The 57,671-nt window shown below is 47.2% G+C and carries 50 protein-coding genes and 2 pseudogenes (1 of these 52 running past the window's edge); 18 read left to right on the top strand and 34 right to left on the bottom strand.

The window, feature by feature from the left end; all coding sequences use genetic code 11:
* From CIK98_RS10645 to CIK98_RS10630, 4 genes are all read right to left on the bottom strand, one after another.
* Positions 1–955, bottom strand: partial view of an MFS transporter gene (locus CIK98_RS10645; protein ID WP_094384218.1) — the 5' portion only. It extends 518 nt beyond the left edge of the window; the window shows 955 of its 1,473 coding nt (coding positions 1–955); it begins with the start codon at positions 953–955; its stop codon lies off the left edge, out of view.
* A 137-nt stretch (positions 956–1,092) separates the two neighbouring features.
* Positions 1,093–3,564: a bifunctional UDP-N-acetylmuramoyl-tripeptide:D-alanyl-D-alanine ligase/alanine racemase gene (locus CIK98_RS10640; protein WP_094384217.1), complete on the bottom strand. Its 2,472-nt coding sequence runs from the start codon at positions 3,562–3,564 to the stop codon at positions 1,093–1,095.
* Between the two features lie 122 nt (positions 3,565–3,686).
* Entirely contained in the window at positions 3,687–4,544 is an 858-nt protein-coding gene (locus tag CIK98_RS10635) for a GSCFA domain-containing protein (protein ID WP_094384216.1), read from the bottom strand.
* Positions 4,545–4,558: 14 nt separating this feature from the next.
* Positions 4,559–7,330, bottom strand: a complete 2,772-nt coding sequence (locus CIK98_RS10630) for a bifunctional fucokinase/fucose-1-phosphate guanylyltransferase (RefSeq protein WP_094384215.1) — start codon at positions 7,328–7,330, stop codon at positions 4,559–4,561.
* 175 nt (positions 7,331–7,505) lie between these two features.
* Here CIK98_RS10630 and fucP point away from each other — a divergent pair, with 175 nt between their 5' ends.
* The 4 genes from fucP to CIK98_RS10610 all read left to right on the top strand — a co-directional run bounded on the left by fucP (position 7,506) and on the right by CIK98_RS10610 (position 11,537).
* On the top strand, positions 7,506–8,879 hold the full coding sequence (gene fucP, locus CIK98_RS10625) for an L-fucose:H+ symporter permease (RefSeq protein WP_094384214.1): 1,374 nt from the start codon (positions 7,506–7,508) through the stop codon (positions 8,877–8,879).
* An 87-nt stretch (positions 8,880–8,966) separates the two neighbouring features.
* Positions 8,967–9,581, top strand: coding sequence for a DUF4840 domain-containing protein (locus tag CIK98_RS10620; RefSeq protein WP_172409905.1), 615 nt, complete (start codon positions 8,967–8,969; stop codon positions 9,579–9,581).
* A 151-nt stretch (positions 9,582–9,732) separates the two neighbouring features.
* Complete coding sequence (locus CIK98_RS10615) at positions 9,733–10,470, top strand: nitroreductase family protein (protein ID WP_094384212.1); 738 nt, start codon at positions 9,733–9,735, stop codon at positions 10,468–10,470.
* 29 nt (positions 10,471–10,499) lie between these two features.
* Entirely contained in the window at positions 10,500–11,537 is a 1,038-nt protein-coding gene (locus tag CIK98_RS10610; RefSeq protein ID WP_094384211.1) for a YeiH family protein, read from the top strand.
* A 6-nt stretch (positions 11,538–11,543) separates the two neighbouring features.
* Here CIK98_RS10610 and CIK98_RS10605 read toward each other — a convergent pair whose 3' ends face one another.
* The 9 genes from CIK98_RS10605 to CIK98_RS10565 form a co-directional block, all read right to left on the bottom strand.
* Positions 11,544–12,404 (bottom strand): DNA/RNA non-specific endonuclease, encoded by an 861-nt coding sequence (locus CIK98_RS10605; RefSeq protein ID WP_094384210.1) that lies wholly within the window; start codon positions 12,402–12,404, stop codon positions 11,544–11,546.
* A gap of 16 nt (positions 12,405–12,420) precedes the next feature.
* Positions 12,421–13,830 carry a pyruvate kinase gene (pyk, locus tag CIK98_RS10600; RefSeq protein ID WP_094384209.1) on the bottom strand — a complete coding sequence of 470 codons (1,410 nt, stop codon included), beginning with the start codon at positions 13,828–13,830 and terminating at the stop codon, positions 12,421–12,423.
* 342 nt (positions 13,831–14,172) lie between these two features.
* On the bottom strand, positions 14,173–16,380 hold the full coding sequence (locus CIK98_RS10595; RefSeq protein ID WP_094384208.1) for an alpha-galactosidase: 2,208 nt from the start codon (positions 16,378–16,380) through the stop codon (positions 14,173–14,175).
* 153 nt (positions 16,381–16,533) lie between these two features.
* Complete coding sequence (locus CIK98_RS10590) at positions 16,534–16,821, bottom strand: hypothetical protein (protein WP_094384207.1); 288 nt, start codon at positions 16,819–16,821, stop codon at positions 16,534–16,536.
* Positions 16,822–16,962: 141 nt separating this feature from the next.
* Entirely contained in the window at positions 16,963–17,916 is a 954-nt protein-coding gene (locus CIK98_RS10585; protein WP_094384206.1) for a transporter, read from the bottom strand.
* Positions 17,917–17,934: 18 nt separating this feature from the next.
* Positions 17,935–18,579 carry a response regulator transcription factor gene (locus CIK98_RS10580; protein WP_094384205.1) on the bottom strand — a complete coding sequence of 215 codons (645 nt, stop codon included), beginning with the start codon at positions 18,577–18,579 and terminating at the stop codon, positions 17,935–17,937.
* Between the two features lie 24 nt (positions 18,580–18,603).
* On the bottom strand, positions 18,604–19,545 hold the full coding sequence (locus tag CIK98_RS10575) for a CDP-alcohol phosphatidyltransferase family protein (protein ID WP_094384204.1): 942 nt from the start codon (positions 19,543–19,545) through the stop codon (positions 18,604–18,606).
* 49 nt (positions 19,546–19,594) lie between these two features.
* The gene (locus CIK98_RS10570) at positions 19,595–20,338 is read right to left on the bottom strand and encodes a sugar phosphate nucleotidyltransferase (protein WP_094384203.1); all 744 of its coding nucleotides are present in this window, start codon (positions 20,336–20,338) and stop codon (positions 19,595–19,597) included.
* A gap of 105 nt (positions 20,339–20,443) precedes the next feature.
* Entirely contained in the window at positions 20,444–21,190 is a 747-nt protein-coding gene (locus CIK98_RS10565; protein ID WP_094384202.1) for a GIN domain-containing protein, read from the bottom strand.
* A gap of 167 nt (positions 21,191–21,357) precedes the next feature.
* Between CIK98_RS10565 and CIK98_RS10560 the strand changes: the two genes are divergently transcribed.
* From CIK98_RS10560 to tsaA, 6 genes are read left to right on the top strand one after another with little or no spacing between them, the layout of a single operon-like run.
* Positions 21,358–22,797, top strand: coding sequence for a sodium:alanine symporter family protein (locus tag CIK98_RS10560; RefSeq protein WP_094384201.1), 1,440 nt, complete (start codon positions 21,358–21,360; stop codon positions 22,795–22,797).
* A 52-nt stretch (positions 22,798–22,849) separates the two neighbouring features.
* Positions 22,850–23,848 (top strand): YqiA/YcfP family alpha/beta fold hydrolase, encoded by a 999-nt coding sequence (locus CIK98_RS10555; RefSeq protein ID WP_094384200.1) that lies wholly within the window; start codon positions 22,850–22,852, stop codon positions 23,846–23,848.
* Positions 23,845–24,507: a DUF4230 domain-containing protein gene (locus CIK98_RS10550; protein ID WP_172409904.1), complete on the top strand. Its 663-nt coding sequence runs from the start codon at positions 23,845–23,847 to the stop codon at positions 24,505–24,507. The genes CIK98_RS10555 and CIK98_RS10550 overlap by 4 nt, the downstream gene beginning before the upstream one ends.
* Positions 24,508–24,519: 12 nt before the next feature.
* Positions 24,520–25,167: a DUF4230 domain-containing protein gene (locus CIK98_RS10545; RefSeq protein WP_094384198.1), complete on the top strand. Its 648-nt coding sequence runs from the start codon at positions 24,520–24,522 to the stop codon at positions 25,165–25,167.
* 9 nt (positions 25,168–25,176) lie between these two features.
* Complete coding sequence (locus tag CIK98_RS10540; RefSeq protein WP_094384197.1) at positions 25,177–26,532, top strand: sodium:alanine symporter family protein; 1,356 nt, start codon at positions 25,177–25,179, stop codon at positions 26,530–26,532.
* A 21-nt stretch (positions 26,533–26,553) separates the two neighbouring features.
* The gene (gene tsaA / locus CIK98_RS10535; protein ID WP_094384196.1) at positions 26,554–27,249 is read left to right on the top strand and encodes a tRNA (N6-threonylcarbamoyladenosine(37)-N6)-methyltransferase TrmO; all 696 of its coding nucleotides are present in this window, start codon (positions 26,554–26,556) and stop codon (positions 27,247–27,249) included.
* On the opposite strand, the gene CIK98_RS10530 is transcribed toward tsaA, so the two are convergent.
* Positions 27,221–27,937, bottom strand: a complete 717-nt coding sequence (locus CIK98_RS10530) for an HAD family phosphatase (protein ID WP_094384195.1) — start codon at positions 27,935–27,937, stop codon at positions 27,221–27,223. The genes tsaA and CIK98_RS10530 overlap by 29 nt on opposite strands.
* 172 nt (positions 27,938–28,109) lie before the next feature.
* Here CIK98_RS10530 and CIK98_RS10525 point away from each other — a divergent pair, with 172 nt between their 5' ends.
* The 3 genes from CIK98_RS10525 to CIK98_RS10515 all read left to right on the top strand — a co-directional run bounded on the left by CIK98_RS10525 (position 28,110) and on the right by CIK98_RS10515 (position 31,975).
* Positions 28,110–28,733 (top strand): ATP-binding cassette domain-containing protein, encoded by a 624-nt coding sequence (locus tag CIK98_RS10525; RefSeq protein ID WP_094384194.1) that lies wholly within the window; start codon positions 28,110–28,112, stop codon positions 28,731–28,733.
* Positions 28,718–29,497 carry an ABC transporter permease gene (locus CIK98_RS10520; RefSeq protein WP_253249700.1) on the top strand — a complete coding sequence of 260 codons (780 nt, stop codon included), beginning with the start codon at positions 28,718–28,720 and terminating at the stop codon, positions 29,495–29,497. Before CIK98_RS10525 ends, CIK98_RS10520 begins: the two co-directional genes overlap by 16 nt.
* Before the next feature lie 882 nt (positions 29,498–30,379).
* Positions 30,380–31,975, top strand: coding sequence for an ATP-binding protein (locus tag CIK98_RS10515; protein WP_094384193.1), 1,596 nt, complete (start codon positions 30,380–30,382; stop codon positions 31,973–31,975).
* Positions 31,976–32,094: 119 nt separating this feature from the next.
* On the opposite strand, the gene CIK98_RS10510 is transcribed toward CIK98_RS10515, so the two are convergent.
* The 9 genes from CIK98_RS10510 to CIK98_RS10470 all read right to left on the bottom strand — a co-directional run bounded on the left by CIK98_RS10510 (position 32,095) and on the right by CIK98_RS10470 (position 45,133).
* Positions 32,095–32,943, bottom strand: a complete 849-nt coding sequence (locus tag CIK98_RS10510) for a phosphatidate cytidylyltransferase (protein WP_094384192.1) — start codon at positions 32,941–32,943, stop codon at positions 32,095–32,097.
* A gap of 23 nt (positions 32,944–32,966) precedes the next feature.
* Positions 32,967–35,018 carry an ATP-dependent zinc metalloprotease FtsH gene (gene ftsH / locus CIK98_RS10505; RefSeq protein ID WP_094384191.1) on the bottom strand — a complete coding sequence of 684 codons (2,052 nt, stop codon included), beginning with the start codon at positions 35,016–35,018 and terminating at the stop codon, positions 32,967–32,969.
* Positions 35,019–35,047: 29 nt separating this feature from the next.
* Positions 35,048–35,407: a ribosome silencing factor gene (gene rsfS / locus CIK98_RS10500; RefSeq protein ID WP_094384190.1), complete on the bottom strand. Its 360-nt coding sequence runs from the start codon at positions 35,405–35,407 to the stop codon at positions 35,048–35,050.
* Between the two features lie 146 nt (positions 35,408–35,553).
* A complete protein-coding gene (dnaA, locus tag CIK98_RS10495; protein ID WP_094384189.1) occupies positions 35,554–36,963 on the bottom strand; it encodes a chromosomal replication initiator protein DnaA in 1,410 nt (469 codons plus the stop codon).
* A gap of 381 nt (positions 36,964–37,344) precedes the next feature.
* Positions 37,345–38,250: an MlaD family protein gene (locus CIK98_RS10490; RefSeq protein ID WP_094384188.1), complete on the bottom strand. Its 906-nt coding sequence runs from the start codon at positions 38,248–38,250 to the stop codon at positions 37,345–37,347.
* 25 nt (positions 38,251–38,275) lie between these two features.
* Positions 38,276–39,490: an N-acetylmuramoyl-L-alanine amidase gene (locus CIK98_RS10485; RefSeq protein ID WP_094384187.1), complete on the bottom strand. Its 1,215-nt coding sequence runs from the start codon at positions 39,488–39,490 to the stop codon at positions 38,276–38,278.
* A 37-nt stretch (positions 39,491–39,527) separates the two neighbouring features.
* Positions 39,528–39,935 (bottom strand): dihydroneopterin aldolase, encoded by a 408-nt coding sequence (folB, locus tag CIK98_RS10480; protein ID WP_094384186.1) that lies wholly within the window; start codon positions 39,933–39,935, stop codon positions 39,528–39,530.
* Positions 39,928–42,492 carry an adenosylcobalamin-dependent ribonucleoside-diphosphate reductase gene (locus CIK98_RS10475; RefSeq protein WP_094384185.1) on the bottom strand — a complete coding sequence of 855 codons (2,565 nt, stop codon included), beginning with the start codon at positions 42,490–42,492 and terminating at the stop codon, positions 39,928–39,930. The genes folB and CIK98_RS10475 overlap by 8 nt, the downstream gene beginning before the upstream one ends.
* A 157-nt stretch (positions 42,493–42,649) precedes the next feature.
* Positions 42,650–45,133, bottom strand: a complete 2,484-nt coding sequence (locus tag CIK98_RS10470) for a YfhO family protein (RefSeq protein WP_094384184.1) — start codon at positions 45,131–45,133, stop codon at positions 42,650–42,652.
* A gap of 151 nt (positions 45,134–45,284) precedes the next feature.
* Between CIK98_RS10470 and CIK98_RS10465 the strand changes: the two genes are divergently transcribed.
* A complete protein-coding gene (locus tag CIK98_RS10465; RefSeq protein WP_094384183.1) occupies positions 45,285–45,983 on the top strand; it encodes a 5'-methylthioadenosine/adenosylhomocysteine nucleosidase in 699 nt (232 codons plus the stop codon).
* A gap of 17 nt (positions 45,984–46,000) precedes the next feature.
* Here CIK98_RS10465 and CIK98_RS10460 read toward each other — a convergent pair whose 3' ends face one another.
* From CIK98_RS10460 to CIK98_RS10420, 9 genes are all read right to left on the bottom strand, one after another.
* Positions 46,001–46,777, bottom strand: coding sequence for a porin family protein (locus CIK98_RS10460; RefSeq protein ID WP_094384182.1), 777 nt, complete (start codon positions 46,775–46,777; stop codon positions 46,001–46,003).
* A gap of 23 nt (positions 46,778–46,800) precedes the next feature.
* On the bottom strand, positions 46,801–48,603 hold the full coding sequence (gene typA / locus CIK98_RS10455; RefSeq protein ID WP_094384181.1) for a translational GTPase TypA: 1,803 nt from the start codon (positions 48,601–48,603) through the stop codon (positions 46,801–46,803).
* Between the two features lie 77 nt (positions 48,604–48,680).
* Complete coding sequence (rpsO, locus tag CIK98_RS10450) at positions 48,681–48,950, bottom strand: 30S ribosomal protein S15 (RefSeq protein ID WP_094384180.1); 270 nt, start codon at positions 48,948–48,950, stop codon at positions 48,681–48,683.
* 123 nt (positions 48,951–49,073) lie between these two features.
* Positions 49,074–49,487 carry a 2-amino-4-hydroxy-6-hydroxymethyldihydropteridine diphosphokinase gene (folK, locus tag CIK98_RS10445; RefSeq protein WP_253249699.1) on the bottom strand — a complete coding sequence of 138 codons (414 nt, stop codon included), beginning with the start codon at positions 49,485–49,487 and terminating at the stop codon, positions 49,074–49,076.
* On the bottom strand, positions 49,487–50,677 hold the full coding sequence (queA, locus tag CIK98_RS10440; protein WP_094384178.1) for a tRNA preQ1(34) S-adenosylmethionine ribosyltransferase-isomerase QueA: 1,191 nt from the start codon (positions 50,675–50,677) through the stop codon (positions 49,487–49,489). Before queA ends, folK begins: the two co-directional genes overlap by 1 nt.
* The gene (truB, locus tag CIK98_RS10435; RefSeq protein ID WP_094384177.1) at positions 50,674–51,411 is read right to left on the bottom strand and encodes a tRNA pseudouridine(55) synthase TruB; all 738 of its coding nucleotides are present in this window, start codon (positions 51,409–51,411) and stop codon (positions 50,674–50,676) included. The genes queA and truB overlap by 4 nt, the downstream gene beginning before the upstream one ends.
* 27 nt (positions 51,412–51,438) lie before the next feature.
* Positions 51,439–52,230 carry an undecaprenyl-diphosphate phosphatase gene (locus CIK98_RS10430; protein ID WP_094384176.1) on the bottom strand — a complete coding sequence of 264 codons (792 nt, stop codon included), beginning with the start codon at positions 52,228–52,230 and terminating at the stop codon, positions 51,439–51,441.
* Position 52,231: 1 nt separating this feature from the next.
* Positions 52,232–52,453 carry a DUF3098 domain-containing protein gene (locus tag CIK98_RS10425; RefSeq protein ID WP_094384175.1) on the bottom strand — a complete coding sequence of 74 codons (222 nt, stop codon included), beginning with the start codon at positions 52,451–52,453 and terminating at the stop codon, positions 52,232–52,234.
* 16 nt (positions 52,454–52,469) lie between these two features.
* Positions 52,470–53,348: an ABC transporter permease gene (locus CIK98_RS10420; RefSeq protein WP_094384230.1), complete on the bottom strand. Its 879-nt coding sequence runs from the start codon at positions 53,346–53,348 to the stop codon at positions 52,470–52,472.
* A gap of 174 nt (positions 53,349–53,522) precedes the next feature.
* Here CIK98_RS10420 and CIK98_RS10415 point away from each other — a divergent pair, with 174 nt between their 5' ends.
* Complete coding sequence (locus CIK98_RS10415) at positions 53,523–54,299, top strand: radical SAM protein (protein ID WP_094384174.1); 777 nt, start codon at positions 53,523–53,525, stop codon at positions 54,297–54,299.
* 260 nt (positions 54,300–54,559) lie between these two features.
* Here the strand turns inward: CIK98_RS10415 and CIK98_RS18730 are convergent.
* Positions 54,560–54,736, bottom strand: a pseudogene (locus CIK98_RS18730) (ThiF family adenylyltransferase); the annotation flags it as partial.
* 105 nt (positions 54,737–54,841) lie between these two features.
* Between CIK98_RS18730 and CIK98_RS10405 the strand changes: the two are divergent.
* From CIK98_RS10405 to CIK98_RS10395, 3 genes are read left to right on the top strand one after another with little or no spacing between them, the layout of a single operon-like run.
* A complete protein-coding gene (locus tag CIK98_RS10405; RefSeq protein ID WP_094384173.1) occupies positions 54,842–56,017 on the top strand; it encodes a PLP-dependent aspartate aminotransferase family protein in 1,176 nt (391 codons plus the stop codon).
* A 60-nt stretch (positions 56,018–56,077) separates the two neighbouring features.
* Positions 56,078–57,250 carry a MalY/PatB family protein gene (locus tag CIK98_RS10400; protein ID WP_094384172.1) on the top strand — a complete coding sequence of 391 codons (1,173 nt, stop codon included), beginning with the start codon at positions 56,078–56,080 and terminating at the stop codon, positions 57,248–57,250.
* Positions 57,251–57,254: 4 nt separating this feature from the next.
* Positions 57,255–57,434 (top strand): tyrosine-type recombinase/integrase, encoded by a 180-nt coding sequence (locus CIK98_RS10395; RefSeq protein WP_253249698.1) that lies wholly within the window; start codon positions 57,255–57,257, stop codon positions 57,432–57,434.
* On the opposite strand, the pseudogene CIK98_RS18190 reads toward CIK98_RS10395, so the two are convergent.
* Positions 57,400–57,671, bottom strand: a pseudogene (locus CIK98_RS18190) (hypothetical protein); the annotation flags it as partial. The gene CIK98_RS10395 and the pseudogene CIK98_RS18190 sit on opposite strands and share 35 nt — an antisense overlap.

Below are 57,671 nucleotides of genomic sequence, written 5' to 3'. Positions count from 1 at the left end.
GCATGATGGCCTCTGAAGAACTTGACTTGTAGCCATACTGGTCGGAGAAATAGGCTGGAGCCCAGAAAAGGTAGAACCACCATACACCATCGGTGAAGAACTTACCTGTGATGAACGACCATGTCTGACGATACTTGAAGCAGCTCCAGAATGGTATCTGTGTCTCTTTTTTCTCCTCAGCGTCAGTCTTTGCCACTGGCTCGTCGTCGTCCTGATGGATATAGGTGAGCTCGGCACTATTGACATGTTTAGACTTCTCCGGCTGGTCGTATAAGAACACCCAAAAGCCCATCCAGATGAAGCCCAGTCCACCGATGATGACAAATGCCATTTCCCATCCGCCACCGATGCCAGCGTCCTTGAAATACTGTGCGAGGAGAGGAATGGTAGCTGGAGCGGCCAATGCACCTACAGAAGCTCCGGCGTTGAAGATTGAAGTAGCGAAGGCACGGTCTTTCTTCGGGAAGTACTCTGCCGTTACCTTGATGGCAGCGGGGAAGTTTCCTGCCTCACCAAGTGCGAGCACACAGCGTGCTGCCACGAAGAGCCAAACACTTGTTGTGGCGATAAGAAGAGCTGCCGCCGAACCAGTCTGAACAGCTGCCATGTCAGCCACTGAGGCATAACCCTCAAAATGCATTGTGAGCCATCCGCAGAGAGCATGGGCAACAGCACCCGCCGACCATACACCAATGGCCCAAAGATAACCTTTCTTAGTGCCCATAAAGTCGACAAACTTGCCGGCAAAGAGCATACAAGCAGCATACACAATTGAGAAGACAGCCGTAATAGTACCGTAATTGTCATCGGTCCAATGGAACTCTGGAGCAATGAAGTCTTTCCACGTGAGAGAAAGCACCTGACGGTCTAAGTAGTTGACTGTTGTTGCCACAAAGAGCAACGCACACATGACCCATCTGAAATTGGTCATTTCCTTTGTTTTGATAGAATTCATTTTAAATAGGTTATTATAATTATTAAATTGTATTCTTACTCGTCAGAATTTGTAATGTTATTCTTTTTGCTGCAAATTTACATAAAAAATATGAAATACGGCAACTTTCACTAAGAAAATTGCCGTAAACGTTTGTGTTAGTCTTGGAAATATACTTTTTTAACACGATTGCTTATTCCTGTGAGCACTTCGTATGGTATTGTGTCGAGAGTGTCGCTGAGAACTGTAACCGGTAGATGTTCGCCGAATATCTCTACCGTGTCGCCCTCTGCACAAGGTATGCCGGTAACGTCTATCATTGCCACATCCATACAGATATTTCCCACATAGGGTGCTTTTTGGCCATTGACAAGACAATATCCGCGGCCGCGTCCGAGATGACGGTTCAGGCCGTCGGCATAACCTATAGGTATGGCTGCTATGAGACTGTCGCGCTTTAGAACACCCTTGCGGCTATAGCCCACGGTCTCGTCTTTCGGCACATGGCGCAACTGGAGGATTGTAGTCTTCAGTGTGCTCACTGTGTTGAGTATGTGGTTGTCGCGGCTGTCTATGCCATACAGGCCGAGACCGAGCCGGCAGGCGTCAAGCTGGCGTTCCGGGAAGTGCTCTATTCCGGCACTGTTGCATATATGGCGCAGAATCTTGTGGTCAAAAGCCTCTTGAAGTTTGGTGCTTGCCTTGTCAAAGAGTTCAAACTGTCGCGCTGAGAAGCGATCGAAATCGTCGCTGTCGCTGCCAACGAAATGTGAGAACACAGAGCGGGCGATGATGGCGTTCTGATGGCGCAACCGGTCAATCACGCCGTCGATGTCGCGCTCAGGGTCGAAGCCCAGCCTGTGCATTCCGGTATCGAGTTTAATGTGGGCAGGGAAGCTGGTTATACCTTCTTTCTCTGCGGCCTTGATAAGGGCATCCATCAGGCGGAAGCTGTATACCTCGGGTTCAAGGTCGTAGTCAAACATAGTCTTGAAGGCGGTCATCTCGGGGTTCATGACTATGATGTTGCTCGTGATGCCGTTTTTTCGCAGGGTAACACCTTCGTCTGCCACAGCCACGGCAAGATAGTCCACGCGGTGGTCTTGCAGTGTCTTCGCCACCTCCACGGCACCGGCCCCATAGGCATCGGCCTTTACCATACAGATAATTTTTGTGGTAGGTTTCATAAACGAGCGGTAGTGGTTGAGATTGGCCACCACGGCGTTGAGGTTCACCTCGAGAATGGTCTCGTGAACCTTTTGCTCAAGCAGTTCGGTTATGTGGTCGAAGCCAAACTGTCTGGCTCCTTTTATGAGTATCACCTCGTCGTAAAGCGATTTAAATGCTTCAGACTCCACAAACTGGCTTACGTTTTCAAAGAAATATTTTTCTGCGATATTTACGACGGAAGAGTGTTCAGTGAGCTGCGGTCCTATACCGATGAATTTCTCCACCCCACGTTTCTCAGCCATGCTGCTTACGATGCCATAGAGCTGGTTTGGCAGCTGTCCGCTTTGTTGTATGTCACTGAGTATCAGTGTGCGCTTGCGTCCGTTGTGGTCTGGTCGGCGACTCATGAAGTCGAGTGCTATGTCGAGTGAGCTCACGTCGCTGTTGTAAGAGTCGTTGATGATTGTACATCCTTTCTGTCCCTCTTTCACTTCAAGACGCATTGCCACAGGTTCGAGCTGCGACATTCTGATGTCGAGTTGTTCGGGTGTTATACCGAGATGAAGTGCTGTGGCAGCGCATGCGAATGAACATTCCACCGAGGCCTCATCTATGAATGGCAGATGATATGTTGCGTTTACCGTAGAGTTGAAGGTATATTCAACCACAGTGGTTGCTTCTTTCGTCGTCACCTTATTTATATATAGGGCGGCCTTAGGGTCTTCTTTGCTCCATGCAATCTTTTGCCCGTTGTAGCCCGACTTTCTCATTGACCGGCTCACGATGTTGTCGTCGGAGTTGTATACCACCGTTTTTGCATCGTGGAACAGAAGCAGTTTCTCTTGACATTTCTCATCTATGGACCTGAAGTTTTCCTGATGAGCCTGTCCGATTGAAGTTATTATGCCTATTGTGGGCTGTATGATGTCTCTCAAGGCCTGCATTTCTCCCGTCTGGCTTATTCCAGCTTCAAACAAAGCCACGTCGGTGTGTTGGTCGAGAAGCCAAACTGACAGGGGCACACCTATTTGTGAGTTGTAGCTCTTAGGCGAGCGCGTGACCACCATCTGCGGTGAAAGCAGTTGGTAGAGCCACTCTTTCACCATTGTCTTTCCGTTGCTACCTGTAATTCCCACCACAGGGATGTCGAACTCGTCACGGTGTCGTTCGGCAAGGCGTTGCAAAGCCTCCAATGTGCCTACCACCTTTAGGAAGTTGGCGTCGGCATACGCATTGGTGTCAGGCAGAGTTTCAACCACAAAGTTTCTTACGCCTCGTCTATAGAGTTCGGGGATATAGTTGTGACCGTCATTACGTTGTGTGCGAATGGCGAAAAACAGTGTTTCTTCAGGGAAACACAGAGATCGGCTGTCTGTGAGTATCCAGCCGATAGTAGCATCGGTATTTCCAATGCGTCTTGCTCCTATGAGCGTTGTGATTTTCTCGATTGAATATTTCATAAATACTACAACGATGGTTTCTGACGTGCAAAATTACACAATCCTATTGAAACAACAAAGAAAAATTCTCTTTTTTTTGAAAGGCGGGTGTTTTGTATGAATATCTGAGGATTGGGGTTTTCTTATACATGGAGTTCTGGATAGAGAGTTTTCAACTCTGCAATCCTGTTATGTGTTTTCTTCATAAAAGCCTTGTATTCTTCGGAATCGGGGTTGAAAGGACGATGATTGAGGGCATCGTTCACTGGTTTCCACTCGCTGAGCCAACGGCGGGCTGATTCTGAGAAGCAGGTCTCCACCAGTCGCTCCCATATATATCCCACAGCTTGGTCAGACGGATGAATCATGTCTTGACGATAGAAACGGTAGTCGCGCAGCTCATCGTTGACGATTTCGTATGCGGGGAAGTAATATAAAGAGGAGTGAGAAATGTTATGAGCCGAAGGGGTATGGCTTGTGAGGGTAATACATTTATGAGCGGCAAGCAAGAGGGTGGCTTTTGAGAGTTGGCTGATGTGGTAACCGTATTTCGCATAGCGTATAGGACTGACGGTAAGTACTATACGTACATCGGGATTGGACGTTTGGAGGAGTGAGGCTGCCTTCATGATGTAGTCGGCACACTGGTCTACCGAGAGTTCTTCTTCCTGAAAGAGGCGGGCGGGACGTTTTTGGCAGTTGTCAACAATCTCTCCTGTTTCCTTAAGTCGATAAATATGGTTGGTACCGAGGGTGAAGAACACCACCCTCGGCGAGAACTGTCCCTGTTCACGATCATCCTTTACAAGTCTTTCCACAGTATGTAGTATGCTGGCAGGGTTGTACATCACGCCGTATGGATTTACTATGGCATTGAATTTGTTGTCGACGAAACGTCGACCTATATTATCAGCAAAACAAGAGCCGACGAAGAGCATCTTCTCCATCGGCATAATCTCAAAATCAGGTTTCTCAATATTTACTATTGTTCTAAATTCCATAAACTATAAAATTTTCAGCTTCTGCTCACTTGTAATCCTCTCTTGCTCAGCGTCATGTCAACGAAGCGTGCATTAGAATTCTGACGATTGGTGTTCAGCACTTGTTTTATGCGGGCTGCTGCCTCCGGGTCCTTTGCCACCATGTACAGATATCCGCCACCACCTGCGCCAGGGAGTTTATATCCCAGGCAGAGGTCGTCGACAAGACTTGTAAGATGTTGTACCTGGGCAGGATTGGTGCCAGAGTCAAGCATTTGATTTTGCACCCATGTCTTTCTTATAAGACGACCTGTGAGTTCGAAATTCTGTCGTTGTATTGCTTCATACATGTCGAGCGTATGAGCCTTCATCTGCCTGAGGAGTTCCAGTTGGGCGTGGTTGTTGAGGAACATGCGGCGCACGATTTCTGCCAGAATGGTCTTGGCAGTGCGTGTTATGCCTGTATAATAAAGAAGGTGGCATGAAGCATATTCAGGCTGCATGAAGATATCGTCGGGCAGCCAGCGCACGGAAGGCGTCTGTGCAAAGCCACGCTGAGTCTGCAACAGTTTCACACCTCCGAGCACACCGCCAAACTGGTCTTGCCATCCACCTCCAGTGGTTAGCATCTGCTCGAGTACGAGAGTGCGCAGGCATACCTCGTTTTTGTCCCATGCCAGCGAGCAGAAGTCGTTGATGGCTCCAAGCACTGTGGCAGCCAGTATACTGCTGGTGCCGAGTCCGCTGCCAGCTGGTATGGCCGAAAGCAGTGTAATTTCTATTCCGCATCCGAAACTCTCGAGTTGCTGTCGAAGCGAGTCAAAACGCTCGCAGCAGAAGTCGGGCAGGAAGCCAGCCAGGGCAAGTGCGGCCTTTGGTATGGAGAACGGACTTCCCACATGGCAGAAGTCGGCCAACTGTTCGTAGGTTTCAATGCGTTCCATGGCTCCGAGATCGATGCTGCGTAGCACTATATGCCGCTCGCTACATGGTCTGATATAGGTCTGCAGTGGAGGTTGGCCGTTTAGTTCTATAGCGAGGTTCACTACGTTTCCGCCTTCGGCTAAACAATAAGGCGGTGTGTCGGTCCAACCACCGGCAATGTCTATTCGGACAGGACTTCGCGCCCACACTATCTGGTCGGAAAAGACAGCCATGCGTGGTTGCTGACGCTCAGTGCTCACCATGCCTGTCAATCCTTCTCTCAGCAGCGAGAAAGCTTTTGTTTCCCATTGGGAGCTTTTGCAGGAATCGGTGGAGAGTGACGAGGCATTGAGCGTTTCGAGTTTTCCACGAAACATTGCGTCGTGCATCCTTGTCATGAGTGACGCGTCATCATCCAATGCAGCAGGCATACCGATATTCATGTCGTGGAACTCCTGTGCCGCGTGGTCGAGATCAAGTTGGTAGAACACGCTGTGTCTACTGTTGGCAGCCAGCGTCGGCCAGTTCAGTCGGCGCAATTCCGTTCGTTGTCTGAACAGTCGTCTGAGGTTTGCCTTGTCTGATATTTCCTCGGCAGATAGCAGGATATACTCCGAAAGTCTGTCGGCAGTTGCCTTTCCTTCAAGCATGTCCTTGAGCAGTTCACCCATAGCCTCACGGTTTTCAGGACTGCCATTTACGACGGGAAATATTTTTGTCTGTTGTTGCTGTCCTGCAAAGCGGTCGTCGATGCGGTATGGACGCAACACATAATTGTTGTCGTCTATTGGAACGACATCAACACACTGTCCTTCAGAGAGTGTGATGTGCCAGTCGTTTTCCGGTACACCAGTTATTACGTTGTCGTGGCTTATCTTCCAGTGTTTTCCCACAAAACTGTTTTCCACCCAAAGGTTAGTGTTCTCCGCCTTGACCGGAATGTCCACCTTTGCATTTTGAATGAAAATGGACGGATGAGGTTTATGTCCATAATGTTTTATCTCCCGCTGGTCGTTCACAATGTTTTGAATGGCCAGTGTTGAAGAAATCATCTCACGTGATGTTCCGAAATGATAAAACTCTCCACCTGGCAGAGGCATTACCACAACCGTAAGTTCCCTAAGGTCAGGCTCGTCGACGATAGGATCAGTACCTACGGCACATCCGAACTGCGAATACAGGTCATATTCCGTCCATTGGCCGTTGCAGTCTTTAGAGTGCTTTGCCAACAGTTCAACAGCCCTGTCGCTGAGCAGCCACACACCGATATCCGTAAGATAGTAATGCGCCCTTAGCAGCTCGTTGAGTTTCTCAGGCGAAGGTTTTTGGAGCATGTGTTTCAGAACGTTTGGCGTCTTTCTCTCAGACACGAACACACCATGGTTTTTGGCAATGTCGGAGTCGAGCCAAAGTCCGTAGCAAACGATGTCTGCCTCCGGCACTGGCGGCAGTTGTCGGTCAGCCCTTATATAAACGTCTCCGCTGACCACCATGGTATGAATATTGTCTGGAGCCTCGTTCATTATTCTTTCATATAGCGGGAGCTGAAGTTGAAGCAGGTCTTGTGAGAGTATCTGTCCTATCTCCCATCTGAACACAGGAACAGGCGTAAGAATTTTTCCCGAAGGAGCGTATGCAGGCAGTCGTCTGCTCTGACCTCCGGCATGAAGCAGTATTCTCCTTTCGCTTTTCAGCCATTGTGTGAAAGAACGTCCTTGCGCCTCGGAAGAGTAGCATTGTTGGAGCAGCCATGTCGTACCTCCACCGCTTCCAAGCCTATGTCCGACTGGGTCGCTTGTACAGAAAAACTCGTCGCGACTGGCTCCGGTCACGTCGTGAAAACTGTCCACCAGATTTGGTGGCAATGATAGTAGTTTCTTCATGTTTTAAGTGATTAATGCCTTTAAAGCTATTAAAAATCAGTGCAAAGATAAATAAAAAGCGGAAAATTCTTGTTCTTTTCCCCAAAAAGTTGTACTTTTGCCATCACTTTAGCAAAAAGTACATACAAGAGACGCCAAACCAGTCTCTGTCATACACCTATACCTAATAATAATTATGAGCGACAACAAAACATTACTTGAAAACAAGACAAACGGATTATTTGTAAAGAACGGTGTGAGTTTTCTCTTGCCATTCATCATGATCACCTCATGCTTTGCGCTATGGGGTTTTGCCAACGACGTGACAGGTCCGATGGTGAAAGCCTTCTCAAAGATATTCCGTATGAGCGTCACAGAGGGAGCTATGGTACAGGTAGCGTTCTACTTAGGCTATTTTGTTATGGCATTCCCCGCGGCACTTTTCATACAGCGATATTCTTTCAAGTCGGGCGTGCTCATTGGTTTGGGGCTTTATGCGCTCGGTGCGTTGATGTTCATTCCAGCCAAGGCCATAGGCGTATATTTTCCATTCCTCATAGCATATTTCGTGATGACCTGCGGTCTGTCGTTTCTCGAGACGAGTTGCAATCCATTTATCTATAAGATGGGAAGCGAAGAGACAGCCACTCAGCGTCTTAACCTCGCCCAAGCCTTCAATCCCTTAGGTTGTCTTGCCGGATTGTATGTAGCCATGGAGTTCATTCAGGCAAAGATGAGTCCAATGGACACAGCCACCCGCAACACCTTGACCGACGCTCAGTTCAACCTTCTTAAAGACCACGACCTTAATGTGCTCATTCAGCCATACGTGTTTATAGGAGCCGTTATTGTCATATTACTTGTGCTTATCAGGGTGACAAAGATGCCCAACAGCGGCGACACCCACAGCGGCAAGCCTTTTAAGCAGTCGCTGGCGGAATTGCTAAAGGAAAAGAACTATTGCGAGGGTGTGATAGCCCAGTTTTTCTACATCGGCGCACAAGTGATGTGCTGGACATTCATCATACAGTACGGCACACGAGTGTTCATGAACGAAGGTATGCCGGAAAAGGCAGCCGAGATACTGTCGCAGAAATATAACATTGCTGCCATGGTATTCTTTACCATCAGCCGTTTTATTTGCACATGGTTCCTTAAATACGTTCAGCCCGGACGCCTTCTGTCAATACTCGCCATTATAGGTATGGCAGCCGTGGCTGGTGTGATATTCTTTACCAACCGCAACGGCATATATTGCTTAGTGATAGTCAGCGGCTGCATGTCGCTTATGTTCCCGACCATCTACGGCATAGCCCTTCGCGGCCTTGGCGACAATGTGAAAATGGGCGGTGCCGGACTGATTATGTCTATCCTTGGAGGTTCGGTGTTCCCGCCGCTCCAGGCAATGATTATAGACTCAAATATAAATATCTGTGGATTGCCGTCGACAAACCTGTCTTTCATTCTCGCCTTCGGATGTTTCCTCGTGGTGGCAGTGTATGGCCACAGGGCTTATGTGAGACACAATATTAAACTGGATTATTACGAGGATGGTGTGAATAAAAGTTAAATAATGCAAGTTTCTTGTATTTGCCATGCAAGCTTTTTGCACTTTTATTGTTTATCGTTCAGAATTATAAATAACTCAATAAAAAAAATGAAGAAAATAACATTTATCGCAATCGTCGGCTGCATAATGTCAGCTATTTCGTTAACATCGTGTAACTCTGATTCAGAGAGTTCTTACAAAGACCTTACAGCAGCTGAGATTCAGCAATGTTTCAATGCCACTCGTGGAAACCACAACGGAAAGATGATTTACGCTGCGTTAAACAAGGCCAACGTGGCAGACAAGTTTGACACTATCAGCATCGCATGGAGCATCATAAACGACAGCACCATGACCATCTACGACTTCCCCGCAAAGGCATTGGCAGAGAAGATTACAGGCGCCGACGATCTTAAGGAGGCATTGGCAAGCCAGCCAGACCGTACTCTGAAATGTGCCATCTCTTATGTGAATGCAAATCCTATTCAGTTTCTCGTTGGACCAAACAATCTCACATACGAGCTGAACTACGGCGGCAAAAACCATAAGGTGGAGATACGGTTCTACTGGAACACCTACTCTTTCGGACAGTACTCTTCTTCATCAAAGCACCCTATGCAGATGCAGATTTGGGCAGCACTGCTAAAGCTTGATGGCAATGAGACATCGTATGGTATCACTATCGACAAACCCGCCCAATTCTTCTTCTATACAGAGAAATAACAACCTCTAATAACAAAAATCAATAGTCATGAGCACCGCCATTTACCTTTTCATGGGTAAATGGCGGTTTTTATTAAAAAAACATGGCCTACACTTGGCATTTTTATTAATAATGTGTAATTTTGCAGTCTGAATAAAAAAAAGACTCATTATGAAGACAATTAAAACAAGAAGGACTATAAGGAAATACAAAGTTGACGATGTAAGCCAAGAACTGCTCAACCGTCTGCTCTCAGAAGCATCGAGAACTCAGACTATGGGCAATCTCCAGCTCTACAGTGTAGTTGTGACAAGAAGCAAAGAGGGCAAAGAAGCCCTTGCTCCTGCACATTTCAACCAACCCATGGTGAAAGAGGCACCTGTGGTATTGACCATCTGCGCCGACTTCAGACGAACCACACGCTGGTGTGAAGAAAGGAAGGCACAGCCTGGATATGACAACTTCCTCTCGTTTATAAATGCAGCATCTGACGCCCTACTCTACACTCAGACCTTCTGCAACCTTGCAGAGGAAGAAGGCTTGGGACTATGCTACTTAGGCACAACGGTTTATATGCCCGAGGCAATAATCGAGGCACTGAAACTACCAGAGTTGGTGATGCCAGTGGCAACGCTCACCTTAGGATGGCCCGACGAGAATCCCCCACTTACCGATCGTCTTTCTGTTGAGGCTTTCGTACACGAAGAGCAATATTGCGACTATTCCTCCAGCGACATCGACCGCCACTATTCCGCAAAGGAAGCCCTTGAAGACAACATCCGGTTCTGCGAGATTAACCATAAGGAAACTCTTGCACAGGTATTTACCGACTGTCGTTATACAAGGAAGGATAATGAGGCGATGTCGGAAGGTATGATGAGAGCACTTAAAAAACAAAAATTCCTATGAGGGGGAAGGTTAAATAAAGGAATAAAAATATGAATATCTCGGAAAAAAGAAGTAGCATGCTGCACGGAGTGCTGCTCATTGCATTGTTCTCGTGCTCTGCCTTCTACATCGGGCAGATGGATTTCGTGACTTCATTGTCACTGTCGCCAATGATTGTCGGCATCGTGCTCGGTATGCTCTATGCCAACTCACTGCGTAACAACCTGCCTGAGACATGGGTTCCCGGCATACAATTTTGTTCGAAACGTATACTGCGCATTGGTATTATATTGTATGGCTTCCGACTCACGTTTCAGGACGTGACCGCTGTAGGAGTGCCAGCCATAGTTGTCGACGCAATAATAGTGGCAGCTACAATAAGCATCGGACTGTTTGTCGGCCGCCTGCTGAAGATGGACCGCGAGATTTCATTGCTCACCTCCGTGGGCAGCGCCATCTGTGGAGCAGCGGCGGTGCTTGGTGCCGAGTCGGCCATTAGAGCCAAGGCATATAAGACAGCAGTGGCGGTGTCTACTGTTGTTATATTCGGAACACTGTCGATGTTTCTTTATCCAGTTCTCTACCGCAACGGTGTGTTCGCCCTGAGTCCTGACCAGATGGGAATCTTTGCGGGCAGCACCATCCATGAGGTGGCCCACGTGGTAGGAGCAGGCAACGCCATGGGCGACAGTGTCTCTTCAACAGCCATCATTGTCAAGATGATTCGAGTGATGATGCTTGTGCCAGTGCTTCTACTGATTACATGGAGCGTGGCACGAGCCTTGGCGAAAAGTAATCAGGAAGGCGAAAAAGGAAAGATAAACATTCCATGGTTTGCCATTCTCTTCCTTGTAGTCATAGCCTTCAACTCGCTTGACTTGCTTCCTGTTTCTGTTGTTGATTTCATCAATACATTCGACACCTTCCTCCTTACCATGGCCATGACAGCCCTTGGTGCCGAGACGAGCATAGAAAAGTTTAAGAAGGCAGGAGCCAAGCCTTTTGTCCTGGCCCTTGTCCTTCAGATATGGCTCATTGCCGGCGGCTATGCGCTTGCAAAATGGTTTGTGCCAATGATGATGGCATAACGTTTTTTATTCCCAGTCTCCCCACTCTGCCGTGGCCTCTATACTCTGTTCAAGCTGGTCGGGCAGTGTGGGGAAAAAATCTATACCAGTGATGCGTTCCACTTGGTCTATGCTGTTCACATAGTCTCCTTTCGGGCGATTGCCGTCTTCGTTCTTATATATAAATCCTATTGCCTTGGGGTCGTCGCCAAGCCTCAACACCACCTTGAAAAACGCCTCTGGCACCACAACCTTATTGCGACCGATGGTTTTGTGCTTCTTCTTATACAATATCGGTCCGCTTACGATATAAATCTTTCCATATCGTTCAGCCCAACGACGACACTGCTGTTCCATCTCGTTCCAGTCTCCGGCGTTCAGGTTATGCCCTTGCGGACAGACATTTGTTAGTAAAAACGACTCGCGTTGTGCATCCTCGTTCCACTTGTTGTCGCCCGATGGACAGATATGTCCACGATCGTAGCCAGAGCCTCTATAGTCTGCATCGGTAGCCCTTGGCGCAGGCACGTCTTCGTCTTCCTGAAACTTTATTCCGCCACGGCTATACTTTCCGTTCACATGGTCGCTGGTAAGAGTCCACGCCACCCAGTGAGGCAGCATTGCCTTTGCGTTATAGCACACGGTGTATGCTGTCCTGTTCAGCATTATGCCATTGTTCACTTTCGATGCAAGAGACTCGTTGCTGATGTCCTGCGTTTTTGCAGGCTCATCCTTGAGTTTCTTAGTTTGACGAGTGTCAGCCTTGTTTTCTTTTGCGGCATATTGCCTTAAGGCCTCCCTCGATTGTTCAATCTTTGAGGGATTGTTGCACGAAGCGGTGGCAATAAACAATGCGGCACCGAGAATAAAAAAACAGTTTCTTTTCATTGGTTGATATTTATTACTACTCACACACCTGTCTTACGGTGTTGATTTCAAGGAATGTGGTACCTTCAGAAGTTCCTAATGGGCCGCTAAGGTATGCAAGTCTGTCGTCGAGTTCGATATAGCCTTTCTGACGCAGCATACGCACAGCAGCAAGGAATAGTTCCTTCGGTGATATTTGTTCTTTCTGATATACAGGTATGACTCCATACGAGAGATTGAGCCAGCGCTGCAGTTTCTCTTTATAACAAATGGCGAGCACGGGGTTAGGGCCACGGAAAGCAGCAAGGTGCAGAGCTGTCTGCCCTGTTCCACTGTCTGTAATGATACCCTTGACGTTCATGGTCTGTGTAGCCTCAATAGCACTTCTTGAAAGGAATTCCCTTACAGAACAGTTTTCCGACATTGGTATTACGATATCGTTTTCCCTAACCTTGTCTTTTTCCGCCTGCTCTGCAATCTGCGCCATTGTTCGTACCGCTTCTACAGGATAGTCGCCAGTTGCAGTTTCGCCGCTTAGCATCAGTGCGTCAGTGCGGTAGTATATAGCGTTGGCGATGTCTGTCACCTCAGCCCTTGTCGGGCGCGGGTTATGTATCATAGTATGCAGCATCTGTGTAGCCACGATAACAGGTTTCTTTGCTCTTACGCACTTTCTTATGATGCTTCGTTGTATTCCAGGAATGCGTTCTATTGGCACCTCTATACCAAGGTCTCCACGAGCGATCATGATACCGTATGAAGCATCGATGATTTCGTCGATATTGTCTACACCTTCCTGGTTTTCTATCTTTGATATAATCTTTATATCGCTGTTTCGCTCGTCAAGAATGTCTTGTACGGCTTTCACGTCAGCAGCATTTCTGACGAAAGAATGAGCAATGAAATCTATGTCTTCGTCTATTGCGAGATTGATGTTCTCTATATCTTTTTGAGTGAGTGCAGGAAGGTCGATATGCACACCAGGAACGTTTACACTCTTGCGTGCCCCCAGTTCACCTTCGTTCTGTACCTGAGCAATGACTGCAGGTCCGTTTATTTCCAACACTTTCATAGCCAGTGCGCCATCGTCAAACAGGATGTCGTCACCCACGTGAATATCTTGTGCGAAATCGCGGTATGTGAGGTTAATGATATCGTGTTCAGTATCCATTTCCGGCCGTCCGAATATCTTTACCACATCTCCGATTTTATATTTCAAAGGACTTTGACAAGTAGTAGTTCTTATCTCCGGCCCCTTTGTGTCGATAAGTATGCCAATATGATGCGACACGCTTCTCACGTTTCTTATTATCTCCCTTATTCCTTCAGGCGTGGCATGGGCAGTGTTAATTCTCACCACGTTCATACCTGCCTCAAAAAGGTCTTTAATAAACTCTTCACTACATCTACGGTCGCTGATGGAAGCCACAATCTTAGTCTGTTTCATTGCTCAAAATCTTGTTTGTGTTAAAATAAAAACCTAAATACGTGTGCAAAGGTATAAAAAAAAATGAAGAATGAAGAATGAAGAATGAAGAATTTTTCTTCAGGCAATGATTTTATTGACAAAAAGGAGTTAAGGAGTAAAGAAAAAAGAAGTTAAGGAGTTAAGGAGTTAAGCCAAATGTCTAAGCTGAGAAACTTCCTTTCGGGAGTTTTCTGGGCTTTGACATACGTCTTTAACTTCTTTAACTTCCTTAACTTCTTAGAGTTGAGCACATGCGAAACTTAAATTTTTAATTTTTAATTTTTAATTTTTAATTTTTAATTTTCCTTACTCCTTAACTTCTCACTTCACAGCTTCCAGGTAAAGCACTCGGCTCGACCATGCGTTTTTCTTGTTGTAATCCACGTCATGGGTGTATGGAATATCAAGGCCGTTGGCCATCAGGTATTCCCCAGAGAAGGTTTTGCCCTCAAAAGCCAATGGATTGTTGTCGATGCGGTTGAACTCGTGGATGCGATAGTATTTCGAGGCATCCAAGCCTGCCATCTTCACACGTGGCAGATGCTGGTTGACGAAGGTCTCAGTCTTCCACCAGTAGAAGGCGGCCTTGTCTTTGGTATCGTCAACATACATCAGAGACGCCACTCCCTTCTTATCGTATGGAGACTGCAGACGATAGATGTTTCCCAGTTGTACTATGGGTCGAATGGTCTTATAGTCAGCAATGGCCTTTCTACACAAGGTTTTCTCTTCGTCAGTCATGTTCTTCGGCTGTATTTCCATGCCAAGGCGTCCGCTCATTGCCACGTCGATGCGATACTTCAGCGGTATGGTGCGGAAGGTCTGATGGTTGGGAGCGGCACTGATATGCGATGCCATGGTGATGGCTGGGAAGAAATAGCTTGTGCCCCACTGCATATATACTCTCTGCAGTGCGTCGGTATTGTCGCTCACCCAGAACTCGTCGAAGTATGGCATATAGCCCCAGTTGGCACGTCCGCCTCCTGAAGCGCAGTCCTGGATGATGAGGTCGGGGTATTTTGCACGTATTCTCTCACACAATTTTATGAAGCCCTTATGGTAGTCGATGAGCAGATGGCTCTGGCGGTCCATCGAGAGATACTGCGAACCATGGTTGCGGATGTTCATGTTGGCATCCCACTTGATATAATACAGGTCGGGATTCTCCTTCATCAAGTTGTCGACGATGGAGAAGGCGAAGTCCTGCACCTTTGGATTACTGAGGTCGAGAACGAGCTGTGTGCCGCCTCGTCCCATCTCGAGGTCACGTCCAGGAGTCTTCACCACCCAGTCAGGATGCTGCTCATAGAGTTCGCTTACGCTGTTTGTCATCTCCGGTTCAATCCATATACCAAACTTGATGCCATGCTTTGTTGCAGCCTTCACAAGTCCAGGCACTCCATTGGGCAACTTCTTGCGGTCCACCACCCAATCGCCAAGCGACGAGTTGTCGGTCTTGCGTGGATACTTGTCTCCGAACCATCCGTCGTCCATCACAAAGAGTTCTCCTCCCATAGATGCGATGTCGCTCATCATCTGGTCCATTCCCTGTTCGTTGATGTCGAAATAGACACCTTCCCAACTGTTGAGCAAGATGTCGCGCACCTTGTCGCCATGTGCAAGCATATATTTTCGTCCCCACTTGTGGAAGTTGCGTGAAGCTCCGCTAAGGCCCTCACGGCTGAAGGTGAGCGCGAGCACGGGAGTCTTGAACACTTCTCCCTTTGCGAGATAATATTCCGATGCCTCTTCGTTTATTCCTGCAAAGAGTTGGTGATATTCATCGTCGTGTGTGTTGATGCTCAGCTTATAATTTCCTGTATAGCAGATGGCAGCACCTATCACGTCGCCGCTGTTCTCCCTTGCCTTTCCGTCGAGCGATATCATCACCTCGCCGTGCGATGTGTGAGAGTTGCGCACACCATCCTTGTTCTCAATGACAATCATTCCTGCGTTGAGAGGCTCCTCACACAGTTGTCCCTCATTTGCCCAAGAGCCATAAAGGTGTGACACCCAAACATCTCCGCGTCTTATTGGTAGACTGCCTGAGTAGAATCGTGTCAGACGCACAGGTTTCTTCTCCTGATGGAAAATCTCGGTCCATGTCTCTATCACTTCCGACTCAGGTCGAGTGCGATAGCATACGTTTACATAGAACGGCTGCACCTTGTCCTTCATCTTGAATATGGTTACGTCGCCCTGTTTTTCCACCTCCTCCAGTCTCAGTTCAAGAGCCATGTCGCCATTGGCATGCACCACTGAAAGGGCATATTCCTGGTCGCAGTTCACTCCGTAGGCCGGATAAGTGCTATAGTAGTTCCACTGTCCTTTCCATCCCCCAGTCTCGCAGTGTGTGACGATGTCTTTGTCCGACAGTTTGGCACCATAATACATAAACTTCAGGTCATTTCCCTTTGTTGCATCCACCACGAGGGAAGTAGTCTTTGTTGAAATGTTTACGTTTTCCGCTTGCAGTCCCAATGCAGCGATGCAGCTGACAACAAGAGTCGTTAGTCTTTTTTTGTTCATAAAATATCCATTTTTTTAGGTTATACTATTTCTTGGGTGCAAAGGTAACACAAAAAAATGAAACAAGCCGATACTATTTTTTCATTTTGTTCCATTATTATTGCAAAAAAAACCGCATGAGCAATAAAAGCCATGCGGTTCTTTACATATTTCTTACTTATCAGATTTTTTCTGGCATCCTTCCTGCTTCTTGCAGCACTCTTTTGTACCTTTCTTTTTGCAGTCAGAACATTTCTTGCCTTCAGTGCATTTTTTGTCAGCCTTCTTGCATTCAACCTTCTTGCATTCAGCCTTCTTCTGGCATTCGGCCTTCTTGCATTCAGCCTTCTTCTGGCAGCACTCTTTCTTTTCACCATCTTTCTTGCAACAGGTATTGTTGTCCTGTGCGAATGCCATAACAGACATCATCATTATGGCAACCATTACAACGATTTTTTTCATCTCTTTCTTAATAATTTTGTTAATTACCTAATGAAACATCACTATAAGCAATGCTTTTCCCGAGGCAAAGATAGAAAATATAATTGTAACTACAAAGAGTATTTCAGAAAAATTGTAGTGCAAAAAGATTTTTTAAGTGTTCTACCACTTCAGCTTGCCATATTTGTCCTTATACCACAACTGCCAAGCGTTCACCATGTTCTGCCATAGCACATAGGCACCTGGAGCCACTGCGGCAAGCGGGTTGAGGAAGGAGATGGTCAGCCAAATGCCCACGACGGTGTTTTTCTGTCCCAAAGCCTGTCCAGCGCTTATACTGTCGCCAAACGGGCGTCCCACGGCCTTGCCTATGGCAAAAAGAGCGATGGTGACAAAAAGAGGAAGTATGATAAGCAAGACCAAAGTATGGCCTGACACCGTAGAGAGAAGGATATTGCGCATTGTCACTCCCGACACTATGGCAAGATTGACACACCAGAGATAGAAGCCCAGGTCTTTCTTTTTTGCTAACCAAGAAGTGAACGATGGAATCACCTTTCTGCTTGTAAGTGCCAATACCAAAGGCACCACGAGCACAACGGTCACGTTTTTCAGCACCATGAGCACCGCAGCAAAGAACTCAATGTCAGCACTTTTCTCCACCATTGGGAAGAAGAGCGGAATGATGACGGATGTCACCACATTGGCAATGATTGTATATATGGTGAGCGAACCGATGCTGCCTCCAAGTTTCTCTGTCACCACAGGTGCAGCCGCCGCTGTTGGGCAGATGATACAGATAAACATTCCTTCGAGCAGGAGTTTCACGTCTGCATCGGAAGTCAATGTGATTAGCCATACGAAAAATCCAGATAAGGCAATGCGTATGCCTTGGAGAATAAAATGCCATGTACGAGGCTTCATTTCCTTTATCTGTATCTTACAGAAGGTGACATAAAGTATCGTAAAGAGCACCACAGGCATTATATCGAGAAACAGTGGTCCTGCCACATCGCCTATGGGTTCCAATATCTCTATCTGTGAAAACATCAGGTAGGACACAACGCCAACCAGCAGTGACACTGGAAGCGAAAAACGTTTAAAAAAACTTTTCATTGACTGATATTTTGATAGTTAGATATAATATTCCGCCGAATCAACGAGTCCAGCCCTTAAGGCATATTTTGTTGCCTCATGAACATTGTTGACACCTATCTTGCGGAATATGTTCTTGCGGTGGGTGTTTATCGTGTGGAAACTGGAGTAACGCTTTTCTGCTATCTCCTTAGTGGTCATCCCCAGCGCAATATCTTTAAGTATTTCTATTTCTGTACGCGTCAGTTTCACCTCGTCTTCATCTGTGGATTGCTGCTCCGGGGCAAACAACTGTTCGGTTGTACGCTGGCATATGTATCGTCTGTTATGGATGGCGTAGTCTATAGCTTCACGTATCTCATGCATCGGCGACTCCTTAAGCAGCACACTGAAGCCGTGGCCCATAGCCATCACCCTCTTTACAAAGTCCAAGGAAAGGTCAACACTAAACAACAACCATCTCACCTCTGGGAAACGGTCGTGCAGTATTTGAAGTTCCTCCACATCGTTGATATCGAAGAGTGTATAGTCGAGCACAACAATAGCATCGGGATGCTGTCGGAGTTGTTCAATCATCTCATATTTGTCTTCTGCCAAATGGCAGTCGGCGCCTGCAATAGAACTAAACACATACTGCATTCCTGCCCTGGTTATGTCTTGACGGTCAGCTAAGGTAATCCACATATGTCTATCTATTTTTTTTCTCGACTAAAGTTTGTCTGCCATTTCAAGGGAGAACTTCTCATGGCTCTTGCGCATGTGGACATACATTGCCATAAACACAGTGATTTCCATCAAAGGATAGAGGTATGGTATGCCTGCAAGACATGTGACATAGATAATTATGGCGCGTGAGTTGAACGTGAGAAGGTTGGTGTACTTCATCAGCGGCAGTGAGTTGTACCTGAACTCGTCGCGTAGCGTCTGCGGCATATCCTCCAAATTAGGCCAACGCAGTTTCACGGTCTTGTAGAAAGCCTGGAATCCAGGAGTACGTTTTTCCTGGCTTTTGCAGTAGTTGGCATAGTTGAAATAAAATATCTTAGCCCAGAAATTTCCCTTCCACGTCATTGACTCATAGATGGCGCGCTGGCTTTTATAGTCGTCGAGCTCACTGCCTTTCTTTCCCAAGAGGAAGTAAAGGTGTATCTGACGGTAATAATCGGCAAGCGACGACTGGGGCGAATGACACAGGAAGCCTGCCACACTGCATAATATGACGCTGCCTATTCCCCATGTATATCCATCGAGAAAAGGAACTGGCTCATTGTAAAGGCGGCAGGCAATGGCTACATATATGGCGAAAAACCATAAGTCGCCCGAAAATCCGTCAAGCATGCGGCCTATTAGCGTCTTCTGTCCGGTCAGGCGGGCAAGCTGGCCGTCGGTGGAGTCGCAGAAGTTGGCAAACATCAGCAACACCACTCCATAAATATTATGTTCAAGGTCAGGAAAATAGAACATCATACCTGCTCCCACACCAAGGATAATGGAGAGAATGGTGATGGCATTGGGATGAACGCCCAGCTTTTCCCACATCAGTGCAAAGGCAAGTCCTATGGGTCTGGTGAAGTGAACATCAAGCCATTCCTCGGTGTCCTCCGACTTGTACGACGCTTTCAGCAATTCCTTAAAACTTCTCTTTTCCATTTTTTTATTTATTACTTAACTTTATTTCGCATTCGTTCAACTCCAGAAGTTAACTTCCTTTTCTTGCAATAGTTGAATTACTTAAAAACTCTTCAGCCTTTTGTATGTCTGAAGCATGGTCTATGTCAAGCACCTTACTGAACTTATAAGCTTTCAGCTCCAAACCATCGGCAATGAGCGCACGCTGAAAATTGCGCATACGGCTTTCTCCTCGGTCGATGCAAGCATGAAGCGTGGTGATGGAACGTGGGGTAAGACCATAGATACCACCCGAAATAAAACGGCAGCTGTCGCTCTTGTCAAGAAATCCGACAATCTTTTCATTGTCGTCCACATCCACATAGAGAGGTTTCTCGTCGTCTACGTAGTCTGTTACACCCATTAGTCCGTCACTGCCGTTCTCTATCGCCTTTTCCAATGCCTCGATATAGGCTTTGAATTCTTCGGGACGGAATATGGTGTCAACAGTTGTGAGACAGAATGGGCCTTCGCTGAGGTATCGGCTTATTTCATAGAAACTATGCATCGACGATGGCGTACTCTTCACCACGAACCTCAACGGTATTGGTCTGCCCTTAAGTCCGTTCTGCTGTATGTCGAGCAGATGTCGGCTCACAAGCGTGGTGAGATCATTACAGATAATCACTATTTCCTCAGCGTCATTATCCATAAAGATTTTGATAAGACGGTCTACAAGCATATCATCACCAACTGTTACCAACGGTTTAGGCGAGTCTATACCTTCCGCAGCCAATCGGCTACCCTCGCCAGCGGCTATAATAGCATACTTCATTCTACTTTCTTTTTGTGAATTTGGGTGCAAAATTACAAAAAAGAATGTAGAATGAAGAATAATTCTTAAAAAAAAAGGAAAAAAGTGCCAAAGGCTTTATCCCTGTCAATTCCTGATGTTGATAATATAGTCGCCTGAGCCTGCTTTCGACTTTTTCAGATTACTTACTGTTCCACTGATGCTGATGTCGCCTGAACCAGTGAGATTTGAGTCTACGGTGCCACATTTTTCACAGTCCACCTCTATGTCGCCTGAGCCTGTGAGCTGCACCCTGGTATTGCCCACCCTGCGCTGTCTTACCGAGAGGTCGCCCGAGCCTATCAGCGTGATGTCGTTTGTCATGGCCTCAAGGTTTTTCACTTCGAGGTCGCCTGAGCCTGTCACTGCCATTTTTGCATGGTCGCAAATGAGAAGTCCCTCGATGGAGATGTCGCCTGAGCCACGAACCGCCAGGCTGATATTGTCGGTGTCGATAGTCTTGGTGCTCTTGAAATCACCCGAACCGCTCACTTCCACTCCTATAAGGTCGGGGGAAGTGACGCAGACAACAAACCGGTCGCCTTTGTCGAAGTTGAACATCTTGCTTCTATAGTTTTTCAACGACACTACAAGGCGCTCGCCGTCGAGTTCTGTCTTCACTACGCCAAGTGCATCTTTGTCAAGCACCTTGACCTTCACTTCATAATTCCTTCCCTGGGTATACACTACCTTCGGGGAACCATTGACCTGGATCTGATTGAATCCTTTGATTGGGCGTGTTTCCTCTGCATATTCCGCCTTTTTGAAATCCGTCGAGCTCACACATGACATCAGTGTTATCAGAGCTGCTACAAACATAAATACTTTTTTCATTGTTATCTTCTTTCTTATTATTTATTCGTTGTTCTGACCTTTTGACGCTCAAAAACGAAGAAAAGTTGCAATAAGAGCATTTTTTTCGAAAAAAAACCAATAATACTGCCGTTTTTTCTTTTTTATTTAATAATTTTGCAAATGTAAACGATAAAACTCCTTATATTATGACAACAACAGAATGGGTTTTGGACATTATAGACATGCTAAACGAATACCTTTGGACCTATGTGGTGATAGTGATGCTCATCGGCTGCGCCATATATTTCACAATAAGGACGAAAGGTGTACAGTTCCGGCTTCTGAAAGATATGTTTAATGTAATTGCCAATCGCCCTATATATATAAATAAGGTGGAAAAGGAAAACCTTTCCACGGAAGACGAACGACTGAAAAAGATTGGTTCTTTCCAGGCTTTCGCCGTGTCGTTGTCCAGCCGTGTAGGCACCGGCAATCTTGCAGGAGTGGCTTCGGCTATATTCGTTGGCGGACCGGGAGCCGTGTTCTGGATGTGGGTAATGGCACTCTTTGGCGCTGCAACGGCATTCGTGGAGTCTACCCTCGCCCAGCTTTACAAGCGGCGCGGCGAAGACTCGTTCTATGGTGGTCCGGCATACTACATGCAGTACGGACTGCACAGAAAGTGGATGGGAGTGCTCTTCGCCGTTCTCATCACAATCACCTTTGGCATTGCCAACCAAGTGGTTCAAAGCAACACTCTCTGCGATGCCGTTGCAGACACTATGGGTGTCGAACAAGACAAGGTAGGACTTGTTCTCACTATCGCCACAACAATGATCATCTTTGGTGGTGTGACGCGAATATCACTTTTATCAAGCATCATTGTTCCAATCATGGCAGTAGGCTATATCTTGCTCGCCGCATTCATTCTCATTACCAATATCACAGCCATTCCAGCCATGATATCACTCATCGTCAAGAGTGCCTTCGGCTTCGAACAGGCTGCCGGAGGTATGGTTGGCGTGGCCATGATGCAGGGAATAAAACGCGGTCTCTTCAGCAACGAGGCGGGCGAGGGCTCGGCTCCCAACGCGGCTGCCATAGCTTCCACCTCACACCCTATAAAGCAAGGATTGCTACAGGCTCTCGGTGTGTTTGCCGACACACTGGTCATCTGTACGTGCACGGCCTTCGTCATACTTCTTTCAGGCATCTATGATTCAGGGCGCGACGGCATCATACTCACAAAATACGCTCTCATCACCCATGTGGGAAGCCTTGGCGGACTGTTTGTCACCCTGGCCATCTTCTTCTTTGCCTATAGCACCATCATCGCCAACTACTTCTACGGCGAGACAAACATACGCTTCATCACACAGTCGGGAAAGACAATCTTCGCCTTCCGCGCCATCACAGGGGCAACTGTCATGATTGGAGCCACGGTCACTCTACAGACTGCATGGTGCTTGGTTGACTTGGCCATGGGATTTATGACACTGGTAAATCTCGTTGCCATCATTCAGCTCTCCCCAAAAGTATTCCGACTGCTCGACAACTATATTGAGCAACGACGGAATCACCAAGACCCGCAGTTCAAGCGGTCGATGATGCCGGAGATTGAGAAGGATGTGGAGTGTTGGGAATAAATAAGTTAACTTCCTTAACTTCAAATATATACATAACTTGAATAATATAGAAATGGAAAAACAATATCAAATTCAATATCCATCGGTGATGGAAAACAAAAAGCTGATGTATGTACACGGATTTGCATCCTCAGCACAATCGGGCACAGTGTCTGTTCTGCGACAACTGCTCCCTAACACAGAAGTGGTGGCATACGACATTCCACTCGACCCGCAAGAGGCCATCGCATTCCTTAAAACAAAATGCGAGGAAGACAAGCCTGACCTCATCGTAGGCACGTCGGCTGGAGGCATGATGACCGAACAACTCTACGGCTTCGACCGCATCATCATCAACCCTGCCTTCCAAATGGGTGACACCATGGGAAAACATGGAATGATCGGAAAACAAACATACCAAAACCCAAGACAAGACGGAGTGCAGGATTTTATCGTCACCAAGGCTCTCGTAAAACAGTTTGCCGAACTTACAGAACAGTGTTTCACACATGCCGACGACAAAGACGAACAACAGAGAGTCTGGGGACTGTTTGGCGACAAAGACCCGCTGGTAAACACCTTCGACCTCTACCGCCAACACTATCCACAAGCCATCTACTTCCACGGCGAACACAGACTGAACGACAAAATAGCAATCCACTATCTCGTGCCCGTAATACGATGGATAGACGACAGGCAGGAAGGACGCGAGCGGCCTGTGCTCTACATCACCATCGACGCCATGAGGGCGCCACAAGGACAGGCAAGGCCCAGCATGCACAAATGCTTTGAAATGCTGCTCGAACACTACGACGTGTATTTCGTTTGCCCTGCTCTCACCAACGAAAAAGAAATGATGGCTGAAGACCACGACTGGATAGAAGAGGCCATCAGCGCACCGGCATACAATCGCATTGTTTACGCCAACAACACCGCCCTGCTCTATGGCGACTATATGATTTCCATGCACGACGACGACAAGTTCATGGGAACAAACATCAGATTGGGCAGCGACGAGTTTAAGACATGGGACGAAATCATCACTTATTTCGAAAGATTAGGAGGACAATGAGAATATTTATTTATCTTATTCTTGCCACCGCTTGTCTTGCAGGTTGTACTGCATCATCCGACAAAGAAAAGGCAAAAGACACGGAAAAGCCAGTGGAGACAACAGACACCACGGCAGTGCTCATCATGCAGCTGCAACGATGCTCGAAACTCTACACTGCTGAATACGACATTCACAAAATCATTACTCATTCAGACGAAAAACGTCTCAAAGGCAAACTGCTTAACCATGAGTTTGACGTGAAAATGCCTCTCGGCGACAGGAAAATAGCTATCCCAATACTGGTGAAACTAAAAGCATATATCGACTTCGCAAACTTCAGCAAGGAGGACATAAGGCAAGAAGGAGACAAGATTGAAATCCTCTTGCCAGACCCTCAGGTGGCTGTGACAAGCAGCAGCGTCGACCATGAGGAAATACGTGAGTATGTCGACATCACACGAAGCCGGTTCTCTGACGCCGAACTGTCTGACTACGAGAGACAGGGACGCGAGGCCGTGATAAAAGCCATACCTGAGACAGGCATTTTTTCCACTGCACGCGACAATGCCGCTCAACTCATCATACCCATGATAGTGAAAATGGGATACGACGAGAAAAACATTACCGTTACATTCAGAAAGGACCATCAGTGGAAGGTCCTCAGTACCAAGGATTAATATTCAACCATCATGAACGTGAAGAAAACAATACTGGCTCTGCTATCACGGTTTAAGCTTCAAATCACTGTGGCTGTCGTGGCCATCGTGGCTGTAGCCATGATTCTCTCATGGCTCGGCAAAAACGTCGAGTCGGCTTCCATAGAAATTGTGTCTGACAACAAAATCGACATCACACCGCAACAAATCAAGGCTATAAAGGCTATAGGACAATGGGAATTCCTAGCCATCAACCACGAGGTGATGGTCGACAGCGTGAGAAGGGGAATATTCTACGACGACCAACTCGTACGCATCTATTACGGTACACTACGGCTGGGAGTCGACATGCACCGAGTATCTCCCGAATGGATTGTGGCGAAGGGCGACACCATTGCCGTAACCCTGCCGCCAGTAGGGCTGCTCGACGAAGACTTCATCGACGAGACACGCACCAAGTCGTTCTACGAACGGGGGAAGTGGACACCAAAAGCACGAAAAGCCATGCTCGACAAAGCATACAGAAAAATGAAGGCAGACTGTCTGACAAAGAAAAACATCGAAATAGCACAGAACAATGCAGACATACAGATGCGAAACATCATGAAGTCAATGGGGTTCAACAATGTCACGATACGCTTTGCAGACAATAAGGATACTGGAAACGACAAACACAAATAAATAAAAAAGATGGAACAGCTAAACAACTATTTCTCAGACATCAGCACCTTTCTCTGGGGCTGGCCAATGATGATTCTCCTTCTTGGCACTCACCTCTTTCTCACCATCAGACTGAAATTTCCGCAACGAAAGATCTTTACCGCCATAAAACTCTCGGTCACACGCGACCCGGGAGCCACAGGCGACGTTTCGCAGTTCGGTTCCTTAGCCACTGCCCTCGCAGCCACCATCGGCACCGGAAACATCATCGGTGTGGCAACGGCGGTGTCGCTTGGCGGACCTGGCGCAGTGCTGTGGTGCTGGCTTACAGGAGTGTTCGGCATAGCTACAAAATATTCCGAAGGACTTCTCGCCATAAAATACCGCGTAAAGACCAACGACGGGCGTATGCTCGGCGGACCGATGTACGCCCTTGAGCGCGGACTGGGCTGGAAATGGCTCGCCATACTCTTTGCCGCCTTCACAGCCCTCGCCTCCTTCGGCATAGGCAGCACAGTGCAGGCCAATGCCATGTCGGTCATGACCTTCGAGTCTTACGGCGTACCGCAATGGCTCACAGGACTTGTGGTGTGCGGCCTGCTTGGCGCCGTGGTGTTCGGCGGAGTGAAAAGCATTGCACGCGTATGCGGTTTCCTCGTGCCGTTCATGGCTCTCTTCTATGTCATAGGTTGCATCGTTATCCTCTTCATCAACTCCTCGTTCGTCCTGCCCGCCATAAAGCTCATCTTCCAGTCTGCGTTTTCTCCTGAGGCAGCAGGCGGAGGTTTTGTGGGCTCTGGAGTGATGCTGGCTGCCAGATATGGCATCGCCCGCGGACTGTTCTCCAACGAGTCCGGACTCGGTTCGGCTCCTATCGTGGCAGCGGCGGCACAGACACGCAATCCTGTGCGACAGGCCTTGGTGTCATCCTCCGGCACTTTCTGGGACACCGTGGTCATCTGTGCCATGACAGGACTCGTCATCGTGTCGAGCATACTTGCCTACCCCGACATCGACTACACCCACGGAGCCACACTCACCAAGATGGCATTCTCCAAAATACCATACTTAGGCACTCCAATGCTTGCCTTCGGCGTGCTCACTTTCGCCTTCAGCACTGCCGTGGGATGGTGCTACTACGGCGAGAAAGCCGTTGAATATCTTTCAGGCAAGAAGTTAATGCTCACTTATCGCATCATCTATATCCTCTCCGTATTCTTTGGCAGCATCATCAATCTCACCCTCGTGTGGAACATTGCCGACTGCATGAACGCCCTCATGGCAATACCCAATCTTCTCTCCCTCTTGTTCCTCAGCGGAGTACTCGTGAGCGAGACAAAAAAATATCTCTGGGGAGGAAAATTGGACGAATACAGCGAAGAATAATCATCAATACAGAAAAAACAGATGAATATCCAGCCGATAGCACACTTCCGTTCTCCGCTCACCACCAAGTTCGGCATACCCCGCCAGAGCGGCATCATAAGCAGCCTGCGCGGAACGATAGTGTTCGACAAGGAATACCAAGACCCCGAAGCGATCCGGGGGCTTGATGGTTTCGACTATATATGGATAATATGGGGATTCTCTGAAAATGTGGACGCAAAGAAACACTCCACGGTGCGTCCTCCCCGTCTTGGCGGAAACGTGAGGCAGGGAGTGTTTGCCACCCGATCTCCATTCCGTCCAAACAATATCGGGTTGTCGTCGGTACGACTCGTGAAAACAACTCTCGACAGCAAAGAAGGCCTTTGCCTCGAGGTCGAGGGTGCCGACCTGATGGACGGGACTCCCGTCTACGACATCAAGCCATACCTGCCAGAGTTCGACAGTCATCCCTCAGCCCGGGCTGGCTTTGTGACCACCAGCGAATGGACGCGTCTCGAAGTGATTTTTTCCACAACGGCCGCCACAAGCCTGCTGACCGCAGCCGACCTGTCTGTTGTCACCCAACTGCTGTCACAAGACCCTCGTCCTCATTACCACACGTCTCCCGACCGCGTCTACGGCATGCCCTACAATAGTTTCGACATAAGGTTCCGTGTGGTAGGTTCAACGGTAGAGGTAGTGGAGATTAGAGAAACGAATCCCACTTGTCCCTGAAGTCAGTCATCTTGTTGAATATCAGGTCCGCCCCTTCGTCAGCAAGCATCTTGTTGGGCAGCGGTCCAGTGTTCACCGCCACAGTAAAGATACGTGCAGCTTGTGCGGCACGCACTCCGAGCGGCGCGTTCTCCACCACGATGGCCTCCCAAGGTTCCACCCCCGCCTTAGCCAATCCTTTCAGATAAGGCTCAGGATTAGGCTTTCCGCGCTTCACGTCGAAGCTCGACACAATCATTCCCGGCTCGATAAGCCCCTTGAAGTCATGCTCCAGCTTTTCCAGCAGCGACACCTGTCCGCTGCCAGTCACCACCACTATTTTCAGTCCGCAGGCCTTCATCTTTTCCTGCAGTTCCTTCACCCCTTCCATCATCAGCGCCATAGGTCTTGTGGAAAAGATACGCGACTTCTCGTCATACATTCTCTGCGACTCCTCGTCAGTAATCTCCACGCCACGTTGTTCCTTCACAATCTTCTTAATAGTCTCCACACCGCGCATCCCTTCATAAGCATACGCGTCAGCCTCACTCATCTCTATGCCAAAAGAAGCCATTGAAGTATGCCAGCTATAAGCATGGTTAGGCATGGAGTCATACAACACGCCATCCATGTCAAAAAGGGCAGCTTTCGGAGTGAAAGCCCTAAATCCAGTTTTCCTGAGATAATTCTCTATTTCTGTCGTATACATCGTATATTGAATTTTCAACGTGCAAAATTAAGCATTTTTTACCTTTTAGAGCACTATTTGTTGAAGAAAAAGCGCAACACAAAGTAATCTTTAACATTTCTACACCCCCATTCGTTTGCATATATGCAATAATAATGCTACTTTTGCGGCTAAAAAAAAGAATTACGTCATTATGCTCGAACTGAAAAACGTAACTATAAGCCACAACGGGGCGACACTTGTCGACCACCTGTCATTCTGCGCCGAAAAAGGTGAGATAACCACCATCTGCGGACCATCTGGATGCGGGAAGACAACCCTCATAAGAGCCATGATGGGCTTCCATCCTGTTGACAAAGGGTTTATCACCGTCAACGGCGAACTGCTCACCCCACTCTCAGCACCTGCATTCAGAAAATTCATGGCCTACGTGCCACAAGACCTTTCGTTTCCTGTCGACACCGTAGCAGAACTGGCAAACATGCCATTCACGCTTCAGGCCAACAGCACCATAGCCATTTCACGTGAAAGCATCACCGAACAGTGGAAAAACCTGGCTCTCGACAACTCGTTGTACGACAAACTCGCCAACGAGATAAGCGGCGGAGAGCGACAGCGTGTGATAATAGCAAGCCTCTCACTGCTCAACAAGCCAATAGTCATTGTCGACGAACCCACATCAGCCCTCGACCAAGAGTCGTCAAAGCTCGTGGCAAATTTTCTACATAGGCTCGCCCAAAAAGGTTCTGCCGTAATCGTAGTAACACACAATCCTGATTTCTATAGCGACAAAAAGATAACATGGACATTACAATAATTAACATGGTGGCTGGCCTGCTGCTCATAGCGGCACCACTCTACGTCTTCTACAGGTTTAAGACAAACCTCATCCGCAGCTCCATAGTATCGTTGGCGAGAATGATAGTACAGATGTCGCTCATCGGCATCTACCTCCAGTATCTCTTCACATGGAACAATGCCTTGATAAACATTGCATGGGTTGCAGTGATGGTTGTGGTGGCAGCATCTACAGCCATCAGACGCACACATCTACGATGGCAGACAGCCCTTCTTCCCGTGGCAGGCGGCTTTTTCACGGCCTCAATGCTTGTCGGAATGTTTTTCCTGTTCATCGTCCTCCGTCTTCCCAACCCCTTCGACTCTCGCTACTTCATTCCTATCATGGGCATACTGATGGGCAACATGCTCAGTGTAGCGGTCATAGCCCTGTCTACCTATTTCGACTCACTTCGCCGCGAAACCACATTATACTACTATCTTCTGGGCAACGGCGCCACCCACCTGGAAGCCATCACCCCCTTCATACGCAAAGCTATTGAAAAGTCGTTCACCCCATGCATAGCCAACATGGCGGTCATGGGACTTGTATCGCTCCCAGGCACCATTACAGGTCAGATTCTTGGCGGCTCATCACCGGGAATAGCAGTGAAATACCAAATCATGATTATCATCATAACCTTCTCAGCCTCAATGGTTTCACTTGCAGTAACCCTATATCTTACCGACCGCAAGTCCTTCGACAGCTATGGCCGTCTAACACTCACCCACACCAATGATTGACCTACGTCAAACACGTTGACCTAAGTCAAAATAAGGGCAAAAAGCAAGAAATAAAGGCAAAATTGTGTACGTACACAGCAAAAAACGTTGTACCTTTGCAGCGTCAAAAGAAAACAAACAGGATAACACACAGGATGTGAAGCTGCATCCTACGAATGAAAAAAAAGATTGTTTAATTTAAAGAAAGAAAGGGTAACATTATGAAAAAGTTAGTAAACAAACTTACAGCAAGCAAGAAGTTCAACAAGTATTGCGTAAACATGCTGAAGATGTACAACTACGGAAGAGTAAGCATTCCAGCATAAATATGAAAGAAGACCGCAACATCCCCGTATGTTGCGGTCTTTTTTTTTGCAAACTCTGACCCGCGGTTACCCGGTTACCTCGGTTACCCCGGTTACCCGCCATGTTTCTGTAGAGAAGAAAGTATATTAATAATATATATATTATTAATATACTATATATATAGGACCCTAAAAACACAAACACGTGGGGTAACCGCGGTAACCGGGGTAACCGGGTAACCATACCCCAAAGTTCCCCTCGCGAGGAAGTTTTTTTTTCATCCCGAGGCAGCAAACCACAGCCATCGGTTACCTCGGTTACCCCGGTTACCTCACGTGTTTTAATTCCACACAAAATTTAGTGTTTGAGGGATTATGTACTGCATACTATGGTTTGCCGATACTATATCCGGGACAATGGCGCTCGGCATCGAGGACAACTATTGCAGAAAAAGAAATAATGCAGTAACTTTGCATCATGAAATTCTCAAGATATGGATAATGAATATTTAGGTATCACTGGAGAAAATCTGTGTTTTTCTTGGAGAAATGAAATAAATAATGTATCTTTGCCCCAAAATATAAAAAATACTTGATTATGAAGTACCCAATAGGAATACAAAGCTTTGAGCAAATACGTGAGGATGGTTATGTCTATGTTGACAAGACGGCATTGATTTATGACCTTGTCAGCAAGGGGAAGATATATTTCCTCAGCCGCCCCCGCCGCTTCGGCAAGAGCCTGCTCATTTCTACACTCGAAAACTATTTCCTTGGACGCAAGGAACTGTTCCGCGGACTTGCCATCGACACGCTGGAGAAGGAGTGGAAGGAATATCCTGTGTTCCATTTGGATTTCAATGGCGGGAACTTCGACAAAGACGGCGAACTTGACAAACGTATTCTTGGAAGTCTTGAGACATGGGAGAACCAATGGGGCAAAGACCCAATAAACAAGGAGCTTGGCGCAAGGATTGCCCATGTGCTAAAACAAGCGCACGAGAAGTCAGGACGACGCGCTGTCGTGCTTGTTGACGAATACGACAAGCCGCTGCTCGACGTTATTGACACTGACTATACAGGACTGCTCAACGGGAAGGAAACAAAACTTGAGGACATACATCGAGGTATATTAAAAGGTCTGTACAGCGTGTTCAAACTCGCCGACAAGCATCTGCAGTTCGTGTTGCTCACAGGAGTCACAAAGTTCTCTCAGGTCAGCGTGTTCAGCGGTTTCAACCAGCCGAAGGACATCAGCTACGACTCCCGTTTCGACGCGCTTTGCGGCATCTCGAAGGACGAACTTCTCTCGGTGTTCAAGGAACAGATAAGGGAACTTGGCGAGATGAACGGCATGACGGAGGAAGAAACAGTAGAAAAGCTGAAACGGAAATATGACGGTTACCATTTCAGCAAACAGATGAAGGACATCTTCAATCCTTTCAGCATCTTAAACTGCCTCGACTCCAAAGATTTCCAAAACTATTGGTTCGCCACAGGAACTCCGACGTATCTAATGCGTCTCTTGGCAAACAACCATGAAAACATCAACGAACTGGCAGGCAAGGAATATTCAGCCGCAGAATTTGTAGATTACAAGGCAACAAAGCAAAAGCCGCTGCCAATGATCTACCAAAGCGGATATTTTACCATAAAGAGTTATGACCCCACCTTCGATGTCTATCGTCTCGACTTTCCCAACGAGGAAGTGCGCAGCGGTATGGTTGCGCTGCTTGCGTCTGATTATTTCAGCGACGAGAAATATTCCAACTCATGGTTTGTTGACGTCACCCGTGCCTTGCGCAGTGGCGACATCGAGAAGTTCAAGCTCCAGCTGACGAGTTTCCTCTCCAACATCTCCTACCGTTTCCAGCGCAAAAAAGACGAAAGGGAGTGTGAGCGTCATTTCCAATACACCTTCTACCTCATCCTCCAACTTCTCGGCAAATACAACACCTACGTTGAGAAGGAGACGAGCCAAGGGCGCATCGACTGCGTGTTGGAATGTCCCGACTACGTCTATATATTCGAATTCAAGCTTAACTCCACTGCGGAAGCTGCTTTGAAACAGATAGACGAAAAGGGTTACGTCCAACCATACGCCTCAGACAAGCGCAAGATATACAAAGTAGGCATCAGTTTCTCTTCCGAGACAGGCACCGTAAACGACTTTGCATACAAGCCACGCTTATAACCACCCCGTGTTGGCAGTAAACTCATACCCACTCACTACTAATTTACCATAGTTGTTGTAGTTTACCAACTTTTGGGTTCACTTCAGTACCTATGACCCTTTAACTATGTGTGTGTGTACTATATCAATGTAAGCGTGAAGAGATAGACTACGGCTGCGGGGATAGCTAAAAGGGAGGAGTCGAAGCGGTCGAGCATGCCGCCGTGACCGGGAAGGATGTTGCCACTGTCCTTTACGCCAAGGGTGCGCTTGAAAAGACTTTCAACAAGGTCGCCCCAGGTGCCAAAAACCACTACTGTCAGTCCAAGTCCTATCCACTCAAAAACGGAGAGTTGAAGGTCGTTGACCCCGTAGGTCTCTGTGAGATACCATGCAAGGACAGAGGCTCCGATGACAAACACTCCGCCTCCTACGCTGCCTTCCCAACTCTTGCCCGGACTGACGCGCGGAAACAGCTTGTGCTTACCAAGCAGTGAGCCGCAACAATAGGCTCCGGTATCGTTTACCCAAAGGAACACGAACACTGACAACGGCAGAACTGAGGTGAAAGACATGCCGCCTTCTGTCATGCGGAACGCCAGGACATTGAGCAACGATAGCGGCAAGGCTATGTAGAGCTGGGCTAACATGGTGTATGCCCAGCAGTTTATGGGGTCTTCGTGTTTGGCATACAGTTCCGCCACCATGAGATAGACTATGGTGAGGACGTAGGGGATAAACGCCGTGGGAGGGGTTATGCCGCTGGAGAATCCTGCCATGGCAAAATAGAAATATGTTGCCGCCACTGTGGTGATGAAACGATTGACCGACACGCCATTACGTTCATTCACCAGTCCTGTAAACTCCCATACGGTGAGTCCTGTGACCAGCGCAAACAATGCTGTCATTGCCACAGGGTCGAGGAAACTGACCACTACGGCAGCCACGAACAACACTCCCGTTATGGTTCTTACAACAAGATTCTTCATATAATATGTTTGTTATTTAGCCTTTATTCCTTATTTTTCATTTCGTCATCTTTCACCTTTGCCTCAAGGCTTGTACCCTTGGCCTGAAGCTCTTTTTCACGTTTCTCCGCCATTGCTTCCGCCTCCGCTTTCTGTTGAGCTTCAAGAAGTTCCTCAGAACGGCTGACCCACGGGCGCTTGCCGAAGATGCGTTCCACATCGTCGGCAAAGATGACTTCCCGCTGAACGAGCAGGTCGGCGAGCAGATTATGTCCCTCGCTATGCTCCTGAAGTATTGCCTTTGCCCTGTCGTACTGCTGGTTTATCATCTTCAGTACTTCGTCGTCCATGATTTTGGCGGTTGTCTCGGAATATGGGCGCTGGAAAGTGTATTCGCTATTGTTGTAATAACAGATGTTTGGCAGACGCTCGCTCATGCCGGCAAAAGCCACCATGCCGTAAGCGCTTTTTGTAACACGCTCCAGGTCGTTCATGGCTCCGGTAGAGATACGGTGCAAGAACAATTCCTCTGCTGCACGTCCTCCCAGTGTAGCGCACATTTCGTCGAGCATTTCCTCTTTTGTGGTGATGGCTCGCTCTTCCGGCAGATACCATGCGGCACCCAAGGCGCGTCCTCTTGGCACGATGCTGACTTTCACAAGCGGGTTGGCGTGTTCGCAGAACCAGGAGATGGTGGCATGGCCTGCCTCATGGATAGCGATGGCGCGCTTCTCGGCGTCGGTCATGATTTTTGTCTTTTTCTCAAGACCGCCAATGATTCGGTCTACAGCGTCGAGGAAGTCTTGCTTACACACTGCCTTGCTGTCGTGGCGAGCGGCAATGAGCGCTGCCTCGTTACATACATTGGCTATGTCGGCACCGGAAAAGCCTGGTGTCTGACGAGACAGGAAGTCGATGTCGAGGCTCTCGTCGGTCTTGATTGGTTTAAGATGCACCTGGAATATTGCCTTACGCTCGTTAAGGTCGGGCAGGTCTACATGTATCTGCCTGTCGAAACGTCCAGCTCTCATTAGGGCAGAATCGAGCATATCGGCACGGTTGGTGGCTGCAAGTATAATTACGCCACTGTTGGTGCCGAAACCGTCCATTTCGGTGAGTAGCGCATTGAGGGTGTTCTCGCGCTCATCGTTTCCTCCCATGGCGGGATTCTTGCTTCGGGCTCGTCCCACGGCATCAATCTCGTCAATAAAGATGATGCACGGCGACTTCTCCTTTGCCTGTCGGAAAAGGTCGCGCACACGGCTGGCTCCCACGCCGACAAACATCTCCACGAAGTCACTGCCGCTCATGGAGAAGAAAGGCACTCCTGCCTCTCCCGCCACAGCCTTGGCAAGCAGAGTCTTACCTGTTCCCGGAGGGCCTACGAGCAATGCGCCCTTTGGTATTTTTCCGCCTAACTCCGTGTATTTCTGAGGATTTTTGAGGAATTCGACGATTTCCTGCACTTCCTGCTTTGCCCCAGCCTGTCCTGCCACATCCTTAAAGGTGACATTGGTGGCATTGCCCTTTTCGTACATCTTTGCACGGCTTTTTCCTACATTGAAAATGCCTGACGAGCCTCCCATTCCTCCGCCGCCCATGCGTCGCATGATGAAAATCCAGAAGCCTACAATGAAGACTAATGGCAAGATATTATAGAAGATAATTGAGAAGAAATCGTTATCCTTACTGTTTTCATAACTGAAATCTCCGGAAAACTTCTTGTCTTGCTTTGCCTGTTCAACAAATTGCTCTACCTGGTCAACGGAGCCAAACTGCACTTCCACCGATGGTTCCTTGCCGGTTTTGTCAATGCCCTGCTTGAACACATCCCTGATATGTTCTGGCTTGACATACATGTGGAGTATGCTTTTATCCTTGTTGACAACGATTTTGGAAGCATAACCCTTAATGACCATCTTCTTGAACTGGTCGTATGAGGCTTCGGTCCTTACACTGGAATTTGTGTTTCCATTTGTAAAATAGAGTACACCGATAACAAACAGTGCGAGGATATAGATCCAGTTCATGTTGAACTTCGGCATCCTCATGTTTGGGTCCTGGTTGTTGTTGTTATTGTTATTGCTGTTGTTCATAATAATCAATCAAGAGTTGGCTTTGGTTATTACTCGATATCCGTTATCCGTTCGAAATCAGCATCTTCCCAGAGGTTCTCAAGGTCGTAGTATTCTCTGACATCAGGCAAAAACACGTGAACCATGGCGTCGACATAGTCCATTGCCACCCATTGTGCATTTTCAAGTCCGACTATCTTAACAGGTTTCTCTCCGGTTTCGATTCTTACTGTTTCGGTGACAGAGTCAGTGATAGCTTCCACTTGTGCTGGCGACTGTCCGGTACAGATTACGAAATACCTGCAGATGGCGCCCTCAATATTCTTGAGGTCAGCGATAACGATGTTTGAACCTTTTTTCTCTTGTATTCCCTTTGTGATACTTTCTACTAAATTTTTTGTTTCTTCCATTAATAATACGTTATTTTGGGGGAGTGAATGGCGTATTACGCCCCCACTTCCCGAATTTTGCTGCAAAGTTAATACATTTAATCAAGAAATAAGCATTAAGAATTAAGAAAATGTCTTAATTCCAAACATTATTAACATTTTCACTCTTATTGTCGTTTCAATTTAAAAGAGTTTTCAATAGAAGTGACCTCTGCCACGAATGCCTTGTCTACTTTCAGCCGCTGCTCTATGGCAGTACAGCTGTGGATCACGGTGGAATGGTCACGGCCTCCTATGAGCTGGCCTATGCGGGAAGCTGGCATCTTGGTGTATTTCTGGGCGAAATACATCGACATCTGTCGTGCTGACACGTAGTCGCGCTTGCGGCTTCGGCTCATGACTTGCTGTGTGGTGACATTGAAATGCCGGCAGACGCGCTCAAGGATATCGTCGACCGTGAGTGGATGGTTGTCGGTCTTCACGGCTCGTTTCATTACACGCTCGGCAAGGTGCATGTCGATATTACAGTTGTATACCACTGAATATGCCAACAGTGAGTTTACCACGCCCTGCAGGTCGCGTACGCTTCCGTTGGCGGTCTCGGCTATGAAACGAAGCACGTCGTTGGATATTTTCAGTCCGTCACGTCGACACTTGCTGTTGAGAATGTCTATACAAAGGTCGATGTTCGGTTTTTCCAACTCGGCTATGAGTCCGCACGAGAATCGGGTGATAAGGCGGTCCTTCATGCCTTGCAGGTCTACCGGTGGGCGGTCGCTGGCGAGTATTATCTGCTTACCGTTGCGGAAGAGATGGTTGAAGATATGGAAGAAGGTGTCGATGGTCTTGCCTGCTGTAGCCCACTCCTGAATGTCGTCGACGATGAGTACGTCGATGGTGAGGTAGAAATTGATGAAGTCGTTGACCATGTTGCGCCGAGTGGCATCGGTAAACTGCACCTGGAACAGTCTCGCAGAGACGTAAAGGACACGTTTTTGCGGATATAGTTCCTTACACCTTACACCAATGGCATTGATAAGATGGGTTTTTCCACATCCTGAAGGTCCATAGATATAAAATGGATTGAAGGTGGACTTTCCTGGATGTTCAGCAATAGACATACCTACGGTTCGGGGCAGTTTGTTGCTGTTGCCTTCTATATAGTTGGCGAACGTTTGTTTTGGATTAAGCTGCGTGTTTATCTCCTGCGGCTTGGCAGCATCGAGCATGGAAGGAGACTTGTTGACTCCCGCTTTCGGCTGTTGTTCTATTTGTACGGGCTGTTCTCCCTCCACATCCTGCGAGAGGTTGTGAGACTTGTCTGTAACAATGCGATAAGTGAGCCTTACGTTGGTACCAAAGCAATGGGCAAGAACCTTGCTGAGCAGGCCCACGAAATGCTGTTCCAAGTATTCGTAGACAAACGAACTTGGAACTTGCACCAAGAGAGTGTTCTTTTCAGTTGAGAAACTCTCAAATACGATAGGTGCGAACCATGTTTCATATTGCTGGACAGTTACATTGCCTCGAATGATTTTCAAGCACTGCTCCCATACAGACTTATAGTTGTTGACCATTGTGGTTTTTAAGAATTATAGGTGTTATTATCGTAATATCTGGAATAAGTTGCCGAATTCCGGGTGCAAATTTCGCACTTTTTTTTGAATTGACCAAATGTGGCTTTTTATGCCGATTGTAATCCTTATTACGTAACTCGCTAATCTTTGGTGTTATAGGTATTTTTTGTAAAGCGTCATCTGAGCGAGGGTATTGCGAAAGTCTAATACCTTGATTTAATGAAAGTTATAATTCGCACAGCATGTTTCTCTAAACAATGTTAAATAATGTGACTGCAGGTTGGAACTATAAAGTTATCAGCACTTTCAACCCTGTATTGACAAGGACAGAATAGTGCTGATATTATTTATATGAAATTTAAATTAAGCCATGATTTGCGATTATTTATCCTTTTTGCCGAACAGCGAGAAGTGTACGTAACGTTTAGGATGAGACTTCAGGTCGATAAGCAGCGAGTCGGCATCCCTCATGGTGTTTGAAAGATTCCAATACAGGTTTGGATCTCTCATTAGCAGTCCGATGGTTCCTTCTTTGTTGTTTAGCGATTCTGTGAGTTCATGAACATTGTCGAGTGTGGCATTTACCTTTGCCATTGTGGCCTGCAGGTCTATCTGGCTGAGATCCGCAGTGAGTGTCTTTGTATTGTCGAGTGTAGCGTCGGCCTTGTCCATCATCGACGGCAGTCGCTTGTTGACGTTTGTCATAAGCGTGTTGAGCTGTCGTGTGGTGACTGTAAGGTCGGACGTGATCTTGTCTACATTGTGTAATGAATTGGCAAGTGCGGGGTCGGCAGTGAGAGCATTCAGGTTTGCCAATATAGAGTCGAGTTTGGGCAGTATCTTCTCTACGGCAGGCAGCATTTGTCCCACCTTTCCCATCAGACCAGCCTCTTGGTTTCCCTTTATGGTGTCGCCTGGAGAAAGTTTTTCACCGGAAAAGGGTGCGAGCACGATGTTGAGTTTCACATTTCCGAGCATGTCGCTCTCTATCTCGGCCTTAGATCCTGATGGAATGTTCATCCTGTTGTCTATGCCAAGCACAGCAACGATATCCTTATTGTCGGCACCATAACCGAACTCGATATCTTTCACCACTCCTATCTTATATCCGTTGGCATAAACTGCACATGCAGGCGCCAGTCCGCTGATATCCTTGAACGAGACGTAATAAGTGTCGTCGTTGGAATAGAGACTAAGTCCTCTCAGGAACTGCAATCCAGCATACAGTACCACTATTCCGACAATAGCCACGAGAGCTATCTGAACTTCTTTTGATATGCGTTTCATCTTATATTATTTTAGTTTCACTTTATTACTTCCCATTATTACTTTTATTCCTTTTGTACTCCCTTATGGCTTCCACCACATCAGTCCTTTCGCCATTTTTGAAGGCTATTATGAATGCTTGGGGGAACTTGTCGAGTATAGTCTTTCTCAAGCGGTATATCTCATTATAATTCTCTGAGCATCCCACAGTATACTTATATGTCTTGCCATCAACATAATAGTCGTAGTCTTCAATACCCTTAAGACGTTTGTCCCCATTACGTATCTTACCTGTAGCGGTAAGAAACTGTATTTTGAATACGGGGGCGCCATCATTCTGCCTTGTGTCGGCAGGAGATTCCTTTTGTTCCTCTTTCCCATTTGTCTCGTCGTCCTGTTGCTTAGGCATTTGCTCTGTATTATCCTTCACCAATTCCTGCGGCGACTGTTGAGGTTCTATCATTCTTTCTCCTATACGGAACGGCACGGTGATGCTCTTGTCAAACTTGTTTCGATAGTCGACGAAAGCCTGGTAGATACCATATCCCAATGCATCGACTCCCTGTTTTGTATTCAGGTACTGCTCTTCCGAGAACGTAGTGATGAATCCCAACTCTATGAGACAGCTTGGCATTGACGTTTCGCGCAGCACGAGGAATCCTGCTTGTCTCACTCCCTTGTTTGCCCTGTCGGCAGAGGCACAGGTTCTCTTCTGTACCATTTTAGCCAGTTCGACGCTTTGAGCCATGTTTTTGTCCTGTAGGAATTCAAACATGATATAACTCTCCGATGAGTTTGGGTCGAAGCCTTCGTATCTCTGCTTGTAGTCTTTTTCATATAGGATTACCGCATTCTCACGCTTAGCCACGTCGAAGTTTTCCTCAGCCCTGTTCATACCAAGGGTGTAAGTTTCCAACCCGCGAGCCTGTTTTCCTTTTGGCAAGGCGTTGGTATGTATGGATACAAACAAGTCAGCCTTGTTTCTGTTGGCAATGTTGGCCCTTTCGTGTAGTGTGACAAACACATCGGTCTTCCTTGTATAAACCACCTTTACATCAGGACAATTTGTCTCAACATATCTGCCAAATGCCAATGCCACATTGAGATTAATGTTTTTCTCCTTAGACATAGCGCCCAAGGCACCTGCGTCGTGGCCGCCATGTCCTGCGTCGATGACGAGAGTGAAGTTGCGGTTGCCATCTGCCATGGCAAGCCTCACCACAAACATCGAAAACAGAAGAATGACTATCTTTCTGCCCATATTCATTGTTTTTGCTTGCAAAAATACCAATTAAATTTTAAAAAACTGAATTTTCAGCCTGAGTTTTATCATTATTTAAGGAACTCCAACATACCTCAACCCCTGCACCAGCACAATCAGCCCCCATTGGAGGGTTGATTTTTGTGAGTTGCAGAGATATGGAGAAGACCTGCGGAAAGCGTTGCCTTATGGTTTTCACCATTCTCCCCGCCACATGTTCCAAGAGCTTTGAGGTCTTGTTCATTTCTTCCTTCAGCAACTCATAGACATCGGCGTAGGACACTGTGTCGTCCACTGAGTCAGTCTCTGCTGCCTTTGAGAAATCAACACCCAGTTTTACAGAAACGACGAAATCCGCCCCTACCGCCTGCTCTTGGGGCATTACCCCATGGCAGGCGTGGAAACGGACGTCGCGTAAGTATATGAAATGTTCTATTCTATCCACATCTGCTGGCTCCACAATTCTTACATATTAAACAGCCTTCCTGATAAACCAATGTTTCCTGTCCACACTGAGGGCATTTCTGTCCCTTTGCCTCAGTTCCGTCTGTAATGTATTTTTTCAAAGCCCTTTCAACACCATTCTTCCATGTGTTGATGCTTTCGCTCTTGAGTTGCAGGGAAGAGACGAGCTTTATGACATGGTCGATAGGCATTCTGTATCGAAGCACACCACTGATGAGCTTTGCATAGTTCCAGTATTCGGGATTGAACTTCTCAGAGAGGCCCTCGACTGTGGTCTTGTAGCCGCGTTTGTTTTCAAACTGGAAGTCGTAGCGGCTCTTTCCTGTCTCGTCGGTCTGCTTGATTATCTTTCCCTTGATAACTGTTTTGGGAAGCACAATGCCTTCCTCGTCGTCCTGCAGACCAGTGAAGATTTCATAAGGATAGCCATTAAGAAGGCCGACGAATGCCACCCACTTCTCCTTGTTGTTCTGGAAACGCACCACATCGCAGTCAAGGACCTGTGGTCTTACTTCTGTCACCTCTGGAGGACTACATGGGCGTCTGTCTGTCTTTTCTTCCTTCTTGTCGTCTTTCTTGTCTTTTTTCGACACTGCAATCATGACTCCGCTGCGGCTGCCATCACGATAGATAGTGCAACCCTTACATCCGGAGCGCCATGCCTCAACATAGAGTTTGTTTACAAGAGCCTCGTCGACATCATTTGGCAGGTTCACCGTGACGCTGATGGAATGGTCGACCCACTTCTGTATAGCACCCTGCATCTTGACTTTCATGAGCCAGTCAACGTCATTGGCTGTAGCTTTATAATAAGGTGAGCGTGCCACAAGAGAGTCAATCTCTTCCTGTGAATATCGTTTTGTGGAGTCGATACCATTAACTTCCATCCATTTCAGGAACTTGTTATGGTAAACGATGTACTCTTCGAAAGAGTCGCCCACTTCGTCTACATAGTCCACATGCACAGCCTCATCGTTAGGATTTACTTTACGGCGACGTTTGTATACAGGCATGAACACAGGCTCTATACCACTGGTGGTTTGTGTCATAAGCGATGTTGTACCTGTAGGAGCGATAGTAAGGCAAGCTATGTTACGGCGTCCATACTTCACCATATCCTCGTAGAGTTCCGGATCAGCCTCCTTTATCCTGTTGATGAAAGGATTGTCCTTTTCCCTGTTTGCATCGAATATTTCAAACGCTCCACGCTCCTTTGCCATGTTCACCGACGAACGATAAGCGTTCAGGGCAAGCGTCTTGTGTACATTTACAGAGAAGTCGGTAGCCTCCTGAGAGCCATAGCGGAGTCCCATTGCGGCAATCATGTCGCCTTCAGCAGTGATGCCAACACCAGTACGACGTCCCATACCGCTCTTTTTCTGTATTTTCTCCCATAGATGTCTTTCAGCACCCTTCACTTCGCAGGTCTGAGGGTCACGTTCGATTTTTTCCATTATCAGCTCAATCTTCTCAAGCTCAAGGTCGACGATATCGTCCATAATACGTTGAGCAGCTGCGACATGCTTCTTAAACAGGTCGTAATCGAAGTAGGCATCCTTGGTGAATGGTTTTACCACGTATGAATAGAGGTTGATGGAAAGCAGGCGGCAGGAATCGTATGGACACAAAGGAATCTCACCGCAAGGATTTGTAGACACGGTGCGGAATCCAAGGTCGGCATAGCAGTCTGGAATGCTCTCCTTTAGTATTGTATCCCAGAACAGCACGCCAGGCTCTGCGCTTTTCCAAGCATTGTGAACAATCTTCTCCCATAGTTCACGTGCCGATATTTCCTTGTCCCACTCAGGGTTTTCACTATAGATAGGGAAGGTCTGGTGATAAGGGCGTCCCTCGATGGCTGCCTTCATGAACTCATCGTCAATTTTCACCGACACATTAGCGCCAGTAACCTTTCCCTCAGTCATTTTTGCATCGATGAAAGCCTCAGAATCCGGATGCTTGATGCTTACCGAGAGCATAAGGGCACCACGTCGTCCGTCTTGTGCCACCTCTCGTGTAGAGTTGCTGTATCTCTCCATAAAAGGCACGAGTCCTGTAGATGTAAGTGCGGAATTGTTTACCGGCGATCCTTTCGGTCTGATATGCGAAAGGTCATGCCCTACTCCACCGCGACGCTTCATGAGCTGCACCTGTTCCTCGTCGATACGCATGATTGCGCCGTATGAGTCAGCATCGCCGTCGAGTCCGATAACGAAGCAATTGCTGAGCGAGGCAATCTGGAAATTGTTGCCAATACCTGTCATAGGACTACCGGCAGGCACAATATACCTGAAGTGGTCGAGCAGTTCGAAAATCTGCTCGGCAGTCATCGGGTTAGGATACTTTTTTTCAATACGCGCAATCTCATTGGCAATACGCCAGTGCATGTCAACCGGCGATTTCTCATAGATATTGCCGTAGCTATCTTTCATCGCATACTTGTTGACCCACACTCTTGCCGCCAATTCATCTCCATTGAAATAATCCAAAGAAGCCTGCAATGCTTCTTCGTGGCTAAAGGTTTTATTAGTTTCCATTTAATGTTATAAGTTTGTGGGCGCAAAGTTACATATAATTTCTGATATAAAAAAATAAATTTGGGAAAACTTTCCGCCATTATTTTTGCAAAAAGTTTTCCCAAACGAATAACTTAATGATAGTCAAACTGTTTTATAGTTTTCAAAAAAAGAGACTTTAAGCAGCCTTTCTCCTTCGCCATCCAAGATAGGCCAAAAGGAGCACTACGGCGAGCAGAATGGCGTATGAGGCATAGGCTATGCGCTCTGTCACGTCGACTGTGGTCGGGAAGAACGACAGCACTATCTCATGTTTGCCTGGAGCAACTTTTATGGCACGCAGTATATAGTCTACGCGTCCCACTTCCACTGGTTGTCCGTCTACTGTGGCAGTCCATCCCGGATAGTAGTTTTCCGCAAACACCACCACTCCGCCTTTCTGTGTCACGACGTCATATTTCAATTGGTTGGGCTCATAGTTTTTTATGGTCACCACGCTTTCTCCTTGCTGCTCAATGCTTTCGCCCAATATTTCCTTGAAGCGTTTGTCTGCCACGGCCTCATGTCTTAGGTCTATCTTACCCACTTGGCCGATTTCTCCGTTTGCATTGTCCACATAGGTCACACGATCCACCACCCATGCATTACCAAAGGCGTATGGATTATGTACGGGAACAGTCTGCCCGCTCTCAAGAGGGAGTATGAAATACTTGGTGTTGAGCATGTTAAGCACAGGGAAGATGCTGTCTCCCGGCACTTTGGTCATGTCGCCCTGAGCCTCTGCTATGGCAGGATAGAGTTTCTGCATCTCAGGTGATATATACTCATCTATCATCTCCTGATATCTGCGCAGCTTTGCAGGATGATAGCCACCTATGCTTTTGAGATAGTAAGAGGTCTCGTTCTCGTTGAATGTGTTGGTGGCGAGATTGAGCACACGGAAGTTGAGGGATTTGTCGTGTAGTATCTGGTCTTCCGTTGATGTCTTTTCTATCGGCATGTCGCGTTGTATCTTCTCAACAAACATTGAGTCGTTAAGATAGCGTTTGTTAACTGCCCACAGGTCAACAAGACACACTACAGCAAGTACAGCCACCATTGGCACGACCTTTAGTTTTCCTGCCTTGTACAGGAACAGGAGCATCACACATCCTAAGATGATGACCAGTGAACGTCTGCAATCTGCCGTGAACATTGCCTCGCGCATCTCTGTGAGATTATGGAGCAAGGGCTGAAGCTGGTCGGCTGGTATCTGGCTCATTGCATGAAGTTCTGACGACGACACATAGTCAAAAACGCCAGGACACAACATAAACAGCAGACATGGTCCAGCGGTGAGGGCAAGGCTCACGTACACATATTTTATTTTATTAGTAAGCAACTGTCTGTCGTCCACTATTTGTTTTAGGGCAAGCATTGCCAATAGTGGAATGGTGAATTCTGCAATGACCAGTATGGATGCCACAGTCCTAAACTTCGAATACATTGGGACATAGTCGAGGAAGAAATTGGTGAAGGGCATGAAATTGCGTCCCCACGACAACAGCACCGACAGCACTGTGGCAGCCAGCAGAGCCCACTTCAGCGGTCCCTTCACAATGAAGAGCGAAAGAATAAAGAGGAACATGACGAAAGCGCCGACATACACAGGACCACTCGTACCAGGTTGTTCACCCCAGTACTGTCCTAATTGCTGATAAATAGGCAGATAGTTGTTGTCAGCATGCTCCATAGCCGTTTCGTTCATCGACAAAGGCACCGAAGCCCCTCCCTTGGCATTAGGGATGAGCAATGTCCATGTTTCATCGATACCATAGCTCCACTGTGTTATATAGTCTCTGTCTAGACCGCTGTTAGTTTGGTTGGCGGCATTTTTCTTCACCAGTTCGCTTTTTCCTCTCATCGACTCTTTGCTGTACTCCCACGTGTGGTATAGGTTTGAGAGGTTGATGCAAATGCCGATAATGGCTCCTACGGCACACACTGCCGTGGCCTTGGCAAAATGAGCAAGACGTTTCTGTCGCAATGCCTCCACGAGATATGCAATAATCATGAAGAAGATGACGAAAAGATAATAATACGTCATCTGCACATGGTTGGCCTGCACCTCAAGAGCTGCAAAAATGGCAGTTACTACAAATCCCAGGAGATATTTTCCTCTATAGGCCAATACCACACCGGCAATCATAGGAGGCAGATATGCCAATGCCATTACCTTCCAGTAATGTCCGGCGGCGATGATTATGAGGAAATAAGTGCTGAAAGCCCAAAGCAGCGAGCCCAAAGCTGCCAAATGCTGCTTGAAGTCAAAAGCTCTCAACAAGATATAGAAGCCAAGCAGATAGGCAAATAGATACCACACATAGTCGGGCAGCCAAAGGTGATAGGCGTTGGCAACCTGGTCAAGCACTTTTCCGCTGTCGTATGCAGGAGCCATCTGATATGTCGGCATTCCTCCAAACAGGGCATTGGTCCAACGTGTAGTCTCACCTGTACGCTGTCGATATTCCGACATTTCCTGTCCCATGCCCTTTCCTGCAGCTGAGTCATGGCGATAAAGAATACGTCCCTCGCTGTCGGCAGGGAAGAAATAGGCGAAAGCCAACAATGCAAAAACCACCACCACCAAAAGGTCTGGCAGATATCTCTTCAGTGAATTCATCTGTTTATATATTTTTTCGTTTCTTTTCTTTTGGCGGCAAAGTTACTAAGAAAAAACGAGAAAATAGGAATGCTTGTTGAAGTTTTATTATAAAAAATGTGTTTTTATCAGATTAATATATTACCTTTGTACGAAAAACTGATATTTAGATATGAAAATAGGCATTATTATTGCGATGGACAAGGAGTTCAGACGCATCAGCGAACTTCTTGACAACAGAAAGACTGAGACAGAAAACGGAAGGTCGTTCACTATAGGAGAGATGGGCCACAACTCCATTTTCATGCACCAATGCGGCATAGGGAAAGTGAACGCTGCTATAGGCACAACTGAAATGATCAGACGATACAAGCCGGAACTGATTATTTCCACTGGATGTGCCGGAGGCGGACAAACCTCGATGGAAGTGCAGGACATGGTGGTAAGCACGGAGATATCATACCACGACGTCTATTGTGGGGAAGCCATCGGAAAGACTGTCTACGGACAAGTTCAGGGCATGCCTGCAAGATACACCTCGCCAAAAGACTTGGTGGAAAAGGCATTGAGGTTGGCTGGAGACGGTTGGCCGAAAATACATGCAGGACTGTTTGTCACAGGCGACTGGTTTGTCGACTCAAAGGAAAAGATGCGTGAAATAATTGCTCTTTTCCCAGAAGCCGTGGCAGTTGACATGGAATCGGCTGCCATAGCGCAGACTTGCTACTCTTTCGGTGTTGACTTCATTTCCTTCCGTGTCATCAGCGACATACCCCTAAAAGACAGCAAGGCATCCCAATATCATAATTTTTGGGACACCATTGCCGATAATTCATTCAATACCACAAAGAAATTCCTGGAAGTTCTGTAAGCCTTTTACAGAACTTCTTAATTGCCTAACAGCGGAATGCGATATCCGACAGAGAATGTTATGACGTTGTTACGCATCTTCTCCACTTCCTTTGATATATTGTTAAGACCCATGTTATACCGCAATGAGAGGATAACATCGTCTGACTCATACGACAGGCCTAATGGAATGCTTACGTCTGCACGCTTGTATGTGTCGGTGGCTGTCTCGCGATGTTCGAGATACCGGTCTTCACCATCCTCAAGAGCCACGACACCACTTTCAGTGTATCGGTAATATTTCAACACCTTATTGGTCTTTGTGTCAAGGTCGCCGATTACATAGTTGAACGACTCCTTTGCTGAAAGGAGATGTCCGAACTGAACGCCTGCGTCAATAGAGAGCCCCTTGAACACATAAAGATGTAACATCAGCGGCACCTGAAGATAGTGAAGGTCTGTAGCCACACGTGAGAAATTGACAAATCTCATCTCGTCGCCACTGGCTTCAGGATTGACATTGATATGAAAGTCCTTGAACTTCGAACCTTGAAGCGAATACTTTGCACCTACAGTTACGCCAAGGAAGTCAGTAGCCATATATTCCAGGTCGACTCCAGCCTCTAAAGCCGGTTTCAGACGCTGGCTCACTTTCTCGATTCTCTGAGAGCCTCCGATCTCAAAATAATCGTTTGACAACTTGGTGAGCGAGAAGCCCACCCTGGGAATCAGTGACAACTGTCCCTGTTCTCCCTGTGCTAGCGTGCCAAGGGAGATGAAAGCCGTAACGGCAGTGATAATTGTACGTAGCTTCATATTCTTAGTGTTATATTCAAATATCAGTTCTTTCCAGCCTTCTTGCGCTCGTTATGGTCGAGTATGATTTTTCTCATACGCATGCTCTTCGGCGTCACTTCCACCAGTTCGTCCTCCTTGATATACTCAAGGGCTTCTTCGAGCGAGAGCACTGTTCGTGGCACAATGCGAGCCTTGTCGTCAGAACCGCTGGCACGTGTGTTGGTGAGCTGCTTTGCCTTGCACACATTTATGACGAGGTCGTTGTCGTGAACATGTTCTCCCACTACCTCACCCATATACACTTCCTCGCCAGGTTCAATAAAGAACTTGCCGCGGTCTTGCAGCTTGTCGATGGCGTAGGCGTATGATGTGCCTGTCTCAAGAGCAATCATCGAGCCTGCCACACGGCGTGTGATGTCGCCCTTATAAGGCTGGTATTCCTTAAACCTGTGGGCCATGATGGCTTCTCCCTGTGATGCTGTGAGCACATTGGTTCTCAAACCGATGATGCCTCTTGAAGGCACGTCAAATTCAATATTCACACGGTCGGCCTGCGACTCCATGGAAGTCATCTCTCCCTTTCGTCTTGTTACCATGTCAATCATTTTCGACGCAAACTCCTCAGGCACGTTTATGGTAAGTTCCTCGATAGGTTCACATTTCGTCCCGTTGAGTTCCTTGTATATTACCTGCGGCTGTCCTACCTGAAGTTCGTAGCCTTCACGCCTCATGGTCTCTATAAGCACAGAGAGGTGAAGCACACCACGTCCGCTAACGACCCACTTGTCGGTAGAGTCTTCAAACTGCGACACCCTCAGCGCGAGATTCTTCTCCAGTTCTTTCTGAAGTCTGTCGTTGATATGTCTTGAAGTGACAAACTTTCCTTCTTTTCCAAAGAAAGGAGAGTCGTTGATAGTGAAGAGCATCGACATGGTTGGCTCGTCGATGGCAATAGGAGGCAATGGCTCTGGGTTTTCAAAGTCACAGATGGTGTCTCCGATTTCAAATTTCTCAAGTCCGATAATGGCGCAGATGTCTCCGCTCTGCACCTCGTCGGTCTTTTTGTGTCCCATGCCCTCGAAGGTATGTAGTTCCTTGATTTTTGTCTTCTCTATCTTTCCATCCCTGTGTGAGATGCTTATGTTCATGCCTTCTTTCAACACGCCCCTGTGTACGCGTCCCACAGCTATTCTTCCTGTATAGCTCGAATAGTCGAGAGAAGTGATGAGCATCTGCGGCGAGCCTTCTATGACTCTCGGAGCAGGTATTACCTCCACTATTTTGTCGAGAAGATATGTTATGTCGGTGGTAGGAGTGCTATAGTCTTCACCCATCCATCCGTTTTTCGCCGACCCGTAAACCACCGGGAAGTCAAGTTGGTCTTCTGTGGCATTGAGTGAGAACATCAGGTCGAACACCATTTCGTACACTTCCTCAGGCCTGCAGTTAGGCTTGTCCACCTTGTTCACCACCACGATAGGCTTCAGTCCTATCTGTAATGCTTTCTGCAGCACGAAGCGCGTCTGTGGCATAGGTCCCTCGAATGCGTCAACGAGCAGCAGGCATCCATCAGCCATGTTGAGCACACGTTCCACTTCACCTCCGAAATCGCTGTGTCCTGGAGTGTCAATAATATTAATCTTTGTTCCTTTCCAGTTGATTGAAACATTTTTTGAGAGGATTGTGATACCGCGTTCACGTTCCAAATCGTTGCTATCCAATACTTGTCCGCTTAGGTCCTGTCCCTCGCGAAACAGATTGCCCGCCAACATCATTTTGTCGACAAGGGTTGTCTTTCCGTGGTCGACGTGGGCAATAATTGCTATATTTCTGATATCTTTCATTTTTCTTCTGACTTGCAATTAATAATAATCCCGCAAGCCGAATGGTCTGCGGGATTACTGTTTTTTTCGGCTTCCTCTTACTTGCGGAGGCCAAGAGCCTTAACAATTGCACGATAGCGTGTAACATCACGGTCGTAGAGGTAGTTCAGAAGCGCACGACGCTTACCTACCAGCTGTGTAAGAGCTCTTGCTGTAGTATAATCTTTACGGTTCTTCTTAAGATGTTCCGTCAAGTGGGAAATACGGTATGAGAACAATGCTATCTGGCTCTCAGCAGAACCAGTATCAGTGTTAGACTTTCCGTACTGTCCAAAGATCTCTTGTTTTTTTGCCTGATCTAAATACATAGATTTAATTAATTAATGATTATGATATATACTTTTTGCAAATGCGGGTGCAAAGGTACAAAGAAAAATGAATATTTAAGAATGATATGCAAACATTTTTATTTTCACCCTGTCATTTTAACATTATTTATCGATTATCTCGTTTAATGGCTTCATCACAAAGTCGCGTTGGTGCATCAGTGGATGTGGGATGACAAGGTCGGGATCGTTGATTTCCATATCGTCGTAGAGAAGTATATCGATGTCGATGATGCGGTCTTTATAAGTTCCGTCAACCGACTTTGTTGTCCTTCCCATCTGCCGTTCTATGTCCTTTGTTTTTTCCAGCACTTCGTGTGGCGACAATATGGTGACACATTTCACTGCAGCATTAACAAACATGTTGTCTGACTGGAATCCCCATGGTTCTGTTATGTGGAGAGCCGACTGGCACTCCACGTGTCCAATCAGCTCTTCAATTTTTTCCACTGCCATTGCAATGTTCTGTTGTTTGTCGCCGAGGTTTGACCCCAGTCCGAGATATAGCGTGTGTTGCATCAGTCGTCGAGAATAAGCATTGCGTCGCCATAGCATCCGAACTTGAACCCATGCTTCAAGGCGGTGTGATAAGCTTCCATCACGAGGTCGTAGCCTCCGAAGGCAGCTGTTGCCATGAGCATAGTCGACTCTGGGTGATAGAAGTTTACTATCATGCTGTTTGCCAAGCCATAGTCATAAGGCGGGAATATGAATTTGTTTGTCCATCCCTCATATTCCTTCAGTTGTCCGTCTGTGCTCACAGCTGTCTCTGTAGCTCTTGCCGTTGTTATTCCCACCACACACACCCTGTGGCCTTCAGCCTTGGCATTGTTTACGATATCGCAAGCCTCACGCCCGATGACGATCTGTTCCGAATTCATCTTGTGCTTTGTAAGGTCTTCAACTTCAATGGGTTCAAAGCTGCCAAGGCCGCAATGTGCAGTAATGAAAGCCTTATGGATGCCTCTTATTTCCATTATTTTCATCACCTCACGACTGAAATGCAGTCCTGAAGTGGGTGCTGTTACAGCCCCTTCGTTTTTAGCGTATATGGTCTGGAAGTTCTCCATGTCGTCGGCAGTAGCCTCGCGTCTGTCTATGATGTATCTTGGCAGTGGAGCCTCTCCCAGTCCGAACAGTTCTGCCTTAAACTCGTCATGAGGACAGTCGTAGAGGAAGCGCAAGGTTCGTCCACGGCTTGTTGTATTGTCTATTACTTCGGCCACCATAGGTCCGTCGTCCTCGAAAAATAGCTTATTGCCTATTCTTATCTTTCTTGCCGGTTCCACGAGCACGTCCCAAAGTCTCTGTTCTTCGTTAAGTTCACGAAGCAGGAAGACCTCAATCTTTGCATCTGTTTTTTCTTTCGTTCCGTAAAGTCGTGCTGGAAACACCTTTGTATCGTTAAACACGAATACGTCTCCTTCGTCGAAATAGTTTACCACGTCACGGAAAGTCATATACACAGGATGCTCGTCAACCACCTTTCCACGCTCGTCTCTTACCTTTTCAATGATTTCATCTCCATCACTGTCCACCTTGTATAAGTCAATTTTCTGGCTTTTCCGATGTATGACCATCAATCGGCACTCGTCGCGGTGGTATATTTTTTCCACCACGTTGTCATCGTCGTCCTTAAACTCAATGCAAGGAGGTTCTAAAGCGACTTGGCTTTCAGGCAGTCTGAATTTGAATTGTGACAGTTTCATATAGATTTGTAATTTTTGTTATCAAGTTTAACGGCTGTTTCTATGTCTTGTTGTTCTAGCCATTGTGGAAAATCGTCGAGTGTTATGCAGTCTTCTATTCTGACATCTCCCAGCCTTGTCCTACACAATGCTGTAAGATACGCCCCACTGCCAAGTGCCTCTCCTATGTCGCGCGCCAGGGCCCTTATGTAAGTTCCTTTTCCGCAAACCACCCTAATGCTCATCTGCATTGTCTCTGGATCGAAGGAAGTCATTTCCAGGTGGTCTATCTGCAGTGTCTTCGGCTTTAGTTCCACTTCAGCCCCTTTTCTCATTAGCTTGTAGGCTCTGTGTCCGTCCACCTTGCATGCCGAGTAAGCTGGCGGCACCTGTTGGATTTCTCCGATGAATCGAGGAAGGGTCTGCTCTATCAGTTCCCTTGTGATATGCTCCGTGGGGAATGTTGCGTTCACCTCATGCTCCATGTCATAGCTTGCAGTAGTGGCTCCCAGCTGCAGTGTGGCTGTATATTCCTTGGTGTGATATTGCAGCCGCTCTATCTCCTTTGTCTTGCGGCCTGTGCATAATATCAGCACTCCGGTGGCCAATGGGTCGAGTGTGCCGGCATGTCCTGTTTTCACTCTTTTCACCCCTACTTTTTGTGATATGAGGTAGCGCACGCGTGCCAATGCCCCGAAGCTCGACATGCGATATGGTTTGTTTAGATATAAAATTTCTCCTTCTACGAAGTTCATCCTATATTACAAAAAATGTACTGTTGTTTAACTGAGTATCAAGGTTAGCACACCAGCTATGGCGCAATAGATGCCGAAATAGATGAGTTTTCCTTTCTTCACGATATTAATCATCCATTTACATGCTATGCAACCCGATACGAAGGCGGCAATGAATCCTATTGCCAGCGGCATCATGTCAATGCCTCCAAAGGCCTCCTCGCCCTTGAGTCCCTTCACTACGTCGAGCAGTGCTTCACCCAATATGGGCGGAATGACCATGAGGAACGAGAACTGTGCCAACGATTCCTTTTTATTTCCCAGCAACAGTCCTGTGGCTATTGTGCTTCCCGAGCGCGATAGTCCGGGCATTACGGCACATGCTTGGGCAAGTCCGATGATGAATGCGTCACGAAGACTGATATTCTCCTTTTTCCGTGGTTTGGCTATATAGGAGAATGTTAGAAGAGCGGCTGTGAGGAGCAACATACATCCCACAATCACCAATCCCGAACCGAACACTTCTTCAACATAATCCTTAAAGAACACACCTACGATGCCAACAGGTATCATGGAAACCACGATGTTCAACACATATTTTGTCTCGGCATTCATTTCGCATTTGAAAAGCCCTCTGAAAATCCAGTCTATTTCCTTCCAAAGTATTACGAGAGTGCTCAAGACTGTGGCAACATGCACAGCCACGGTAAAGGCGAGGTTTTCTTCTCCTTCTATGCCAAAGAGGTACGACCCGATGGCGAGGTGTCCGCTGCTACTTACAGGCAGATACTCTGTAAGTCCCTGGACCAATCCCAATATTAACGCTTCTATCCAATCCATATTATTTTGGTTTTCTTATTACCGCATAAATCATCGACACAAACCCCACGAGGCAGACGACAGGTGCGAGTTTTATTCTTCTTGCACTGAAGATGTCTGGGTCATAGGACGATTCTGTAGAGCCAGAACCACTCATGAGAATAAAGCCCAGAATTACTATTGCCATGCCAATGGCAAGCAATATGTAGTTCATACGGTCAAAAGCAAAATTTTTCTTATCCATTATATTATTTTGAGTTTTATATTTTATATAGCTCCCCCGCGGTCATCTTCAGGTAGCGGTTGACGGAGAAATAGGAGCATAAGGCTGTGATTACCAATCCGAAGAACACCACCGACGCACCTACGACAGCAAGGTCAATCCAGGTTATCACGTTCATCACTCCTGGTTCAAACGTAGCAAGCCAATACACTCCTCCTCCCAAAGCTCCACATGCCATCATGGCGGCTATCAGTCCCACCACCATCATGTTGCGGACAAACGGGCGCCTTATGAAGCCCCATGACGCTCCTACGAGTTTCATCGTGTGGATGCTGAAGCGCCGTGAGTATATGCTCAGCCTTACGGTATTGTTAATCAGCGAGAACGACACACACGAGAGCAATACAGCGAGCACAAGCAGTATGATGTTTATCTTCTGTATATTACTGTTCACCTTGTTCATCAGGTCTTCCTGGTATGCCACATCGCTCACCATTGGTATCTTTTTCAGTTCCTTTCCTATCCTTCCAAGAGAGTCGCGGTTTACGTAGTCGGCCTTCAGACGCACTTCAAGCGTGGCAGTAAAGGGGTTAAACCCAAGAAACTCCGACGGGTCTGAGCCCATGGCCTCCGATTGTTCCTTTTGAGCTTGTTCCTTGCTGATATAGTCGATGTTGCGCGAGTAAGGACGCTTGCGCAAGGTGGTGCATAGCTTACGTGCATCCTTGTCTGTAATGTTATCGCGTAACATCACTGTGACAGTAAGGTTTTCTTTTACGTATTCTGAGAGATTACGCGCAAGAAGCACAGAGAACACCACCAAGCCTAAAAGTACGAGCACCATGGTTGTACTGATGCAGAGCGTCAACACCTGCATGCCATGTCGTCTGTGAGCTATTTTACGTCTTTTTGCCATTCGTTTTATGATGTAATACACCTAATTTATTAAAAATCCGTGCAAAGTTAATGGAAAAAAAAGATATTGCAAAACAATTTATGTTTTTTTTGTTACCTTTGCAAAAAAATTAGAGGCTACATCGGAAATGTAGCTTGTTTTTTTATGTTCAACAATAATAAATCGATAATTAGAATGAGTACTGTTATTTATCCTTCACCTATATTCGGTCCGATACACAGCAGGCGTCTTGGCATCTCACTGGGCATAAACCTTCTGCCTGCCGATGGAAAAGTGTGTTCTTTCGACTGCATATACTGCGAATGCGGTTTTAATGCCGATCACAGGCCAAAACAAAAGATGCCTACTAGGGAGGAAGTGGCTACTGCATTGGAAAAAAAACTCGTGGAAATGCACAACGACGATGTTCATCCCGACGTGCTCACCTTTGCCGGCAATGGCGAACCTACATCCCACCCTCACTTTGCTGAAATCATAGACGATACCATACGGCTCAGAAACAAATATTGTCCGGATGCCAAGGTGTCGGTGCTCAGCAACGCCACTTTCTGCGGAAGAAAAAGCGTACACAACGCACTTATGAGAGTGGACAACAATATTCTCAAGCTCGACACCATCGACCCTATATATATAAATAAGGTGGACAGACCTACAGGCCACTACAATGTGGAAGAGGTGATAGAACACCTGAAAGCCTTTAACGGACATGTCATCATCCAGACTATGTTTATGAAAGGAGACATCAACGGCTTTAATGTCGACAACACCGGCGACCTATATGTCGCTCCATGGCTCGAAGCCGTGAAGAGAATAAAGCCAATGGAAGTGATGGTATACACCATCGACCGCGAGACTCCCGCCCACGGTCTTCTCAAAGCCACCCACGAAGAGCTCGACTCCATTCGCGACAAGGTTACGGCAGCTGGCATTCCATGCACCGCATCATACTAAAAAAGAGAAATGAGGACTTGACGTAAGGACACAAAAAAAGCCAGTTGACAAGCTACAAAGTGTCTCACGACAGTTTGGGCGTTCAACTGGCCAAAACATACATTATCCTATGTTGAAAAATTAATCATATAAAATCGAGTGCAAAGGTAATGGTTTTTCTATAAACCTCCAAATTTTATTGGATTTTTTTCCATATAACCTACATTATTTAATGATTTTAAACACAAAACCCCATCATAGCTTCTCAGTTACGATGGGGATATACCTATGGTACCCACTCCGGCTGCAGCGAGATAGAGGGCGACAGGAGCGCCAAGACCACCTGCGCCGATTATGAGAACTTTACCTTGGCGTATTTTCTCCTGCCCCTCAACACCCACGTCTTTCAAAAGTATATCATACTTTACATACCACAAATATGGTATTTCAAACCTTATATTATATAATAATGTGTAAATAATCAGGGTAATAATTTGGATAATTAAAACCTTTGCAGTAATTTTGCACAAAAATACAACAAACAAAAGATAATAGAAACATAAATGAAGAAACAAACACAGGCAATTCATAGTCGCTTCCAAACCAAAGACGCTTACGGCTCGCTTGCCATGCCCGTATATCACACTGCGGCATACGAGTTCGACAACGCCACTGAAATGGCTGATGCCTTTTGCGGAAAGACTGACGCCCCCGACTACTCTAGAGTGACCAACCCTACCGTTACATATTTCGAAAATAAAGTAAAGGCCATGTGCAACGCTCATGGGGTAATAGCAGTAAGCTCTGGCATGGCGGCCATCAGCAACACCCTGATATGCCTCACTGCTGCCGGGAAAAACATCGTCACCTCACGACACCTCTTTGGCAACACCTACTCCCTCATAGCTGGCACTATGATGAGGTTTGGAGTAAAGCCTCATTTGACCGACCTCACTAACCTGAAGGAGGTGGAGAATGCCATAGACAATGACACCGCATGCATTTTCATGGAAATCATTACCAACCCTCAAATGGAGGTGGCGGACATAGCTGCCCTGGCTGAGATTGCCCATAAAAAGGGAATACCTCTCGTGGCTGACACTACTATGATTCCTTTCACACAGTTCGACGCCCATAGCTTAGGCGTCGACATCGAGGTGGTGTCGTCTACAAAATATCTCTCCGGAGGGGCTACATCAATAGGCGGGCTCGTTATCGACTACGGAACGACTCCTAACTTCACCGACCGCATGAGAAAGGAACTTCTCATGAACCTCGGGGCTTATATGACTCCTCACGTGGCCTATATGCAGAATCTCGGACTCGAGACGCTCGACGCACGCTATCGGGTGCAGGCTGACAACGCTCTACGGGTGGCACAAGCCTTAAAAGATGTTGAACAAATTAAAAGGGTCAACTACATCGGACTGGAAGACAACCCGTTCTACGAACTCTCACGCCGACAGTTTGGCAAAACATCGGGTGCCATGCTCACCATCGACCTGGATAGCCAGGAGGCTTGCTTCGACTTCATCAACCGCCTGCAAGTAGTGAGACGCGCCACAAACCTCTTCGACAACAAGACGCTCGCCATTCATCCCGCCAGCACCATCTTCGGCAACTTCACCCCTCGGCAAAGACAGAAAATGGACGTGCTCGACACTACCATACGACTCTCCATAGGGCTGGAGGATGCAGAGGATATTATTGAGGATATCGTAAGGAGTGTGGAGGGTTAATCTGGGAAGTCATAACTCCCCCAAAATATCCCCATTCGAAACATTAATTTTTAATTCTTTATGTACAATTTCGACAAAATAATAGACCGCACTGGCAGCGACGACCTCAAACACGGCGTGCTGCAGGAGCGATACGGCGATGCTAACCTTTTGCCGTTATGGGTTGCCGACATGGATTTCGAGACTCCACAGTTTATAACCGACGCACTGCGCCGACGCCTCGACCACTCTCTCTTCGGCTATACCATGATGCCAAAGGGCTATTGGCAGCAGGTGGCTGGATGGATTGCCGACCACCACGCATGGAACGTGAAAGAAGAGTGGATGACATTCATCCCTGGCATAGTAAAAGGTATTGGAATGGCTATCAACGTCTTCGTAAAGCCTGACGAGAAGGTCATCATCCAGCCGCCGGTCTATCATCCCTTCCGCCTCACACCGCTCGGCAACCGCCGCGAAGTGGTCTACAACCCGCTGAAAGAGATTGACGGCACATACACCATGGATTTCGACCAGTTGGAACAGATAGCCGACGAGAAATGCCGCATGCTCATTCTCTCTAATCCCCACAACCCCGCAGGCATCTGCTGGGACAAGCAGACGCTGCAACGCCTTGCACACATCTGCCACCAACGTGGCATCATCGTCATAAGCGACGAGATACATTGCGACATGGCTATCTTCGGCAACCGTCACACGCCATTTGCCTCCGTCAGCGAGGAAGCGGCACAGTGCAGCATCACCTTCGGCGCTCCGTCGAAGACGTTCAACATTGCAGGCATCGTTAGCTCCTACTCCATCATTCCAAACGACGAAACCCGCCACCTATTCTATTCTTGGCTTGAGGCAAACGAACTCAATGAGCCTACCATCTTCTCGCCCATTGCCACCATGGCGGCGTTCACACCCGAAGGCGAGGCATGGCGCAAGGAGATGCTCGCCTATATAGAGGGTAACATCGACTTCGTCATCGACTACTGCGCAAAGCATCTGCCGAAAATAAAACCGTGGCGGCCACAGGCTTCATTCCTTGTTTGGCTCGACTGCCGCGACCTCGGTCTCAACCACAGCCTGCTCAACGACCTGTTTGTGAATAAAGCCCGCCTCGCCCTTAACGACGGCGAGATGTTCGGCAAAGGCGGCGAAGGCTTCATGCGACTCAACATCGCCACCCCTCGTGCCATACTGCAAGATGCGCTCGAAAGGCTCAGTAAGGCAGTTCAACTTTCGTAAGCAAATGAAATTGAATGACAACGTAAAGAAATGGCATATCACCTATCACAGCAGCCGCCATACAACAGCCACCCTCGCCATCACGGCAGGAGCCGACATCTCCGCTGTGAAGGAAATGCTGGGTCATGGCAGCGTGACCTCGACGGATATCATTCTTTTGTTATCTCTTCAATTAGGGGTTTAACTTCGTCCTGAGTAAGACCTGTTGCTACAGCAATAATATCCACAGATGCGCCGGAAGCCAACAACCTACGGATAGTGGCTTTCTTTTCTTTAGCCTCTCCTTTAGCTTCTCCTTTCTCCTCCGCCGTGTCAAGCGAGTTCTTGAGGTCGCGATAGGTCTTGAGGCTGTCCTCGTATTCCTTCAGTTCGACTGGAGTGAACTTGGCTATCTCAGCCACCTGAAACAGACGGTCGAATA

This window comes from Prevotella sp. P2-180 (genome assembly GCF_002251435.1).
In the GTDB taxonomy this organism is placed as follows: domain Bacteria; phylum Bacteroidota; class Bacteroidia; order Bacteroidales; family Bacteroidaceae; genus Prevotella.
Note: the sequence above shows the minus strand (reverse complement) of the source record. Positions and strands in the feature narration are given on the sequence as shown.

Excerpts from the sequence above, each read along its gene's own strand:
- CIK98_RS10400 (WP_094384172.1), top strand. The coding sequence starts at position 56,078 with ATGTACAATTTCGACAAAATAATAGACCGCACTGGCAGCGACGACCTC.
- CIK98_RS10530 (WP_094384195.1), bottom strand. The coding sequence starts at position 27,937 with ATGTATACGACAGAAATAGAGAATTATCTCAGGAAAACTGGATTTAGG.
- CIK98_RS10525 (WP_094384194.1), top strand. The coding sequence starts at position 28,110 with ATGCTCGAACTGAAAAACGTAACTATAAGCCACAACGGGGCGACACTT.
- CIK98_RS10490 (WP_094384188.1), bottom strand. The coding sequence starts at position 38,250 with ATGAAACGCATATCAAAAGAAGTTCAGATAGCTCTCGTGGCTATTGTC.
- CIK98_RS10545 (WP_094384198.1), top strand. The coding sequence starts at position 24,520 with ATGAACGTGAAGAAAACAATACTGGCTCTGCTATCACGGTTTAAGCTT.
- CIK98_RS10460 (WP_094384182.1), bottom strand. The coding sequence starts at position 46,777 with ATGAAGCTACGTACAATTATCACTGCCGTTACGGCTTTCATCTCCCTT.
- CIK98_RS10520 (WP_253249700.1), top strand. The coding sequence starts at position 28,718 with ATGGACATTACAATAATTAACATGGTGGCTGGCCTGCTGCTCATAGCG.
- fucP (WP_094384214.1), top strand. The coding sequence starts at position 7,506 with ATGAGCGACAACAAAACATTACTTGAAAACAAGACAAACGGATTATTT.
- CIK98_RS10515 (WP_094384193.1), top strand. The coding sequence starts at position 30,380 with ATGAAGTACCCAATAGGAATACAAAGCTTTGAGCAAATACGTGAGGAT.
- CIK98_RS10570 (WP_094384203.1), bottom strand. The coding sequence starts at position 20,338 with ATGAAGTATGCTATTATAGCCGCTGGCGAGGGTAGCCGATTGGCTGCG.
- CIK98_RS10405 (WP_094384173.1), top strand. The coding sequence starts at position 54,842 with ATGAAGAAACAAACACAGGCAATTCATAGTCGCTTCCAAACCAAAGAC.
- CIK98_RS10420 (WP_094384230.1), bottom strand. The coding sequence starts at position 53,348 with ATGGCAAAAAGACGTAAAATAGCTCACAGACGACATGGCATGCAGGTG.
- CIK98_RS10510 (WP_094384192.1), bottom strand. The coding sequence starts at position 32,943 with ATGAAGAATCTTGTTGTAAGAACCATAACGGGAGTGTTGTTCGTGGCT.
- CIK98_RS10590 (WP_094384207.1), bottom strand. The coding sequence starts at position 16,821 with ATGAAAAAAATCGTTGTAATGGTTGCCATAATGATGATGTCTGTTATG.
- CIK98_RS10555 (WP_094384200.1), top strand. The coding sequence starts at position 22,850 with ATGGAAAAACAATATCAAATTCAATATCCATCGGTGATGGAAAACAAA.
- CIK98_RS10425 (WP_094384175.1), bottom strand. The coding sequence starts at position 52,453 with ATGGATAAGAAAAATTTTGCTTTTGACCGTATGAACTACATATTGCTT.
- queA (WP_094384178.1), bottom strand. The coding sequence starts at position 50,677 with ATGAAACTGTCACAATTCAAATTCAGACTGCCTGAAAGCCAAGTCGCT.
- CIK98_RS10550 (WP_172409904.1), top strand. The coding sequence starts at position 23,845 with ATGAGAATATTTATTTATCTTATTCTTGCCACCGCTTGTCTTGCAGGT.
- folK (WP_253249699.1), bottom strand. The coding sequence starts at position 49,487 with ATGCAACACACGCTATATCTCGGACTGGGGTCAAACCTCGGCGACAAA.
- CIK98_RS10565 (WP_094384202.1), bottom strand. The coding sequence starts at position 21,190 with ATGAAAAAAGTATTTATGTTTGTAGCAGCTCTGATAACACTGATGTCA.
- CIK98_RS10630 (WP_094384215.1), bottom strand. The coding sequence starts at position 7,330 with ATGAAGAAACTACTATCATTGCCACCAAATCTGGTGGACAGTTTTCAC.
- CIK98_RS10595 (WP_094384208.1), bottom strand. The coding sequence starts at position 16,380 with ATGAACAAAAAAAGACTAACGACTCTTGTTGTCAGCTGCATCGCTGCA.
- CIK98_RS10470 (WP_094384184.1), bottom strand. The coding sequence starts at position 45,133 with ATGAATTCACTGAAGAGATATCTGCCAGACCTTTTGGTGGTGGTGGTT.
- tsaA (WP_094384196.1), top strand. The coding sequence starts at position 26,554 with ATGAATATCCAGCCGATAGCACACTTCCGTTCTCCGCTCACCACCAAG.
- CIK98_RS10615 (WP_094384212.1), top strand. The coding sequence starts at position 9,733 with ATGAAGACAATTAAAACAAGAAGGACTATAAGGAAATACAAAGTTGAC.
- pyk (WP_094384209.1), bottom strand. The coding sequence starts at position 13,830 with ATGAAACAGACTAAGATTGTGGCTTCCATCAGCGACCGTAGATGTAGT.
- CIK98_RS10585 (WP_094384206.1), bottom strand. The coding sequence starts at position 17,916 with ATGAAAAGTTTTTTTAAACGTTTTTCGCTTCCAGTGTCACTGCTGGTT.
- CIK98_RS10540 (WP_094384197.1), top strand. The coding sequence starts at position 25,177 with ATGGAACAGCTAAACAACTATTTCTCAGACATCAGCACCTTTCTCTGG.
- CIK98_RS10640 (WP_094384217.1), bottom strand. The coding sequence starts at position 3,564 with ATGAAATATTCAATCGAGAAAATCACAACGCTCATAGGAGCAAGACGC.
- CIK98_RS10605 (WP_094384210.1), bottom strand. The coding sequence starts at position 12,404 with ATGAAAAGAAACTGTTTTTTTATTCTCGGTGCCGCATTGTTTATTGCC.
- CIK98_RS10485 (WP_094384187.1), bottom strand. The coding sequence starts at position 39,490 with ATGGGCAGAAAGATAGTCATTCTTCTGTTTTCGATGTTTGTGGTGAGG.
- CIK98_RS10475 (WP_094384185.1), bottom strand. The coding sequence starts at position 42,492 with ATGGAAACTAATAAAACCTTTAGCCACGAAGAAGCATTGCAGGCTTCT.
- CIK98_RS10415 (WP_094384174.1), top strand. The coding sequence starts at position 53,523 with ATGAGTACTGTTATTTATCCTTCACCTATATTCGGTCCGATACACAGC.
- rpsO (WP_094384180.1), bottom strand. The coding sequence starts at position 48,950 with ATGTATTTAGATCAGGCAAAAAAACAAGAGATCTTTGGACAGTACGGA.
- CIK98_RS10610 (WP_094384211.1), top strand. The coding sequence starts at position 10,500 with ATGAATATCTCGGAAAAAAGAAGTAGCATGCTGCACGGAGTGCTGCTC.
- rsfS (WP_094384190.1), bottom strand. The coding sequence starts at position 35,407 with ATGGAAGAAACAAAAAATTTAGTAGAAAGTATCACAAAGGGAATACAA.
- ftsH (WP_094384191.1), bottom strand. The coding sequence starts at position 35,018 with ATGAACAACAGCAATAACAATAACAACAACAACCAGGACCCAAACATG.
- CIK98_RS10560 (WP_094384201.1), top strand. The coding sequence starts at position 21,358 with ATGACAACAACAGAATGGGTTTTGGACATTATAGACATGCTAAACGAA.
- typA (WP_094384181.1), bottom strand. The coding sequence starts at position 48,603 with ATGAAAGATATCAGAAATATAGCAATTATTGCCCACGTCGACCACGGA.
- CIK98_RS10395 (WP_253249698.1), top strand. The coding sequence starts at position 57,255 with ATGAAATTGAATGACAACGTAAAGAAATGGCATATCACCTATCACAGC.
- truB (WP_094384177.1), bottom strand. The coding sequence starts at position 51,411 with ATGAACTTCGTAGAAGGAGAAATTTTATATCTAAACAAACCATATCGC.
- CIK98_RS10465 (WP_094384183.1), top strand. The coding sequence starts at position 45,285 with ATGAAAATAGGCATTATTATTGCGATGGACAAGGAGTTCAGACGCATC.
- CIK98_RS10620 (WP_172409905.1), top strand. The coding sequence starts at position 8,967 with ATGAAGAAAATAACATTTATCGCAATCGTCGGCTGCATAATGTCAGCT.
- CIK98_RS10635 (WP_094384216.1), bottom strand. The coding sequence starts at position 4,544 with ATGGAATTTAGAACAATAGTAAATATTGAGAAACCTGATTTTGAGATT.
- CIK98_RS10430 (WP_094384176.1), bottom strand. The coding sequence starts at position 52,230 with ATGGATTGGATAGAAGCGTTAATATTGGGATTGGTCCAGGGACTTACA.
- dnaA (WP_094384189.1), bottom strand. The coding sequence starts at position 36,963 with ATGGTCAACAACTATAAGTCTGTATGGGAGCAGTGCTTGAAAATCATT.
- CIK98_RS10575 (WP_094384204.1), bottom strand. The coding sequence starts at position 19,545 with ATGGAAAAGAGAAGTTTTAAGGAATTGCTGAAAGCGTCGTACAAGTCG.
- CIK98_RS10580 (WP_094384205.1), bottom strand. The coding sequence starts at position 18,579 with ATGTGGATTACCTTAGCTGACCGTCAAGACATAACCAGGGCAGGAATG.